This is a genomic window from Pseudooctadecabacter sp. (assembly GCF_020627745.1).
In the GTDB taxonomy this organism is placed as follows: domain Bacteria; phylum Pseudomonadota; class Alphaproteobacteria; order Rhodobacterales; family Rhodobacteraceae; genus Octadecabacter.
On record NZ_JAHDGE010000025.1, the window covers coordinates 1 to 44,535 of the forward strand.

At 60.1% G+C, this 44,535-nt stretch carries 42 protein-coding genes and 1 tRNA gene; 16 read left to right on the forward strand and 27 right to left on the reverse strand.

The genetic code is table 11. The features are described 5' to 3' along the window. The 3 genes from QZ653_RS10405 to QZ653_RS10415 all read right to left on the reverse strand — a co-directional run. A partial coding sequence (locus QZ653_RS10405) for a calcium-binding protein (RefSeq protein ID WP_296420003.1) occupies positions 1–2,804 on the reverse strand: 2,804 nt, incomplete at its 3' end. 659 nt (positions 2,805–3,463) lie between these two features. Beyond that, positions 3,464–3,549: transfer RNA gene (locus QZ653_RS10410), tRNA-Leu, on the reverse strand. An 83-nt stretch (positions 3,550–3,632) separates the two neighbouring features. Next, positions 3,633–4,484 (reverse strand): neutral zinc metallopeptidase, encoded by an 852-nt coding sequence (locus QZ653_RS10415; RefSeq protein WP_296420004.1) that lies wholly within the window; start codon positions 4,482–4,484, stop codon positions 3,633–3,635. A gap of 81 nt (positions 4,485–4,565) precedes the next feature. Here QZ653_RS10415 and QZ653_RS10420 point away from each other — a divergent pair, with 81 nt between their 5' ends. Both QZ653_RS10420 and QZ653_RS10425 read left to right on the forward strand, forming a co-directional pair. Further along, positions 4,566–5,144, forward strand: a complete 579-nt coding sequence (locus QZ653_RS10420; protein WP_296420005.1) for a YqaA family protein — start codon at positions 4,566–4,568, stop codon at positions 5,142–5,144. Further along, positions 5,141–5,605 (forward strand): disulfide bond formation protein B, encoded by a 465-nt coding sequence (locus QZ653_RS10425; protein ID WP_296420006.1) that lies wholly within the window; start codon positions 5,141–5,143, stop codon positions 5,603–5,605. Before QZ653_RS10420 ends, QZ653_RS10425 begins: the two co-directional genes overlap by 4 nt. Positions 5,606–5,703: 98 nt before the next feature. Here the strand turns inward: QZ653_RS10425 and QZ653_RS10430 are convergent, their stop codons facing one another. Beyond that, positions 5,704–6,132, reverse strand: a complete 429-nt coding sequence (locus tag QZ653_RS10430; protein ID WP_296420007.1) for an Lrp/AsnC family transcriptional regulator — start codon at positions 6,130–6,132, stop codon at positions 5,704–5,706. A 105-nt stretch (positions 6,133–6,237) separates the two neighbouring features. On the opposite strand from QZ653_RS10430, the gene rocF reads away from it, so the two are divergent. The 7 genes from rocF to gluQRS all read left to right on the forward strand — a co-directional run bounded on the left by rocF (position 6,238) and on the right by gluQRS (position 15,291). Beyond that, complete coding sequence (gene rocF / locus QZ653_RS10435; protein WP_296420008.1) at positions 6,238–7,161, forward strand: arginase; 924 nt, start codon at positions 6,238–6,240, stop codon at positions 7,159–7,161. Between the two features lie 11 nt (positions 7,162–7,172). Then, a complete protein-coding gene (locus tag QZ653_RS10440; protein WP_296420009.1) occupies positions 7,173–8,216 on the forward strand; it encodes an ornithine cyclodeaminase in 1,044 nt (347 codons plus the stop codon). Between the two features lie 222 nt (positions 8,217–8,438). Next, positions 8,439–11,177, forward strand: a complete 2,739-nt coding sequence (gene gyrA / locus QZ653_RS10445) for a DNA gyrase subunit A (protein WP_296420010.1) — start codon at positions 8,439–8,441, stop codon at positions 11,175–11,177. A 221-nt stretch (positions 11,178–11,398) separates the two neighbouring features. Further along, positions 11,399–12,265 carry a hypothetical protein gene (locus QZ653_RS10450; RefSeq protein ID WP_296420011.1) on the forward strand — a complete coding sequence of 289 codons (867 nt, stop codon included), beginning with the start codon at positions 11,399–11,401 and terminating at the stop codon, positions 12,263–12,265. Between the two features lie 164 nt (positions 12,266–12,429). Further along, the gene (trmFO, locus tag QZ653_RS10455) at positions 12,430–13,785 is read left to right on the forward strand and encodes a methylenetetrahydrofolate--tRNA-(uracil(54)-C(5))-methyltransferase (FADH(2)-oxidizing) TrmFO (protein ID WP_296420012.1); all 1,356 of its coding nucleotides are present in this window, start codon (positions 12,430–12,432) and stop codon (positions 13,783–13,785) included. 22 nt (positions 13,786–13,807) lie between these two features. Further along, on the forward strand, positions 13,808–14,437 hold the full coding sequence (locus QZ653_RS10460) for a class I SAM-dependent DNA methyltransferase (RefSeq protein WP_296420013.1): 630 nt from the start codon (positions 13,808–13,810) through the stop codon (positions 14,435–14,437). Continuing rightward, positions 14,434–15,291: a tRNA glutamyl-Q(34) synthetase GluQRS gene (gluQRS, locus tag QZ653_RS10465; protein WP_296420014.1), complete on the forward strand. Its 858-nt coding sequence runs from the start codon at positions 14,434–14,436 to the stop codon at positions 15,289–15,291. Before QZ653_RS10460 ends, gluQRS begins: the two co-directional genes overlap by 4 nt. A gap of 43 nt (positions 15,292–15,334) precedes the next feature. On the opposite strand, the gene hisI is transcribed toward gluQRS, so the two are convergent. After that, positions 15,335–15,697 (reverse strand): phosphoribosyl-AMP cyclohydrolase, encoded by a 363-nt coding sequence (gene hisI, locus QZ653_RS10470; RefSeq protein WP_296420015.1) that lies wholly within the window; start codon positions 15,695–15,697, stop codon positions 15,335–15,337. Between the two features lie 69 nt (positions 15,698–15,766). Between hisI and QZ653_RS10475 the strand changes: the two genes are divergently transcribed. Continuing rightward, positions 15,767–16,219, forward strand: a complete 453-nt coding sequence (locus QZ653_RS10475) for an iron-sulfur cluster assembly scaffold protein (protein ID WP_296420016.1) — start codon at positions 15,767–15,769, stop codon at positions 16,217–16,219. A 197-nt stretch (positions 16,220–16,416) separates the two neighbouring features. Here QZ653_RS10475 and QZ653_RS10480 read toward each other — a convergent pair whose 3' ends face one another. The 5 genes from QZ653_RS10480 to QZ653_RS10500 form a co-directional block, all read right to left on the reverse strand. Further along, a complete protein-coding gene (locus tag QZ653_RS10480; RefSeq protein WP_296420017.1) occupies positions 16,417–16,539 on the reverse strand; it encodes a hypothetical protein in 123 nt (40 codons plus the stop codon). Positions 16,540–16,650: 111 nt separating this feature from the next. Next, positions 16,651–18,750 carry an ATP-dependent DNA helicase RecG gene (gene recG, locus QZ653_RS10485; protein WP_296420018.1) on the reverse strand — a complete coding sequence of 700 codons (2,100 nt, stop codon included), beginning with the start codon at positions 18,748–18,750 and terminating at the stop codon, positions 16,651–16,653. Further along, positions 18,747–20,999: an NAD-dependent DNA ligase LigA gene (gene ligA, locus QZ653_RS10490; protein ID WP_296420019.1), complete on the reverse strand. Its 2,253-nt coding sequence runs from the start codon at positions 20,997–20,999 to the stop codon at positions 18,747–18,749. The genes recG and ligA overlap by 4 nt, the downstream gene beginning before the upstream one ends. 120 nt (positions 21,000–21,119) lie before the next feature. After that, on the reverse strand, positions 21,120–21,839 hold the full coding sequence (ctrA, locus tag QZ653_RS10495) for a response regulator transcription factor CtrA (RefSeq protein ID WP_296420020.1): 720 nt from the start codon (positions 21,837–21,839) through the stop codon (positions 21,120–21,122). A gap of 92 nt (positions 21,840–21,931) precedes the next feature. Next, positions 21,932–22,210, reverse strand: a complete 279-nt coding sequence (locus tag QZ653_RS10500) for a DUF1153 domain-containing protein (RefSeq protein WP_296420021.1) — start codon at positions 22,208–22,210, stop codon at positions 21,932–21,934. A 126-nt stretch (positions 22,211–22,336) separates the two neighbouring features. On the opposite strand from QZ653_RS10500, the gene mnmA reads away from it, so the two are divergent. Both mnmA and QZ653_RS10510 read left to right on the forward strand, forming a co-directional pair. After that, complete coding sequence (gene mnmA, locus QZ653_RS10505) at positions 22,337–23,476, forward strand: tRNA 2-thiouridine(34) synthase MnmA (RefSeq protein WP_296420022.1); 1,140 nt, start codon at positions 22,337–22,339, stop codon at positions 23,474–23,476. Next, positions 23,410–23,934 carry a GNAT family N-acetyltransferase gene (locus QZ653_RS10510; RefSeq protein WP_296420041.1) on the forward strand — a complete coding sequence of 175 codons (525 nt, stop codon included), beginning with the start codon at positions 23,410–23,412 and terminating at the stop codon, positions 23,932–23,934. The genes mnmA and QZ653_RS10510 overlap by 67 nt, the downstream gene beginning before the upstream one ends. Before the next feature lie 156 nt (positions 23,935–24,090). Here the strand turns inward: QZ653_RS10510 and QZ653_RS10515 are convergent, their stop codons facing one another. Further along, a complete protein-coding gene (locus QZ653_RS10515) occupies positions 24,091–25,176 on the reverse strand; it encodes a methyltetrahydrofolate cobalamin methyltransferase (RefSeq protein WP_296420023.1) in 1,086 nt (361 codons plus the stop codon). Positions 25,177–25,570: 394 nt separating this feature from the next. On the opposite strand from QZ653_RS10515, the gene QZ653_RS10520 reads away from it, so the two are divergent. Genes QZ653_RS10520 through QZ653_RS10530 form a run of 3 tightly spaced genes read left to right on the forward strand, consistent with a single transcriptional unit; the run spans position 25,571 to position 28,260 of the window. Beyond that, positions 25,571–26,560, forward strand: a complete 990-nt coding sequence (locus QZ653_RS10520) for an aKG-HExxH-type peptide beta-hydroxylase (protein ID WP_296420024.1) — start codon at positions 25,571–25,573, stop codon at positions 26,558–26,560. After that, on the forward strand, positions 26,550–28,010 hold the full coding sequence (locus QZ653_RS10525) for a class I adenylate-forming enzyme family protein (protein ID WP_296420025.1): 1,461 nt from the start codon (positions 26,550–26,552) through the stop codon (positions 28,008–28,010). The genes QZ653_RS10520 and QZ653_RS10525 overlap by 11 nt, the downstream gene beginning before the upstream one ends. Next, positions 27,997–28,260, forward strand: coding sequence for an acyl carrier protein (locus QZ653_RS10530; protein WP_296420026.1), 264 nt, complete (start codon positions 27,997–27,999; stop codon positions 28,258–28,260). The genes QZ653_RS10525 and QZ653_RS10530 overlap by 14 nt, the downstream gene beginning before the upstream one ends. Here QZ653_RS10530 and QZ653_RS10535 read toward each other — a convergent pair. The 4 genes from QZ653_RS10535 to QZ653_RS10550 form a co-directional block, all read right to left on the reverse strand. Beyond that, positions 28,182–28,868, reverse strand: coding sequence for a hypothetical protein (locus QZ653_RS10535; RefSeq protein WP_296420027.1), 687 nt, complete (start codon positions 28,866–28,868; stop codon positions 28,182–28,184). The genes QZ653_RS10530 and QZ653_RS10535 overlap by 79 nt on opposite strands. A 692-nt stretch (positions 28,869–29,560) precedes the next feature. Further along, the gene (locus QZ653_RS10540; protein ID WP_296420042.1) at positions 29,561–30,208 is read right to left on the reverse strand and encodes a prolyl hydroxylase family protein; all 648 of its coding nucleotides are present in this window, start codon (positions 30,206–30,208) and stop codon (positions 29,561–29,563) included. Between the two features lie 182 nt (positions 30,209–30,390). Beyond that, positions 30,391–31,317 (reverse strand): methylenetetrahydrofolate reductase, encoded by a 927-nt coding sequence (locus QZ653_RS10545; RefSeq protein ID WP_296420043.1) that lies wholly within the window; start codon positions 31,315–31,317, stop codon positions 30,391–30,393. A gap of 32 nt (positions 31,318–31,349) precedes the next feature. Further along, positions 31,350–31,646: a virulence factor gene (locus tag QZ653_RS10550; protein ID WP_296420028.1), complete on the reverse strand. Its 297-nt coding sequence runs from the start codon at positions 31,644–31,646 to the stop codon at positions 31,350–31,352. A 216-nt stretch (positions 31,647–31,862) separates the two neighbouring features. Here QZ653_RS10550 and QZ653_RS10555 point away from each other — a divergent pair, with 216 nt between their 5' ends. Next, positions 31,863–32,975 (forward strand): Ppx/GppA phosphatase family protein, encoded by a 1,113-nt coding sequence (locus tag QZ653_RS10555; RefSeq protein ID WP_296420029.1) that lies wholly within the window; start codon positions 31,863–31,865, stop codon positions 32,973–32,975. A gap of 62 nt (positions 32,976–33,037) precedes the next feature. Here the strand turns inward: QZ653_RS10555 and QZ653_RS10560 are convergent, their stop codons facing one another. From QZ653_RS10560 to uppS, 12 genes are all read right to left on the reverse strand, one after another. Further along, on the reverse strand, positions 33,038–33,802 hold the full coding sequence (locus QZ653_RS10560) for an HpcH/HpaI aldolase family protein (RefSeq protein ID WP_296420030.1): 765 nt from the start codon (positions 33,800–33,802) through the stop codon (positions 33,038–33,040). Positions 33,803–33,814: 12 nt separating this feature from the next. Next, entirely contained in the window at positions 33,815–34,936 is a 1,122-nt protein-coding gene (gene lpxB, locus QZ653_RS10565) for a lipid-A-disaccharide synthase (RefSeq protein WP_296420031.1), read from the reverse strand. Next, positions 34,933–35,847: an LpxI family protein gene (locus QZ653_RS10570; protein WP_296420032.1), complete on the reverse strand. Its 915-nt coding sequence runs from the start codon at positions 35,845–35,847 to the stop codon at positions 34,933–34,935. Before QZ653_RS10570 ends, lpxB begins: the two co-directional genes overlap by 4 nt. Beyond that, positions 35,844–36,623, reverse strand: coding sequence for an acyl-ACP--UDP-N-acetylglucosamine O-acyltransferase (gene lpxA, locus QZ653_RS10575; RefSeq protein WP_296420034.1), 780 nt, complete (start codon positions 36,621–36,623; stop codon positions 35,844–35,846). The genes QZ653_RS10570 and lpxA overlap by 4 nt, the downstream gene beginning before the upstream one ends. Positions 36,624–36,626: 3 nt before the next feature. Further along, complete coding sequence (gene fabZ / locus QZ653_RS10580; protein ID WP_296420035.1) at positions 36,627–37,088, reverse strand: 3-hydroxyacyl-ACP dehydratase FabZ; 462 nt, start codon at positions 37,086–37,088, stop codon at positions 36,627–36,629. Between the two features lie 89 nt (positions 37,089–37,177). Beyond that, entirely contained in the window at positions 37,178–37,750 is a 573-nt protein-coding gene (locus QZ653_RS10585) for an OmpH family outer membrane protein (RefSeq protein ID WP_296420036.1), read from the reverse strand. Then, positions 37,750–40,065, reverse strand: coding sequence for an outer membrane protein assembly factor BamA (bamA, locus tag QZ653_RS10590; RefSeq protein ID WP_412766008.1), 2,316 nt, complete (start codon positions 40,063–40,065; stop codon positions 37,750–37,752). Before bamA ends, QZ653_RS10585 begins: the two co-directional genes overlap by 1 nt. A gap of 131 nt (positions 40,066–40,196) precedes the next feature. After that, positions 40,197–40,331: a hypothetical protein gene (locus QZ653_RS10595; RefSeq protein ID WP_296420037.1), complete on the reverse strand. Its 135-nt coding sequence runs from the start codon at positions 40,329–40,331 to the stop codon at positions 40,197–40,199. Between the two features lie 77 nt (positions 40,332–40,408). After that, entirely contained in the window at positions 40,409–41,749 is a 1,341-nt protein-coding gene (gene rseP / locus QZ653_RS10600; protein WP_296420038.1) for an RIP metalloprotease RseP, read from the reverse strand. A gap of 3 nt (positions 41,750–41,752) precedes the next feature. After that, positions 41,753–42,925, reverse strand: coding sequence for a 1-deoxy-D-xylulose-5-phosphate reductoisomerase (dxr, locus tag QZ653_RS10605; RefSeq protein ID WP_296420039.1), 1,173 nt, complete (start codon positions 42,923–42,925; stop codon positions 41,753–41,755). Further along, positions 42,922–43,713, reverse strand: coding sequence for a phosphatidate cytidylyltransferase (locus QZ653_RS10610; protein ID WP_296420040.1), 792 nt, complete (start codon positions 43,711–43,713; stop codon positions 42,922–42,924). Before QZ653_RS10610 ends, dxr begins: the two co-directional genes overlap by 4 nt. Before the next feature lies 1 nt (position 43,714). Then, positions 43,715–44,431 carry a polyprenyl diphosphate synthase gene (gene uppS / locus QZ653_RS10615; RefSeq protein WP_296420045.1) on the reverse strand — a complete coding sequence of 239 codons (717 nt, stop codon included), beginning with the start codon at positions 44,429–44,431 and terminating at the stop codon, positions 43,715–43,717. Positions 44,432–44,535 lie beyond the last annotated feature (104 nt).

The window sequence follows — 44,535 nt, forward strand, 5'->3', positions numbered from 1 at the left end:
CCGTCCTCGTCCACCTCGGCGGTGTCGTTCTGTGCATCGGGGCCGCGGTTGACCTCGTCGCCGATGACCCGTTCGATTTCGGTAAAGGACAGGGTTTCGCCAGTCGGGACACCGTTTTCATCTACAAAGATAACCGTGCCGTCGATGCCGTTGCCGTTGCTGTCCGGCACGGGGGCTCCTGTCCCGTCAGGACCGGCAAGGAAGAACGGGCCTTCACCTGTAAGGTCAAGCGTATCGTGGTCATTGCCGCCTGCACCGCCGTCTACAACGTCGCCTGCGCCTGCAATGATCGTGTCCGCGTCATCGCCACCGAACAACTGGTCGGGTCCGTCGGCACCGGTGTCGTCCTTGAAGTTGCCGCCGCCATTGATCAGGTCGTCGCCGCTGCCACCGAATACGGTGTCGGACCCGGACCCGCCGGAGACGGTATCGTTGCCTTCGTCGCCGTAAACAATGTCGTTGCCGGACCCGCCGAAGGCAGAATCGTCACCGGTGCCACCGAAAACGGTGTCATTGTCGGAGGACGCCCAAAGGTTGTCATTGCCCGAACCACCAAAGAGTGTGTCATCCCCGAAGGACGTTTCGAACATATCGTCGCCAGCGCCGCCGTAATATTCGTCGTTGCCGAAGTCCGCGCCGCCCAGGGTGTCGTTGCCGTCACCGCCAAAGGCCACGTCATCCCCGTCATTGCCGAAGATACGGTCGTTGCCGTCGCCGCCGTAGATTTCATCGTCGTCAGCGCCGCCATTGATGCTGTCGTTGCCGACTTCACCGTAGATGGTGTCCTGACCCGCACCGCCAAACAGCGTGTCTGCCGCGCCGGTGCCCGTGTCATCCTTGAAGACCTTGTCGCCGTAGATGACGTCGTCCCCGTCGTCGCCGTAGACCGTGTCGGTGTCGGATCCGCCGTAGATTTCGTCGTTGTCAGCGCCGCCGAACAAGGTGTCGTTGCCGGACCCGCCGTAGACTTTGTCTTCACCGGTGCCGCCTTCGACGTAGTCGTCGTCGTGGCTGGCCCAAAGGTCGTCGTTGCCAGCGCCACCAAAGATGGTGTCGTTCCCGTGGGCGGCCTCGACCATGTCGTCGCCTTCGTTGCCCTCGATATAATCGTTGCCAGCGCCGCCGCCGATCACGTCGTTTCCGGTGCCGCCGAAGATATCGTCATTGCCGTCGCCGCCAGACAGACGGTCGGCACCTGCATTGCCTTCGATATAATCATCGCCTGCGCCGCCGAAAATCACATCAGCCCCGTCCTGCTCATCACGGTCGATGGAATATTCGATATTGTCGATCGCACCGGAATTGCCAAGGATCACTTCCATCCGGAACACGCCGTCAAAATCGTTGTCGATGACGATCTGGCCGTTGTCGGCTGTCCGCGCATCGACCTGACCCAGCAGGTTGCCGTTCATGTCGTAGTATTTGACCCAAGCACCGCCATCGACGTCCAGCAAGGTCAGGGACGTCACAGACGCCGGACCATCAAACTCAAGATTGAAGACGCCACCGCGGGCGTTGTCATCGGGATCGGAACTGTCACGGTCTTCGGACAGGATCAGTACCTTGCCCAGATTGCTTGTGGCAAGATCGGTGTCACCACCCGTTGGATTGGCCGTGTCGAACACCATCACTGGTGTCTTGGGATCGCCGGACGTGATGGTCAGACCATCTGCAACAAACTGGCCGTCGATCAATTCGCCAGCAGACAGATCATCGAAACCCTGAACGCCGTCAAAGGATGCATTGCCGCCGATCAGCGTGTCATCGCCCTCGCCGCCCAGAATGCTGTCGTTGTTGGCACCGCCAAACACGGTGTCATTGCCAGTGCCGGCTTCGATAAAGTCATCGCCCTTGCCACCGGCCAGCAAATCATCTTCGGAGCCGCCATTGATATCATCATGACCCCGGCCGCCGGACACTGTGTCCGACCCACGCCCGGACCAGATGTCATCCTCACCTTCGCCACCGATGACAACGTCGTTACCTGCGCTGGCCTCGATCTTGTCGTTGCCCGTGCCGCCGTACACGACGTCATCGTTGAACCCGGAGGAGATCATGTCGTTGCCGGAGCCGCCATAAATCTCGTTGTTGCCATTGCCGCCAGACACGGTGTCGTCACCCGCACCTGCCAGAATGATATCATCTTCTGCGGCTTCGCCGGGCAAAAGGGCGTCGGAATTGTCCACGCGGTCGCCATCAGGGTCGCCCGTATAGGCGACATCAATGACGTCCGAACCAGCCGTGCCGTCCACATATCCGTCAAGGTTGGCAACGGCGTCAAAGTGAATGTCGCTCAGTCCGATGGTCCCGGACATGGCGGCACCCGCCCCGTTATCATAGATGACCTCAAGGCTGGCGATGGGTCCTGCGATGTGGACAGTTACACTGTCCGCCGCACCCGAGCCTTCGACGCCCGAATTGACGTTTCCTGTCGTGTCCAGCTGGTTGCCGTTGACGTAGTGGTGGTGTGCGAGATTGGAGAACTGAACGGGGACGATATTGCCATCGGCATCACGGGCGATGACGGTCACGCGATCGTCCCATGTGTGATTGTCGGAATCGACGTCGAAAATCTCGAACGAGATGTTCTCGACATCCTGATCGAAGGTGACTTTGACCGACGTCGGGTCGTTTACATCCCATGCCTTCAGGCCGTCATATCCGCCGACAGTGCCCTTCATCCATTGGTCATGGTCGACATTTTCAGGCGTTGCCACCGTAAAGCCGACGGAGCCGGACGTACCGGACACCGAGTTGGTTCCATCGATATTCGTGTTGGACCAGTCAATTGTATAATCAGACATCGTCAATTCCTATCTACCCTTCAGATCAGGCAAGGCCCGACCATCATCTTGCAAATGTGCGTTCCGGGTTTGAGCCTTAAACACACACAATCGCCTGTCGCCGAAGCGACCAAACTTTCATCCGCAATTTGGAAGGGTTGATTGACCCGATCCCGCAGACACCACTCAAAACTACCAAGACCGAAATCTTGGCCGGCTTCCCCAGTCAGCCGGAATGCCCCCCAGTTGGGCAAGGTTTGAATACAGAGAGGATTGGTCTCAAAAAAGGGAAAAATTTTCGACATTGATCACGGCGCAGTGATTTTACGTACCAAAATACAACCCAAGGTTGAAGTGAAGCCGATTTCCCATGAGGGCTGAAAATATAGAAAATTTTCTGGAATCCCCTTTTTTTTCAGGGGACTCTGTCGAACCTTCTATCGACCTTTGTCAAAAATGAGACTCATAAACCCGTCCCTGCAGTTGCATCAGTCGTGACACATAGTTCAAGAAATTCCCCCCCGGGGCCTGCCCTGATTTAGACATGTTGGTTAAGTTTACGTTCTGTAAACCAGAGCAATTCCCTAAAATTAGCCTAATTGTTTACGAAAATTGCAAAAAGACGAATCGAAGTGCCTTCGTTTCGTCAAAATCTCAGCGTGTTTTGTGAAAGTACCCTGTGGTACCGGTGGCCGGACTCGAACCGGCACGATGTCACCATCGGGGGATTTTGAATCCCCTGCGTCTACCATTCCGCCACACCGGCACGCTGGGACAGCCATATGGGCTATCGAGGCATGCGGCTGCAATAGCCAAGCCCCCGCCCGTCGTCAACGCACGAAATGCGCCTTACAGACGATCGGTGCTAAAGGTGTCGCAATCGGTGATCTGACCGCTTTCATATCCGCGGGCAAACCAGCGCTGGCGTTGTTCGGACGTGCCGTGCTGAAAGGTGTGGGGGGTGACTGTCCTGCCAGCGTTGCGCTGCAGTGTGTCGTCCCCGATCTGTTCGGCTGCATTCATGGCCTCTGCGATATCGCCACGCTCAAGCGAATTGAACTTCTCTTGCGCCAGACGCGCCCAAATGCCCGAAAAACAATCTGCCTGAAGTTCGATGCGCACGGAGATCGCATTGCTCTCACGCTCGCTGACCTGCTGGCGAATGCGGTTCGCCTGACCCAGAATGCCCAACTCCTGCTGAACGTGATGTGCGACCTCATGGGCCACCACATAAGCCGCCGCAAAATCGCCGCCGGCCCCCAACCGCTGTTCCATGGTCACAAAGAACGACGTATCGAGATACGCCTTTTCATCCGCAGGACAATAAAACGGCCCTGACGCCGCAGAGGCCCCGCCGCAGGGCGACTGCGTTGCCCCCTTGAACAGGACAAGCGTCGGTGGCTCGTACCGCTCACCAACCTGCTCACGGAAAATATCGGTCCAGACCTCCTCCGTGTCGGCCAGCGTCACCGACACAAACTGGGCGGCCCGTTCATCGGCTTCGGTCACTTCGGCGGTCTGTTGGGTCTGACTGCCCCCGCCGACATTCACGAACTGGGACGTATCAACGCCGAAATACCAGCCCAGCAACAAGATGATCACACCGGCGATCCCGCCGATCCCTCCGGCCGCACGGCGTCCCCCGCCGGATCTGCGACGGTCCTCGATATTCCGGCTTCCCCGACGTCCTTGCCATCTCATGCCCAGCTCCCCTTCGTGAATTGTTGCGGTTGACCCTACACACAGTCTCTGGCCTAACCAAGCAAACAACAGAGCAGTTCCATGATCCGACGCCTTTACGACTGGACCTTGTCCCTCGCCCATCATCCCAAGGCCCTGTGGGCGCTGGCCCTTGTGGCCTTTATCGAAAGTTCCGTCTTTCCGATCCCGCCGGATTTGCTCATGATCCCCATGATCATCGCAACGCCGCGCCGGGCCTTCGTCATCGCGGGTGTGGCGACAGTTGCATCCGTCCTTGGCGGCCTTCTGGGGTACGCCATCGGCATGTTCGCCTTCGAGGGCATCGGCCAGCCAATTCTGGAAAGTCTCGGCAAATCCGACAGTATGGAAGACTTCAACGCCCGCTTTAACGGGGTCGGCTTCTGGGCAGTGCTGATCGCAGGCCTTACGCCTTTCCCGTATAAGGTCATCACCATCATGTCGGGCTGGACGGCCATGCCATTGGGGACATTCCTTGTCACATCCATCATCGCACGCGCGTTGCGGTTCTTTATCATCGCGACCCTGCTGTGGAAATTTGGTGAACCAATCCGCGATTTCATCGAAAAGCGCCTCGGGCTGATGTTCACGCTCTTTTGTATCGTTCTGGTGGGCGGCTTCCTTATGGTCAGGTACCTATGACACAGCTTCAATCCATCACCCTTGCCACCCTCGGAAGCTTCGCCCTTCTGGCCGGTGCTTTTGTGTTTCAGGCGCTGGGATACGCCCCGTGTCAGATGTGCCTGTGGCAACGCTGGCCCCACGCAGCGGCCATTGTCATCGGCCTTGTGGCGCTCGCGACGCCCGCGCTTCGTCGCCCCCTCGCCGTCCTCGGTGCCCTCGCCGCACTTACCACGGCCGGGATTGCACTTTTTCACACCGGCGTGGAACGCGGCTGGTGGGACGGTCCGACCAGCTGTTCGGGCGGCGCGGGTCTTGGCAACCTGAGCGGCGATGCCTTGCTCAGCACCGACATCGCCCCCGTGGTCATGTGTTCCGACATTGTGTGGACCCTCGCAGGCCTCTCCATGGCCAACTACAATGCCATAATCTCTCTGGTGCTTGTGGCCATCTGGCTTACTGCGGCGCGCAAACGGGATTGATCAGCGCGCCCGCCCCTCTGTCTTGGGTTCTCAAATACCTCGGGGTCCGGGGCAGCGCCCCGGCGGATCGGACGGGCGCAGCCTGTCCGATCCCGCGTTCACCGCCCCGCGCGCCGTGTCGACAACAAAAGGCTCGTCTCCGACCGGGTGACACCATCAAGCCGCCGGATCCGGAACAGACATTCATCCAGCGCATCCAGCGTGCCGGTCCCAAGCTCAACGATCAAATCCCACGTGCCATTGGTGGAATGGACCGCCTGAACGTCCATCATCCCCGCAAGCGCGCGCATGACCCGTTCCGTCCCGCGCCCCTCGATGCCCAGCATCATCAATCCACGCACCGCATGATCGGCAACGTCCGACCGCGTCAGCACCGTAAAGCCCGCGATCTCGCCCGAGGCACGCAACCGGTCCATGCGCGCCTTCACGGTCGCGCGTGTCACACCAAGGTCCGCAGCCAGTTCGGACACCGACGCTCGCCCGTCCCGCCGCAGGGCCTGCACCAGCTTGCCATCCAACTCGTCCATCACCGTCGCTCACTTTGATCAATTTACGTTCACTTTGAACAATGCGTCCCCTTTGAAAGGACTGCAACCCACGTCACCATCAACCAAACAGTTCAGGAGCCTCCCATGACCCCCAAAACCCTTCACCTCATCGGTGCGCCTGTGGACAGCGGCAAGGACCGCAAGGGGTGTATCATGGGGCCGGACGCCTACCGCACCGCAGGGCTGGCTGAAACGCTGAGCGCACTGGGGCATCTGGTGACCGACACCGGCAATGTGGTGGCCGACACGAATGACATCGCTGAGCACAACCACCTGATCGCCCTGCCCCAGACCGTCGGCTGGACATCGGCCCTCCATCGTGCCGCGCGCGACCTGCCCGCACAAGCCGTCCCGATCTTTCTGGGAGGCGATCACTCGCTCGCGTTGGGCACTGTCACCGGCATCGCCGATCGCGCTGCGGCCCAAAACCGCCCGCTCTTTGTGCTTTGGTTGGATGCCCATAGTGACTTTCACACCCCCACCACCACCAGCAGCGGCAATCTGCACGGCACGCCGGTGGCCTATTTCACGGGCCGTGAGGGATTTGATGCCTTCCCGACCGTCACCAATCCGGTCCCTACAGAAAATATCTGCATGATCGGCCTGCGCTCCGTAGATCCCGCCGAACACGCAGCCCTTGCCGACACAAATATGTCACTGGCCGACATGCGCGCCATCGACGAAGGCGGCATCCGCGCCCCGCTGGCCGAATTCCTCGCCAAAGTAGAAGCCGCGGACGGCCTTCTGCACGTCTCTCTCGATGTCGATTTTCTCGACCCCGACATCGCCCCCGCCGTTGGCACCACCGTCCCCGGCGGCGCCACCCTGCGCGAGGCGCATCTGGTCATGGAAATGCTGTGCGACAGCGACCGCGTGACCTCCCTCGATCTGGTGGAACTCAACCCGTTTATGGACGAGCGCGGGCGCACCGCCTCGCTTATGGTGGACCTCACCGCCTCGCTCATGGGCCGCCGTGTCTTCGACCGCCCCACCCGTTCGTTTGCCTGAAGGATTTCGTTATGCTCACCCCCTCCGACAAAGCCCTCGTGCCGTTCGTGTCCGTCGACAACATGATGCGCCTCGTCCATCACACTGGGCTGGAACAGATGATCACCCGAATTGCGAACACCATCGAGGCGGATTTTCTGCGCTGGGACGCTTTTGACAAAACCCCGCGTGTGGCTTCGCACTCCGACGTAGGCGTCATCGAACTGATGCCGACCTCTGACGGGGACATGTACGGATTCAAATACGTGAACGGCCACCCCAAGAACACGGCAGAGGGTCTGCAAACCGTGACCGCTTTCGGCCTGCTGGCCGACGTACAATCGGGCTATCCTGTGTTGCTCAGTGAAATGACCCTGCTGACCGCCCTGCGCACGGCGGCCATGTCGGCGCTGGCCGCCAAACATCTGGCGCCCAAAGGTGCGACCACCATGGCGATGATCGGCAACGGCGCGCAATCCGAATTCCAGTGCCGCGCCTTCAAGGCCATCTGCGGCATCGAAACGGTCCGCCTTTACGACATCGACCCCGCCGCCACCGCCAAATGCGCCCGCAACCTTGCAGACAGCGGCCTGAACGTCATACCCTGCACCACCGGGCAAGAGGCGATCGAGGGCGCACAGATCATCACGACCTGCACCGCCGACAAACAATATGCGACCATCCTGACCGACAACATGGTCGGGTCGGGCGTGCACATCAACGCCATCGGCGGCGATTGTCCCGGTAAGACAGAACTGCACAAAGACATCCTGCACCGCTCTGATATCTTTGTGGAATTCCCGCCCCAAACCCGCGTCGAAGGCGAAATTCAGGCCCTGCCTGACGATCACCCCGTGACCGAATTACATGATGTCTTCGCAGGCCGCACGGCGGGGCGCACCTCGGACAAACAGATCACTCTCTTTGACAGCGTGGGCTTCGCCATTGAGGATTTCTCCGCCCTGCGCACGGTTCTGGACCTGATCAAGGACACCGACATGTACGATGACCTCGACATGCTGGCCGATCCTGACGATCCCCGCGACCTCTACGGAATGCTGCAACGCTCGGCTTAAAGGTCCCCCGTTCTTCTGATCTAAAAACTCTGGGGGAGGCCGCAGGCCGGGGGCAAAGCCCCTCAACCGCCGCGCAGCGGCGCGGATCGGACAGGCGCAGCCTGTTCGATGCCCAAACCTTCCGTTGCACCCCATCCCTTGCCTCTGCTAGTATTGTGACAACAAAATATAGCAGCGGGGCGAGTCACCACCCCCGCGCGCACCGGACAGTTAAGGCATCACATGAGCGACGACACGCAAACCCCTGACGACACAGGCGAAATGCCCCCCGAACGCGTCCCGCACGACGGTCCGTCCATTTCCATCACTGCGGAGATGAAAACCTCCTACCTCGACTATGCCATGTCGGTCATCGTCAGTCGTGCGATCCCGGACCTGCGCGATGGTCTGAAACCGGTGCACCGGCGCATTCTCTATGCGATGCACGAGGTCGGAAACACGCACGACAAACCTTACCGCAAATCCGCCCGTCCGGTGGGTGATGTGATGGGTAAATACCACCCCCACGGCGACAGCGCGATTTATGATGCCCTGGCGCGGATGGCGCAGGATTTCTCCATGTCGCTGCCGCTTCTGGATGGTCAGGGCAACTTCGGCTCCATGGACGGCGATAATCCAGCCGCCATGCGCTACACCGAAGTCCGCATGGACAAACCGGCAGCGTATCTGCTGGCCGATATCGACAAAGACACCGTCGATTTTCAAGATAACTACGACGGCAAAGACCGTGAACCCACTGTCCTGCCGGCCCGTTTCCCAAACATGCTCGTCAATGGCGCGGGCGGTATTGCCGTCGGTATGGCGACCAACATTCCGCCCCACAACTTGGGCGAAGTGGTCGATGCCACGCTGGCGCTGATCGAAGACCCGGACCTCAGCTCAGAAGACCTGATCGAATATGTCCCCGGCCCCGACTTCCCCACTGGCGGGATCATGCTGGGCCGCTCCGGTGCGCGCAAAGCCTACCTTGAAGGACGCGGCAGCGTCATCACCCGCGCCAAGACCAAGGTTGAGGAAATCCGCAAGGACCGCTGGGCGATCATCATTGAGGAAATCCCTTATCAGGTGAACAAATCCACCATGGTTGAACGCATCGCTGAGGCGGCGCGCGACAAAAAGATCGAAGGCATCGCCCACGTTCAGGACGAGTCTGACCGCAATGGTGTGCGTGTTGTCGTTGAACTCAAACGCGATGCCACGGCTGAGGTCGTGTTGAACCAGCTGTTCCGCTTTACGCCGATGCAGACGTCTTTCGGCTGCAACATGCTGGCCTTGAATGGTGGCCGCCCTGAGACACTTACGCTTCGTAAGTTTCTGACATCCTTCATTGATTTCCGCGAAGACGTTGTCATCCGCCGCACGGCCTTTGAATTGCGCAAGGCCCGTGACCGTGCCCATGTGCTCTGTGGTCTGGCCGTGGCTGTCAGCAATGTGGATGAGGTCGTGGCCACCATCCGCGCCTCCGCCGACGCGCCCGCCGCCCGTGAGGCGCTGATGACCCGCGCCTGGCCTGCTGAGGAAATCCTGCCGTTCATCAAGCTGATTGACGATCCGACCCACACGGCCAACGAAGACGGCACCTATAACCTCAGCGAAGTTCAGGCCCGCGCCATTCTGGAACTGCGCCTGCAACGTCTGACGCAGCTGGGCGTCAAAGAGGTGACCGATGAGCTGGAAGAGCTCGCCGGCAAGATCAAGGAATACCTCGCCATCCTCGCGTCGCGCGAACGGATCATGCAGATCATCCGCGATGAATTGCAGGAGTGCAAAGACCTCTTTGCTGTGCCGCGCCGCACGGAGATCGTCGACTGGTCCGGCGATATGGAAGACGAAGACCTGATTGAGCGCGAAGACATGGTCGTGACCGTGACCCAAGGCGGCTACATCAAACGCACGGCGCTGGCTGATTTCCGCGCGCAAAAGCGCGGCGGCAAAGGCATTTCGGGCGGCAGCCTGAAGGAAGACGATGTTGTCACAACGCTCTTTGTGGCCAACACCCATACGCAGCTGTTGTTCTTCACGACCGACGGCATGGTCTACAAGTTGAAAACATGGCGCCTGCCCCAAGGCAGCCGCACGTCCAAGGGCAAGGCCATCGTCAACATCCTGCCGATCCCCACAGGTGTGTCGATTGCGGCCATCATGCCGGTGGACCGCGACGAAAAAGACTGGAATGACCTGCAAATCATGTTCGCCACCTCGGCGGGCACGGTGCGGCGCAACCGCTTGTCCGATTTCACCAACGTCATGCGCAACGGCAAGATCGCGATGAAGTTCGAAGAGGGCGAAGACACAACGCTGATCAACGCCCGCATCTGCTCTGATGACGATGATATCATGCTTGTCACGAATTCCGGCCGCGCCATCCGCTTCCCGACAACAGACGTGCGCGTCTTCAATTCCCGTGCGTCGCAGGGTGTCCGTGGCATCAAGCTGACGGGCGACGACACCATCGTCTCCATGTCGGTGATCCGCCACTTCAATGCCGAGGCCGATGAACGCACGGCCTACCTCAAGATGCGCCGCGCCATGGCGGGTCTGGCTGATGATGCGGAGGTGGAGGACGAAGAAGCCCCCGCAGGCGATATCTCCCCCGAGCGCTATGCAGAAATGTCGGCGGCGGAAAATCTTATCCTGACGATCACAGCGGGCGGGTCCGGCAAACTAAGCAGCAGTCACGACTACCCCGTGCGCGGGCGCGGCGGCATGGGTGTCACGGCCATGGACAAGGCCATGCGCGGCGGTGAAATCGTGGCCTCCTTCCCCGTTGAGATGGATGACCAGATCATGCTCGCCACCTCGAAAGGTCAATCCATTCGCGTTCCCGTCGATGGCATTTCCTTCCGGTCGCGGTCTGCGGGTGGCGTGCGGGTCTTCAACACCGGCAAGGGGGAAGAGGTCGTCAGCGTCGCATGGATTGCCGATCAGGGTGACGAAGAAGACACCCCCGCCGAGGAATGATGTCAGGCGGATGATACCGACAGCGCGCGCCCGCACCGGCGCGGGCTGACTTTGACGGATGGGACCGGCCGAATGTCGGCCCCGAGGCACCAAATGTGTCACATTCATGTCATTATGGCACTAAATCAAGGCATACAGGTCGGGACGTGTTGCGCGACCGCCTGTCTGCGGATACCCGGTTATCAAGACCAGTGCTTACCGTTTGAAAAAGGAACTATGTTTTGACTTCCAAATTATTCTCCATCGCTCTTCCCCTTATTGCCGCCGGTTCTATGGCATCCGCACAAGAGGTAAATTACCTCTCCTACGGTGGCAGCTATACCAACCTGTCTACGGATTTCGGTGATATTGATCTGTTTGGTATCGGCGCCAGCATCGACTATTCCAACAGCGGTTTTATTTTCAACGGCAGCGTTGGCTATATAGATCTTGATGACGAATCCGAACTGACACGCCTGTCGTTTCGCGTGGGATACGAAATCACCCCCAGCATCGTGGCCTATGCAGGTGCTGACTACCTCGATATCGGCTTCGACGATGTGACATTCTACAACATCGGTGGTGAATACAGCACCGGGCTGTACACCGTCGGTCTGAACTTCGAAGAAGCAGATTTCGATGGCGCGGACACTTTGACGACCCTTTACGGCAGCTATCAGGTGTCGTCCGCCCTTGAGGTTGCGTTGGCCTTTGCCGATGACGGAAACGATACGGTCACGACGCTTGGCGCTGATTATGATATGGGCGATACCGAACTGGCCGCGGTCTATTCCACAGCTGACGGGAATGATATTTTTGCGGTGAACGGCAACTACGACTTTGGCAACGGTTTCCGCGCCGGCGGTGGTTATGTGAACTTTGACGGTGAGATCGACATCCTTCAGGCCAGCGGTGGCTATGAGGTGTCCGACAGCCTTTGGGTCGACCTGTCCGTTGGTCAGGCAGATATCGGCGGCGAGGACATTGATCTGTTGGGCCTGTCTCTGACCTTTGAAACCGGTCGTGAGTCGCTTTTGATCGACCGCGCCCAGACGGCACAAACCCGCGCTTTGGGCACATTGGGTGAACTGGCGGCCTTTGGCTTCTAAAGAAAACTGACCTGTACTAATGCTGAACCCGGCCCCCCATGGGCCGGGTTCTTTCGTTTCGCACATACGCGGCGGGTCACGCAGGTGCCGGATCGGTCACCGGTACTGGGTCAGCGACAAAACGGCCCTTTCCTTGCCACGCCACAGCCCTTATCTGGTGGGCCATGGACAACAGATTACACATCGTCGGCGGCGGAATGGCCGGATCAGAGGCCGCATGGCAGGCCGCCAGTCAGGGCATCAACGTGGTCATTCACGAAATGCGCCCCAAGGTCGAAACATTCGCACATCGCACGGGGCATCTGGCGGAAATGGTGTGTTCCAATTCCTTCCGGTCCGACGATGATGAACAAAATGCCGTCGGTCTTTTGCATTGGGAAATGCGCGCCGCGGGCGGGATTATCATGACCACGGCGGACCAGCATAAATTGCCGGCCGGTGGTGCTCTCGCCGTTGATCGTGACCCCTTTGCCGAGGCTGTGACAGCCCGACTGACAGCCCACCCCAACATCACCGTGTCTTATGAAGAAATCGACGCGCTGCCGGATGACGGCCAGTGGATTATCGCCACAGGCCCCCTGACGTCCGGCAAACTGGCACAGGCCATCGCTGCTGAAACGGGGTCCGAGGCCCTCGCCTTTTTCGATGCCATCGCACCCATTGTCTATGCGGATAGCATCGACATGACCAAAGCATGGCGGCAGTCCCGCTATGACAAGGGCGACACCGAGGACGAACGCACGGCCTACATCAACTGCCCCATGACCCGCGAAGACTACGACGGTTTCATCACCGCGCTGCTTGAGGCAGACAAGACCGAATTCAAAGAGGGTGAAACGGCGGGGTATTTTGACGGCTGCCTTCCCATTGAGGTCATGGCCGAACGGGGTCGCGAAACGCTTCGCCACGGGCCGATGAAACCGGTGGGCCTGACCAATCCGCATCAACCCGATGTCAAACCCTGGGCCGTGGTCCAACTCCGGCGCGACAATGCCCTTGGCACACTTTACAATATCGTGGGCTTCCAGACCAAAATGAAGTACGGCGCGCAAACGGATGTTTTCAAACGCATTCCCGGATTGCAGGATGCGTCGTTCGCCCGTTTGGGCGGCATTCATCGCAACACCTTCCTGAACTCGCCCACATTGCTGGATGGCCAGATGCGCCTGAAATCGCGGCCGAACATTCGCTTTGCGGGCCAGATCACCGGCGTCGAAGGCTATGTTGAAAGTGCCGCGATGGGCCTTTTGGCCGGTCGGCTGGCCGCGGCCGATATGCAGGGTCGCACGCTGGACGCCGTGCCCCACACCACGGCCACGGGGGCCTTGGTCACCCACATCACCGGCGGGGCGGAGGCAAAGACCTTTCAGCCGATGAACGTCAACTTCGGTCTGTTCCCTCCGGTCGAAGGGCTGAAGGCCGGCAGGCGCGGCCGTAAGGATCGCTATAAGGCCTATACCGACCGCGCCAAGGCAGACTGGCAGGCGTGGTTGGGCCAATCGGCACTGGACGCCGCCTGAGCCTGCCGATTAGGCTTGGGTCATGACAGATAAAACCAACGACAATAGCCTGTGGACCCCGCGTTCGCCCGAAGAAACGCAGAAAATCTACGCCGACTGGGCCGCCACCTATGAGGAGGATGTAACCGCACTGGCCTATGCCACGCCCGACCGTGTGGCGCAGGCCCTTATGGCGCAATCCCCCGATCTTTCGACCCCGGTTCTCGATTTCGGCTGCGGCACGGGGCTGTCCGGCCTCGCCCTGCGCAAGGCGGGATTTACAACCGTCGACGGCACCGACATTTCGCCGCAAATGCTGGCGCAAGCCCGCGCAAAGACCTATGGGGCCGCGCCCCTTTACCGCCAGACATGGCTGGGGCAGATCGGGCAAATCCCCGTTCAGGCGGGCGATTATGACATCATTGTCGCCACCGGCGTCGTCTCCCTTGGCGCCGCCCCGCCAGAGATGTTGTCGCAACTGCTGGACAGTCTCGCATCCGGCGGGCTCCTGGCCTTCAGTTACAACGATCCCACGTTGCAGGATGCAAACTATATCAGGGCGTTGGACGACAGTCTTGCGTCGGGCGTGGCGACACAGCTGTTTCGCGAACACGGCCCGCATCTGAGCGAAAAAGTCACCGGATCGGACGTAATCATCCTGCAGAAGACATGATCACACGCTTTGCGCCGTCCCCGACGGGGCCGCTTCATCTTGGTCACGCCTATTCGGCTCTTATGGCCCATGATCTGGCGCAGGCAGACGGCGGCACGTTTGTCTTGCGCATCGAAGATATCGACCTCTCCCGCGCACGCCCGAAATGGGAATCCCAGATATTCGACGACCTGACCTGGTTGGGCCTTGACTGGCCGACACCTGTGATGCGCCAGTCCGACAGGCAGGCGGTCTACCAACATGCCCTGTCGCGGCTGTGGTCCGAAGGTCTGGCCTATGCCTGCACCTGCACCCGCCGCGACATCATGGCCGCGGTCGCGGCCCCGCAGGAAGGCGGGCTGCACCTGATGGGTCCCGACGGGGTGATCTACCCCGGAACCTGCCGGCCCGACGGGCCCGCGCCAAACGCCCCCCTTCCCGACAATATGGCGCTGCGTCTGCATATGGATCGCTGTCTGGACCGTCTGTCGACGACCACGTTTGCCTTCGAAGAAACCGGCGGCGGTGCCCCCCGGACCATCACGTTCTGCGCGCAGGATGTGCGCGAGACCATTGGCGACATTGTTCTGGCGCGGCGCGATATGGGCACGTCCTATCACCTCTCGGTGGTCCTCGATGATGCGGCCCAGAACATCACCCATGTGGTGCGCGGGCGTGACCTGCAGGAGGCCACAAAGATCCACGTTGTCCTGCAACATCTGCTTGGCCTGCCAACCCCCATATACCACCACCACCGGCTGATCCGCGACGACACCGGCAAGCGTCTTGCAAAACGCGACGATGCACGTGCCATCGCCAAGTACCGCGAAGACGGCGCCAGCCCCGCAGACATCCGTGCGATGGTCGGGCTGTGACCCCGTCTTCACCTGGCCGGAAAAACTCCCGCCGGAGGCTCCCTCACGATGTCATGGGCGCCATCAGTTCGGTTTCATCCCCACTGATTACAGAGGTATAGAAACACACCCGTCTGTTGGTATGACAGGCCGCACCGGTTTGGCGAACCACGGCCAGCAGGCAGTCGCGGTCACAATCAATTCGCAGATCGACAAGCTTCTGGACATGTCCCGATGTTTCGCCCTTGATCCAGAACGCCTGTCGCGACCGCGACCAATAGGTCACCCGCCCTGTCTCAAGGGTCATGGTGACGGCATCCGCATTCATCCATGCCATCATCAACACCTCGCCCGTGTCTTCAGCTTGGGCGATACAGGGGATCAACCCGTTGGAATCAAACTTCAAAGTGGACGGATCAAAACCCATGACAGCTTTTCCTTTGGCACTCGGGATCGAAACGCCTATCTAGAGGTCAGACACAGCAAAGGCAACGATATGACCGCTGACGCCGATCTGATCAAATTGTACTCCACCCGTATTCTGGGGCTGGCAGCCGATATCCCCCATCGCACCCGGCTGGCGGACGCGGATGCCACGGCCAAACGCCGCTCGCCGCTGTGTGGGTCAACCGTGACGGTGGATGTGCAGGTCGAAGACGGGCGCGTCGTGGCCTTCGCGCAGGATGTAAAGGCCTGCGCACTGGGTCAGGCCGCCGCCTCTGTGGTGGGCCACAACATCATCGGCCGGACACAGGACGAGGTGCAGCGGGGCCGCGACCAGCTTCATGCGATGCTGAAATCCGCTGGTCCGGCCCCCGATGCCCCGTTCGACGGTCTTGAGGTTCTTGGCCCCGCCGCAGATTACAAAAATCGCCATGCGTCGATCATGCTGGCCTTTGATGCCACGCTTGAGGCTATGACCGACGCCCGCGACACCAAAACCGCCTGACCCGCCCCCGCCAAAAGAAAAAACCGCCGCTTTCCGGGACAGGGAAAGCGGCGGCAGATATGCGTTTCGTGTTGGGACCGGTACGAATTCGGGAAAGGCAGGATCCCTATTCAGGTCGAGACAGGCAGTGTCGGACGTTAACAGATCGAAGGTTTGGGACAGAAGATCTGGATGTACCGCACGAAACGCGCAGGCAGTTAAAAGAAACTGGGCAAAGACAACGCACCGAACAACATGACCATCAAGCTGACCACACCCAGAGCATCTGCGATAAGTGTGTCAGAAGACCGGACAACAACCTCTTTGATCTCTCGTGCCATTTTGATGTTCCTCTTGCTCGTGTTCTCTTTGTTGCACCTTTGTTCTCATTTACGATTGGTTAATGCAAGAACTTTTTGAGAACAAAAGTGAACAAAATGTTCCATTTGACCCTAACCTACTGAAATCAAACGGATCGCCTTGTCCTGTTCCATCAACCACAAAAGCACGCGGGCCGCGCGGCCCCTGTCACTTTCCAACGTCGGATCGTCGTGCAGCAACTTGCGCGCGTCTGTCTGCGCCACAGCCATCAATGCCGCCTGCCGTTCCAGATCGGCAATGCGGAAGCGGGGCAGTCCCGATTGCGCCGTACCAATCACATCACCCGCCCCGCGCATGGCGAGGTCCTCTTCGGAAATGCGAAATCCGTCTTCGGTTTCACGCATAATCTCGAGCCGCTGACGCCCGTTTTCGGACAAAGGCGCCTGATACAGCAGAAGGCAGGTCGACTGCGCGGCCCCGCGGCCCACACGCCCGCGCAATTGGTGCAACTGTGCCAGACCGAAACTTTCAGCCCTTTCAATCACCATGATGGAGGCATTGGGCACGTTCACCCCCACTTCAATCACCGTTGTCGCCACAAGGACCTTGGTGTCCCCCGACACGAAACGCGCCATCGCCGCGTCCTTGTCTGCCGGCGGCATCTGGCCGTGAACCAGCCCCACCACGCCTTCGCCCAAGGCCGCACGCAGACGTTTGTACCGTTCTTCGGCGGCGGTCATGTCGCTGACCTCGGATTCTTCCACCAACGGACAGACCCAATAGCACTGACGTCCTTCGGCCACGGCCGCCCGCAACCGTTCGATCACCTGATCCATTTTCGCCGTGGCCACCAGCGCAGTGGTCACAGGGGTCCGGCCGGGCGGTTTTTCGTCCAGTACAGACACATCCATATCGCCGTATTGCGCCAGCGCAAGCGACCGGGGGATGGGGGTCGCTGTCATCACCAACACATCGACCGCCTCACCCTTGGCGCCCAGTTCCATGCGCTGCGCAACGCCAAACCGGTGCTGTTCGTCAATGATCGCCAGCCGCAGGTCGCGAAACACCACGTCTTTCTGGAACACGGCATGGGTCCCGACAAGGATCTGGATATTGCCCGCCGCCAAAGCCTCCAGTTTGCTGCGCCGCGCGGCCCCTTTGTCCCGACCGGTCAACAGGTCAAGGACGACACCCGCCTGATCTGCCAAGGGACGCAGCCCGTCCAGATGCTGGCGGGCCAGAATTTCGGTGGGGGCCATCATGACGCCCTGCCCGCCCGCCTCAACCGCCGCCAGCAGCGCCATCAGCGCCACAAAGGTCTTGCCCGACCCCACGTCCCCCTGCAGCAGGCGGTTCATGCGGTGCGGCTGCGCCATATCCTCTGCAATTTCGGCCACTGCGCGGGTTTGCGCGCCCGTGGGAGAAAATTCCAGCGCCGCCAGAACCTTCCTTTGGCGCGTCCCGTCTCCACGGGTCACGCGACCGCGGCTGCGCCGGAGTTGCGCGCGCGCCAGCGCAAGGGTCAACTGATGGGCCAGAACCTCATCATAGGCGAGCCTGTGGCGCGCGGGCGACGTAGGCGCAACCTGCGCCGAAGACATCGGCCGATGCGCTTGGTGCAGCGCCTCATTCCACGCGGGCCAGCCCTCTTTCTGGTGCAATGCAGGGTCGATCCATTCCGGCAGTTCGGGCACCATCGCCAACAGGTCCCTGGTCGCCCTGAACATCGCCTTTTGGGTCAATGATCCGGTCAGGGGATAGACCGGTTCGTATGGCGGAATCTGTTCGGCTTCGTCAGGGGTCAAGATGTGATCGGGATGGACCATCTGGGCAATGCTGTCGAACATTTCGACCTTGCCAGACACGACGCGGCGCTGTCCTGTCGGCAGCTGTTTGCGCAGATAGTCACCGTGGCTGCGGAAAAAAACCAACTGAAAGGTGGTTTGCGCATCTTCAACCATCACCCGGTAGGGACGCCCCCGCTGGCTGGGTGCATTATGTGCCCCGACCGTGACCTCAACCGTGCAGACAGCAGGGGCCTGCACCTCAAGGATCGACGCACGTCGGCTGCGGTCGACCCCCGAATTTGGCAAGGTAAACAATAGGTCACGGGGTTTCTCGATCTGTGCATTGGCCAAAGCCTCCGCCGATTTCGGGCCGATCCCGTCAAGGGCCTCAAGCGTGCCAAACAGCGGCCAAAGAACCTCAGGTCTGCCGGTCTGCGCGCTCATGCGTCGCCAATCAGCGACAGCCAGCCGTCTTCATCAAGGGTCTCGATGCCCAGATCGGCGGCCTTCGTGGCCTTGGACCCGGCACCGGGGCCAGCGACCAGAAGATCGGTTTTGCTGCTGACCGATCCGCTGACCTTGGCCCCCAGCGCCTCGGCGCGGGCCTTGGCCTCGGCGCGGGTCATCTTTTCAAGGGTGCCGGAGAAGACCACCGTCTTTCCCGCCACAGGGCTTGAGGTATCGCGGGCCTCGGGCGGCACGATCCGCGCCAACTGGTCAATCAGCCGATTGATCGCACCGCTTTCGTCCGGGTTGGACAAGGCATCGGACAGCGACAGGGCCACCGTGGCGCCGATGCCGTCCGCGTCGATCAGGTGCTGCCATGCGCGCGCGGCCTGCGCTGGCACCGCGGCCGCCAAAAGTGCCGCCTTGCGGGCCTCGCCCACGCGCGCACGCCGCCCTTCCGAAACGGCAGCCGCGCGTTCACGTTCCTCCGCCTCATCGGCGGCTCGGTAGGCCAAAGCCGCCGCACGCGCCTCGGACACCGTTCCGGCCAGATCGTTCCACGATCCGAAATGGCGGGCCAGATCCTGTGCCGTCACTTCGCCCACGTGGCGGATGCCCAAAGCGAAAATCAAACGCCCCAGACCGATTTCTCTTTTTTCATCAATGGCCTGCCAAAGGTTGTTGACGCTTGTCGCACCCCAGCCATCCCGATTTGCCAACTTGGCAAGCGCGGCATCATCGCGGGCGCGCAACGTGAAAATGTCAGCGGGTTCTTTCACAGGCAGTTGGCTGTCATCATAAAATGCCTCAACCTGTTTGGCCCCCAGCCCCTCAATATCGAAGGCCGCGCGCGAGACGAAATGTTTGAGTTTCTCAACCGCCTGAGCAGGGCAGATCAATCCGCCGGTGCACCGGCGCACGGCATCCCCCTCCTCGCGAACGGCGGGCGAACCGCAGCGCGGGCATGTGGCCGGCATCTCGAATGGAGCAGAGGTGTGGGGCCGTTTGGACAGATCAACGTCGGCCACCTTGGGGATCACGTCCCCTGCGCGATAGACCTGAACCCAGTCGCCGACGCGAATGTCCTTGCCGTCCCTGATGTCCGCGCCGTCGCTTCCGCGACCCGCAATGTAATCTTCATTGTGCAGGGTCGCATTCGACACGACGACCCCGCCCACTGTGACCGGTTGAAGGCGTGCCACCGGGCTGAGCGCGCCGGTGCGACCCACCTGAATGTCAATCTCTTCCAGCCGGGTCCAGGCCAGTTCGGCGGGGAATTTATGGGCAATGGCCCATCGGGGCGTGGTCGATCGAAAGCCCAGCCGTGCCTGTAAATTCAGGTCGTCCACCTTATAGACCACGCCATCAATGTCATACCCCAGCGTTGCCCGGCGTGCTTCGATGTGGCGGTAATGATCTATCATGTCTTCGGGATCGGCGCATACCCGGGTCAGCGGGTTCGTTTGGAACCCCAACTCCGCCAACCGCGCAATCGCCCCCGATTGTGTCGTCGACAACGCGGCCGACAAATCACCCCACGCATAGGCAAAAAACCGAAGCGGGCGGGATTTGGTGACGGAGGGATCAAGCTGGCGCAACGAACCTGCCGCCGCATTGCGCGGGTTGGCGAAAGGCTTTGCACCCGCGCTGTCCTGTGCAGCATTAAGCGCATCGAAATCGTCGTGGGACATGTAGACTTCCCCCCGCACCTCGATCACATCGGGGGCGTCGGGCAAAGTCTGGGGGATATCCGCGATGGTGCGGGCGTTCTCTGTCACATTTTCCCCGGTCGCGCCGTCCCCCCGGGTGGCCGCATATTGCAAAGTGCCGTTTTCGTAGCGCAGCGACAATGACAGCCCGTCGATCTTCGGCTCAGCCGTATATTGGACAGACCCCGGCGACAAACCCAGAAACTTGTGAATGGACCGGTCGAATTCGTGCACGTCCTCATCATCAAAGGCATTGCCCAAGGACAGCATCCGAACCGTATGGGTGATTTTTCCAAATCCGTCCGACGGTGCGGCCCCGACCACATCGCTGGGGCTATCCGCACGTTTCAGGTCGGGAAACAGGGCCTCGATCTCGAGGTTGCGACGCTTAAGGCGATCATACTCGCCATCCGTCAGGGTCGGAGCGTCCTCTCCGTGATACTGAACGTTGGCGGCGTTCAAAGTGTCAGCCAACCGCTTAAGTTCGTGTTCTGCTTCCGTCCGAGACAGCCCTGTCACGTCTGATGTGTCACTCACCTGAGGCCCCTATCCCACCAAATCCGATCTATGGGACAGTGATAGGTCTGAGACCCTGTCAGGTCCAGTGCAGGTCAGTCGCGCGGCAGCACTTTGTCCGACCGCGCGACCCGATGGATCCTAGGCCCCGACAGCCAGCTTTTCATCGTCCATCATGCCGGCTGGTTCGGGATCGCGCAGGACATAGCCACGCCCCCATACCGTTTCGATATGGTTCTCACCATTTGCGGCCTCGCTCAGTTTTTTGCGCAGCTTGCAAATAAACACGTCAATGATCTTGAGTTCGGGTTCATCCATGCCGCCATACAGATGGTTCAGAAACATCTCTTTGGTCAGGGTCGTGCCCTTTCGCAGGCTCAACAGTTCCAGCATCTGGTATTCCTTGCCGGTCAGATGCACCGGCACGCCATCCACCTCAACCGTTTTGGCATCCAGGTTCACGGCAATCGCACCCGTCCGGATGATGGATTGCGCATGGCCTTTCGACCGCCGGATGATGGCATGTATCCGCGCCACCAGTTCTTCGCGATGAAAGGGTTTGGTCATGTAATCGTCTGCCCCGAACCCGAAGCCTTTGAGCTTGCTTTCAGTGCCGTCCTCACCGGACAAAATCAGAATAGGCGTGTCGATCCGGCTCAATCGCAGTTGGCGCAGCACCTCATGGCCGTTCATATCCGGCAGGTTGATGTCCAGAAGGATCAGATCGTAATCATACAGTTTCGCAAGATCGATCCCCTCCTCCCCAAGATCGGTCGTGTACACATTCAAATTCGCATGGCTTAGCATCAGTTCGATGCTTTTGGCCGTGGAGGGATCGTCTTCTACCAGCAATACGCGCATTACGCTTCTCCGCTCAATCTATGTCTGCCACGACCATAAAGTAAGAATGGTTAACCACACGTTACCGGAAACCGTAAAGTTTACAACTCTTCTTAAAGTTGTCTATATTTCTGGACAGTGGTGGCCTTCAAAGCGATCTCGCCATGATTACGCACCGCGGCCTCCCATTCCGACAGTTCATCCTCGGACAAGCCGTACATGGATTTCGCCTCGTCCCGGACCAGCAACCCGTAGGCTACAGCCCTGACAACGCAGGCTTTTCGCGACGCGACCCAGCGTCTGGTGTCGGCCGGCGGCAGGTCAGCGCGTGTCATCACCGTTCCATCTGGCAGCTTGACCGACCGTGGCCCGTCAATCTTTTTCAAGTACATCTTCTGAACCCTTCGGCTGATTTCTAAGGCCCTTGTGACCAAATCCCCCTAAGAACACGTAAAGCCGCCCCTTGAGAGTGATTACATTTTTCATATATTCCGACCGATATCCCGAAAGGTCAGCCCATGCCCCTCGATCCGAGCCTGAATTCCCTTGGCTTTGCCAAGCCTCCGTCCGAAACCCGTGTGGTTGTGGCCATGTCGGGTGGCGTCGACAGCTCGGTCGTGGCGGCACTGCTGGCCGATCAGGGGTATGACGTGGTCGGCGTGACATTGCAGCTTTACGATCACGGGGCAGCGCTCGCCAAAAAGGGCGCGTGTTGCGCCGGGCGCGACATCCATGACGCCCGCCGCGTGGCCGAGGACATGGGCTTTCCGCATTACGTCCTCGATTATGAAAATACCTTCAAAGAAGCCGTGATGGATGAATTTGCGGACAGCTATCTGGCCGGTGCGACGCCTGTGCCCTGCATCCGCTGCAATGAACGGGTGAAGTTCAAGGACCTGCTGGAAACGGCGAAGGACCTCGACGCCGATTGCATGGCCACGGGGCATTACATCCAACGCATGATGGGCGATCATGGCGCGGAACTTCACTCCGCCGCCGATCCGACCAAGGACCAAAGCTATTTCCTGTTCTCCACCACGCCAGAACAGCTGGATTACTTGCGCTTCCCGCTGGGTCACCATGCCTCCAAAGAGCAGACCCGGGACCTCGCGCGCAAATACGGGCTGTCGCTGGCCGATAAACCCGACAGTCAGGACATTTGTTTTGTGCCCAACGGCAATTACGCGCAGGTCATCGAAAAGCTGCGTCCCGGTGCGGCAGAGCCGGGTGACATCGTCGATGTGGAAGGCACTGTCCTGGCCCAGCACAAGGGCGTCATTCACTACACCATCGGCCAGCGCCGCGGCCTTGGCATCGGCGGGCTTGCCGACCCTCTTTATGTGGTGAAACTGGATGTGGACAAACGGCAGGTGATCGTTGGCCCCAAAGACATGCTCACGACCCGCACCGTGCCTGTGCGTGAAATCAACTGGCTGGGGGATGATGCCTTCGATGCGGTGCCCGAACGTCACCTGTCGGTCAAAGTGCGTTCCACCAAACCCCCGGTTGAGGCCGTGGTTCGCCCCCTGTCCCCCACCACCGCCGAAGTCGACCTTCTGACCCCCGAAGAAGGCGTATCCCCCGGTCAGGCCTGCGTGTTCTACGACGGCGACAGCAGCCGCATCTTTGGCGGCGGCTGGATCTGGCGCGGCTATTGATGCAGCTGCGTCCGGCAACCCCCGCCGACGCCCCCGTCATCCGCCACATCGCGCGGGCGGCCTACACACAATATATCGCCGCAATCGGACGCGAACCCGCCCCCATGGTCGCAGATTTCGAAGGTCAGATCGCGGATGGCAGTGTCCACGTGGCCGAGGGTGATGGCCGTGTGACCGGCTTCATCGTCTTCTTCGGACAGCAGGACACGATGATGCTGGAAAACGTCGCCGTCGACCCGGCTTTTGCTGGCGCAGGGATCGGCAAAGCCCTGATTGATTTGTGCGAAAACGCAGCGCGCGCTGCCGGCAAAGCCTCGGTGACGCTGTACACGAACGTCGCAATGACAGCGAACCAGTCACTCTATCCACATCTGGGATACGAAGAAACGCACCGACAAACCGATGGCGCGTTTCAGCGGGTATACTACAGAAAATCTCTCGACCGGTCCGATCAATAAACACCGTCAGCGATGGCGTGCGGCCTTCGTTTCTCTGGTTCAAAAATACCTGAAATCAACCGATGCGTCACGCGCCAAAGGTTTTGTGTCTTATACCGGCCACGTCCAAACAACGGATCGGATCGGCGAAGCCGATCCGATCCCTGTCAAATATGATCACCCCGTCCGGCGACGGCGCCCGCCTGTCCGCCCCGCCCGACCGCGGCCTTCCTGGCCTGCTTTGGGCGCCTCGCGGTTGAATTCGATCCACTTGCCGCCACCGTCATCGTTGTTGGTCAGGAAATTGGCGGCACGGATGGCTTCCATCTCTTTGCCCGCACGCGGTTTGGTTGATCCCATGCCGAACATCTGAACGAAAGCCTCGTCGTCCATGCCGTCCGGCAAGATAATACCTGCGGCCTCAATCTCTGCGCGTTTCTCGGCGATCTTCTTTGGCCCCACGGGCAGCGCCACGGGGTTCATGATGGCAGACGTCATGCCCGCCCCCATGGCCATGGGCAAAAACGCGTTGTTGATGCCGTGGCGGTTGGGCAAACCGAATGAGATGTTGGACGCGCCGCAAGTGGTGTTCACGCCCAGTTCCTCACGCAGGCGGCGCACCAAAGTGAAGACCTGCAAACCGGCGGTGCCCATTGCCCCGATCGGCATAACCAGCGGGTCCACCACGATATCATGGGCCGGAATGCCGAAATCCGCAGCCCTCTCGACGATCTTCTTGGCCACGGCAAAGCGCACCTCCGGGTCCTCGGAAATGCCCGTGTCGTCGTTGGAAATCGCCACAACAGGCACGTTGTATTTCTTGACCAGCGGCAACACCAGTTCCAGCCGTTCTTCCTCACCTGTCACGGAATTCAGAAGCGGACGTCCCTCGGCGGCGGCCAACCCGTTTTCCAATGCACCGGGAACGGAGCTGTCGATGCACAGCGGCGTGTCGCAGACCGCCTGCACACGTTCGACCAGTTCTTTCATCAATGCGGGTTCGACAAAGTTGTTGTCCGCATAGCGTGGGTCCTCGGCCATCTTGTTGGAGAACACCGCACCGGAGTTGATGTCCAGCACCGTGGCACCCGCCATGGTCTGGGCAATGGCGTCCGCCTCAACCCGGCTGAAATCACCACGTTCCAACTCTTCGTTCAGGATTTTGCGCCCGGTGGGATTGATCCGCTCCCCGATAACGCAGAACGGTTCGTCAAAGCCCATCACTGCGGTCTTGGTTTTGGATTCGATAACGGTGCGGGTCATGGCGGCCTCTCGCTGGTGTGTTTTTCAGACCCTATGCACACTGGTGCAGACGGGTCGGCATACATGCGACATAGGCGGACACAAGGGCGACGTCAGCCCGGTTTGTCTTCATGAAGATGATGAGGCGGGACCCGGAATATGGGGACAATTTTGTCGTCGTGAAACGCCGCCCGACCCAGCAGATGTACGGCGCGCCATGACAGGGCAGCCCCCTTCAGGCTTTGCCGCAAACAGCTGCGACAGATTAAGTTGCCCCCTTGCGTCAAATCGGTATCCTTGGGCCAAAGACATCAGAACTTAAATCCTCCAACCCATTGACGATATATCCTTACGCCGGTTGCGAAGGCCGCCGTTGGCCCTGATCACCCCGCGATGACCTATAAGTGGACCTTTCGTGCAGACCTATATTTCTCCGAACCCTGATTATGTAAGACAGACCCGCGATGCCGTGCGCGCCAAGCTTGCGGTATCGCTAGACCATCTCGTTTTTGATGTTTTTGACGGGCACGTCCCTGCCCCGGTGTCGCGGGCCGAACTGACCTCTTTGACCGAAAGGGACGGTTTTCCAGACCCGGTCGTCTTCGCGCTTCACGCAGCCTTGGTCAAAACCGCGATGGACGGCGACCCTGCCCGCCTTCCGGACCTTTACCGTATTTTGGAAGACCTCAGGGCCAGACCGTCCGCCCCGACGCCGCCCTTTACCGTCACCGCCTTCAGCGACAGCGCCATGCATCCGGATGACATGACCCTGCTGGGCCGTGTCTTTGCCGATGACGTGGGGCTGACAACCACCCTGCACCCCCCCGCAGCGGACGATGTTGATCGGGCCAAGGCCCAGATAAAGGACGCGTTGGACGGTCTGGCGCAGGCGTCCGGTCCGTGGGTTGAAGAAATGCAGTTGCTTGCCACCGACATTTATCTGGCCGTGTCGGACAGCGAGAGCGACCAGAAATTCGGCGGGGCCGCAGTTTTCGATGCCTTCGGGGCAATTTTGATGAACCCGCTGGGGTTCCATGACGCGGCGACCGTGATGATGGCGCTGGTCCACGAAAGTTCGCATCAGCAGATGTTTTTGTTCCACCTTGACGATCCGGTGGTCCTGAACGACGCCGATGCCGCTTATGCGTCCCCACTGCGCAGGCAACCGCGCCCGATGGAGGGGATATTTCATGCCCTTTGGGTTTCGGCCAGAATGGCAGCCGCTGCGCAGGATGTGCTGACCTCAGCCGACACATTGCCCTGGGCGGACGATTTGCGCATCCATCAATCCCGCGCGGTCACGGCATTTCGGGATTGCGAGAAAACAGTCGCGGACCATGCACAGCTGACAGACCTTGGCGCGCGCCTGTTTGCCGATGCCAGAGCAGCCGTCAATGCAATCTGACAATCATAACATCGGCGCAATCATAGCCGATCAGGCGCGACAGAACCCCGATGCTGTCAGCATCGAACAGGACGGCCAACGCTATACGCGCGGCCAGATCATGACCTCGGCCCATGCTTTGGCCGATTTTTTCAGGGCGCACGGCGTGGGCCCTGGCGCAAGTGTCGGGATCGTCGCGGTCGATCGCCTTCGGACCTTTGAAGCCGTGATCGCGCTTTGGGCCTGCGGGGCCGTGGTTCTTTGTCTTGACTGCAGACAGACCATTGGCGAACTTCAGGCCGCGCAGGACAAAGCCGGTCTTGATATCGTATTCACGGATTCCAAAAGTTTCGCGCGGCGCGGTGGGATGACGCTGATCCCCCCGCGCGTAGAGATCGCCCCGCTTGGCACCGAGATGACCTTCTCCGACGCTTCGGGCGACAGTGACGCCTTGATCCTGTCCTCATCAGGGACAACCGGCCTTCCGCGGTATCGCAGAAAATCACATCGGTCCGTTTTGCAGGGGCTTCGCGCCTCGGGCGCAGTGCTGGATCTTCCGGTCCTGCCCCCGTCGGTCAGCGTCGGAAGCCTCGCCTTCGGGGCCATTCTGATGCACTGGGTTAAGGCTTTTGTGTACGGCACGTTCATGATCAGTCTGCCGTTGCTTTACCGGACATCCGATCTGCACGCCGCCCTGTCCAGACCGGACATCGAATTTGTCGGCCTGCCGCCAGTGGTCATCACTGACCTGCTCGCGTTTCACAGCGAAAGGTGCGCCTCAGCTGACGGCTGTGCCTATCCCCATATCACACGTCTGTCGTCGATCGGCGGGCCGATTTCCCCCGATGATCTTGTCCGTGCTTACCAAAAGCTCACCCCCCACGTGCGCAATTTGTATTCCATGTCCGGGGTGGGTGCGGTGTCTGTGCTGTCCGGCCCCGATATTGAGGCAAAACCACGGTCCGTTGGCAGGCCGTTTCCGCAGATCACCGTGAAGATCGAAGATGACACCGGGGCGGCCTGCGCCGCCGGACAGGTCGGTCGGATATACGCCAAATCGAACCTGATGGGCGATGCGATCCTTGTGGATACCGGCGATCTGGGATGGCAGGACGACGACGGTTTTCTGTTTATCGCTGGCCGGTCCGATCAGATTGTGACCCGTAAATCTGTCAACATCAGCCTGACCGAACTGGAAACAGACGTGAAGAACATCGAAGGCGTCCGCGATTGCATTGCCTTTTCGGCGCTGGCAGACGGATCGCTGGACGATCTGGTCTTTTTGGCCGTTGAGGCCCGCGCAGACGGCGATACACTCAAAAACACGATCAGGTCTTCGCTGGCTTCGTTCCGGCGACCCGACCGGATTTTGGTCACACAGCGCCTGCCACGCACCATGTCCGACAAAATCGCGCTGGCAGAATTGAAAAGGATGTCGACCGTAAAGGAGGCCGGATTTGTTGACCTATGACGAAAGCCTTGTCCACGTATTGAACGCATTCAAAGCCGGATACCCCGATGAGGGGATCGACACGGACAGCGACTTTTTCGACCTTGGCGGGGATTCCCTGACGCTGGTCAATCTGTGCCTGTACCTCAGCGAAAAGACGGGCCTCGATGTGCACCCGTCCATGCTTTTGCATCACCCGACGGTCGGCGAACTGGCCTCGGCCATCACAGACCTGTCCGACACCGGCGCATCCCTGAATCCGGCAAACTGAGACAGGATATCCGGAAGGATCGCAGGGCTGTAAAACTGTCCGTGGCCAACCGGAAGGACCACGCGACGATACCGCGAATATGCAGCAACCGCCCGCGCTTTGGCCGCGGCAGGATCGGTGGAAAACGGGTCATGTGCGACGTCTTGATCGCCATAGATCAGCAATGCGGGGCGGTGCGTTTCAACGGGCGGTATGGCGCAGTTGATCAGGCAAAGGTGGTGAACCTGCACCCCCTGTGAAGGCAAAATTCGCGCAAGGTTCATAACCATTGACGCGCCCTGACAACTGGTGCCGATGTCAAACGCCCCCCCGTCAAAGTTGCGCACCACCTCGCGCGCCAGATATCGGGTCAGGGTGTCGCGCGTGGGCTGCTGGTCTTGATCCGGCGGGACAATCAGATGCGCGGAGCGGGAAAACACCAAGGGCTGGTCGTCCCCCAATGTTTCGGCAAGGGTTTTTGGCTCATGGCCCGCATTGCAAATCCAGAACAACGGAGGCTTGGATCCGGTTTCGTTTAGAACGCGCAGCACGCCCAGATCGTCCAGCGGACGACCGCACCATGGCCCCATCAGCTTTTGTTGTGCCAGTAATGGGTCGAAACCGGACATAGCGGGGTCCATCCATATCTTGTTGACGGGATAAGCCGCACCGTTGCACACGGCGCCCCCCTTGGAAAGCTTGCGAGACTGGCTACACCGTCGACAATGGACAAAGACGCCTCAACACATTAACTTTTTATCATTCGAATTTTCGCGTCTTTATGCCCGCATTTATTATTCATTCAAGAAGGTTCACCATGAAATTTGATCGCTCAAAACTCCTCGTTCTTAGAGGATCGGAGGCCGCACGGACGGCCAAAATCAGTGCCCCGGAGCCGGTAGATAATTCACCGGTCAGAAACTGAGAGCCGGTATTTGCCAGCAAACCGGCGATTCTGTCCTTAATCTTGAATTGAAATGGACAGGTCTGCCTCTCGCCGTTAACTATTTATTAACGTGAATGCTAAGCGCTTACGTTTCTTCAAATTTTAGAATGGGTCTCATCATGACATTCGACATTTCAAAACTTCTCGTCCTCAAAGGGTCCGACGCCGCACGGACAGCCAAAATCGGCATGTCCGAACCGTTGTCCCCGACATCAAAAAAGTAATAAACCACGATACAGTTCAAATCTGCCCCGGCGGTCTATTGCCGGTGCAGGTTTCACCGCTTGGTTCGAAAACCCGCAAGAAGATCAGACGCGACTTTTCGCTGTCCTGTCGCTGGGTTGGACGATAAACCCCTGTTTTCCGAAAAAGATGTCAGCTGTCCGAACGGCCCTCGGCGGGCAAATGCGGTCGGTCGCGAAACCAGAAACTGATGATCCGTTTGTTGCCCTCAAACACCGGACAACCCTGATGCATACTGAAGGGATGGACGTTCGTCGTGCCGGGTTTTGTGTTCTGCCAGAACAGCACACGACCTTTCTTTGGCTGGATTTCAACATCAAGCCGCGGAAATTCGGTTGTGCCGCCCGTAAAATCTTCGTTCAGATACAACACAGCTGTAAATATACGCTGGCTCGGCGGACAGTTCGTTCCGGCATATTCCGGCATAACCCCCGACAAAGCTCCGTCAAAATGCAGTTTGAATTCTCCGCCAGCGTCGTAGGAGATCAGTTCGGGCGATTCACATTGTGCCGGTTTCAGATTCAGCAGTGCCGCGATTTGCTTTAAGACGCTATCAACCACAGGGATAGATCCGCCCGGGATCCTGTAACTCTGCGCGACCCGCTTTTCATCGACGACAGGGCCGTCCTCGCTCGTGATCAGTGCAGGCTGCGTTGTCACCTGCGCCAGCGCGGCCTCGATCTGGGCCAGATCATGGGGCGACACGAATTCGTCGATCCATCCCACGACCGGATTGATACTTAGAATGCACAGATCGTGACCTGCCGCCAATCCTGTCATCTTTTCCAAGTCCAGTCCCCCGCTCGCTGCACCAAGAATGCGGACATTGTCGCGATTTCACAACACTCCGTTTGGCAAGGACGACCCGGCCCCGCGCCTTGCCCGGAACCCGAACCTTCTCAGGCATCTTGGCCCAACCACCGCACCGGAGCGGGTGATCCGCACCGGCGCAAAATCCGTATCTAGCCGCCTGCCGCCGCTGGCACGGCGGACGCGCCACCGTGTTCAATCGCCCAATTCGCATTGGTCTTGATGCCGCCCAGCGGGAAGAAATGCACCTGTTCGATATTGCTGTCAGGGTTGGCGGCCTTGTGCGCCGCCAGATCGGTCAACACCTCGGTGGGTTCGAATGGCAACAGCAGCTTGGTCACATCCTTGGCACGCCGCTGCAGCACACGAAGGGACGGGCCCACCCCGCAGGCGATGGCAAACTTGATCATCGTTTGCAGTTTCGCCGGACCTGCAATGCCAATGTGAATAGGCAGCGTGATACCCGCAGCCTTCAAACTGTCGGCCCATTCGATGATCGGCCCTGCCTCAAAGGCGAATTGCGTAGCGAGGGCCATGTCGGCATCGGTGGTTTCGGAAAACCGCTGCTTCCAGCGCAAGGCATCATCCACATTCGCAGAGCCGCCATCGGGGTCGATGTCTTTGTTGCCTTCAGGATGACCGGCCACATGAAGCCGCTTGAATGCCCCGAAGGCGCCGCTTTCCAGCAGCTGCATGGACGAGTCAAAATCGCCGTGGGGCTGGTTCACGCCACCGGCCAGAAGCAACGCCTGATCCACACCGGCCTCCCCCCGGTACATCGCAATCCAGTTGTCCAGCGTCGCGCGGTCCTTGATGATGCGCGCGGGAAAATGCGGCATTACCGGATAGCCGTCGTCCGCCAGCCGCTTGGCCGTGCGCACCATGTCCTCAATCGGGGTGCCCTCGATGTGGGCGATATAAACACGGGTGCCTTTGGGCAAAAGCGCTGTGAAATCTTCGACTTTCTCGGCGGTGCGCGGCATGACTTCGATGGAATAGCCATCCAGAAACGCCTCAAGCTGCGGGTTGGTGCCAGCATCCGCCGGTGTTTGTGTCTTGCCGAAATTCAACAGCCCCATGACAGCCTCCTTCAATGTGGTGATTTTGCCGCTCACGCGCGGCCGTCGTTGTTGATCAGTGCCATAAGCCGGTCTTTGTCGTAATCCGCCTCCAACTGGGCAGCGACAGCCTCCACCGCCTCCGCGTCCGTGCCGTCCACGACATAGGGCGGGGCCTTGCGCCATTCGGCAAGGTAATCGTCGGTTTCCGCCGCGCCGGACTTCATGGCAGCACGGTCAATGGCCTGTTCGAACCGTTCACTCAGCTGCTTTTTGACGCCCCGCCGCCCCTTGCCCACGATGACCTGCGCAGGAATATCGCGCCAGTAGACGACTGTGACCTCTGCCATTTGATTCTCTGCCTCTTTCACTCGCGTTTCGCCCACCTAATCACGGGCACCGTGAATATACGTCCCATTTTCGACATGGACGATGCTTTTGGCGACCCCTCACCGCAAACAGGCCCCCCAAAAGCTGCAACACCATCATGAGGCTTATCACAACGCTTGCGTGAACGCGCCACGGTGCTTACCTTGGGGGTAACTCGAAAATGGAGGGCGTGACCAATGGCGCCCAAGCGTCCCGATGGTGCGGGCGCGTTCCCAAAGCCGGTAGAGCACCCCGTGCCGAAACCGCCCAGCACCGAGGCGCTTTATGCCGCCCTCGATCTGGGTACGAACAGTTGCCGCATGCTGATTGCCCAACCCAAGGGCAGCCAGTTTCACGTGGTCGACAGCTTTTCCAAATCCGTCCAGCTTGGGCAGGGTCTGGAACAGACTGGTAAACTCAGCCGCGCCTCGATGGCGCGGACGATCAATGCCATGCGCGTGTGCCGTCAGAAATTGCAGCGTCACAAGGTGGAACGCATGCGTCTGGTGGCGACCGAAGCCTGCAGGCGCGCGCGCAACGCCGAACATTTTATTGCATCGGTCAAACGTGAAACCGGCCTGACCCTCGAGATTATCGAGCCCGAGGAAGAAGCGCGGCTGGCCGTGATTTCCTGTGCCCCCTTGGTCAGCACAAAGTCCGATCAGTTGCTGGTCGTGGACATCGGCGGCGGCTCGACCGAACTGGTGTGGATTGACCTGACAAAAGTGCCCCCGCGCGAACGCCCGCGCGCGATCATGCGGCTCCATTCCGGGTTCCGGCAGGACCCGGGCCCGTTTGCTGCTGCCAAAGTTGTGGACTGGATTTCTGTGCCGCTGGGGGTGGCTACCCTGCGCGACCAGTTCGCCGATGTGGAAGACGACAGTGCGCGATTTGCCCTGATGTCCTGGTTTTTTGAAGAGAACCTTGAAAAATTCGCCCCAAGCACGTCGGAGCAGGAACGCGAGGGGTTCCAGATCGTTGGCACCTCCGGCACGGTCACGACCGTGGCCGCCAGCCATTTGGGGCTGCGGCGTTATGACCGCACGAAGGTAGACGGGCTGCGGATGACATCCGATCAGATCGACACCGTCATTCAGGGCTATCTGAAACTGGGTGAGGCCGGCCGCCGTGCCGATCCGCGGATCGGCAAGGACCGCCAAGCGCTGATCATGTCGGGGGCTGCGATTTTGCAGACCTTGATGCGGCTTTGGCCGACGGATCGGTTGTCCGTTGCGGATCGGGGGTTGCGCGAAGGGCTGCTGTACCAGCAGATGTCGGCCGATGGCGTGTTGGAAGACGCGCCCTATTAGGGCGCTGCCAAAATTCGCCGAATTTTGGGGCCTCCGGCGGAGGTATTTGAGAACCAGAGAACCTAGGGCGCCTTACCCGCAAGGGTCCGAAGCGCGCCAGACAGGATCATCGCATCCCCGCCCAGCCCCAAGAACCGCACACCCTTTTCGGCCTGTACCGCAAAATCACTCTCATCAAACGAGATTGTCCCGATGATTTTGCCTGCCGCCTGTGTGCGGGCATAAACGTGATCTATGGCGGCGCGGACCTCGGGTGCGTCGGGCTGCCCGACAAAGCCCATATCCGCGCTGAGATCAGCGGGGCCTACGAAGATCCCATCAACGCCTGGGGTCGCGGCGATTGCGTCAATATTGGCAACGGCCTCGGCACTTTCGACCTGCACAAACAGACAGATCTGGTCGTTGGCGCTGCTCACGTAGTCCACGATTTCGCCGTAGCGCGAGGCACGCGCGAGGGCCGCCCCCATCCCGCGCGTGCCCTGCCCCGGATAGCGCACGGCGGCGGCCACCTGGGCGGCCTGTTCGCCGGTGTTCACCATGGGCACGACCACCGTCTGCACACCCAGATCAAGCACCTGTTTGAGCATCCAGTCTTCACCCATAGGCACGCGCACCACGGGCTGGGCGGGGGTTCCGGCCAAGGCCTGAAGTTGGGCCGCGATGGTCTGAAGCGTGTTGGGCCCGTGCTCCCCATCAATCAAACACCAGTCCATTCCCGACCGACCGGCAATTTCGGCCACCGTTGCCGAGGCCAGCGTCAGCCACAGACCTGACTGCATCTCCCCCCGCAGAAGCTTGTCTTTCAGCACATTGATCGGGGCGGGCATGGGCGGTTCCTTTCAGGGCAGTCGCGCCAGAACGGCACGGGCGGCGCGCAGGCCGGGCGCATCACCGCCCTGCCCCAGCCGCGTCATTGTCAGATCAAGCGCGGACAGCTGTGCCTGCGGGGCGGCAGCGACATCGCGAAGGGCCTGAGCAATCAGGGGCGGCTGGCAATCCTTGCCGATGAATTCCGGCACGATCCGTGTTTCGCTGACCAGATTGACCAGCGTCACGGTGTCCGTCAACAACATCCGGCTGATGATCTGTCGGCTGATCCAGTTCATGTCGTAGGCGATGACCATGGGTGTGCGTGCGGCGGCCAGTTCCAGCGATACGGTGCCCGACGCCGCCAAGGCCAGATCAGCCCGCGCCATGGCCACAAGGCGCTGGCGCGCGGCGGCTTTGGCGTCCTCTTCCAGACCGATCAACACAGGGTCCAAAGGCGCGAACACCTCCCGTACGCGGGGGGCCAGATGGGGCAGCGTCGGGATGACGATCTGATGTGGCAGTTGTGCGGTTTGGACGGCTTTGACAAACGTGTCGGACAGGCGTTCAACCTCGGACCGGCGCGACCCCGGCAAGACGACCATCACCGGACCGTCCAACCCGAGGGCGTCCTTTTCGGACCGTGACACCGGCGGCTCGGTGGCAACGGGATGGCCGACAAAATCGCAGGCCATGCCTGCGGCCTCCATCAGCGGCGGCTCGAACGGAAAAAGCGCCAGCACGTGGTCGATCACCTGCGCCATCTTGGCCGCCCGCCCCGCGCGCCACGCCCAGACGGTTGGTGCCACATAATGGACCGTGCGGATATTGGACCCTGCCTTGACGAGCCGCGCCACACGCAGGCAGAAATCGGGGCTGTCGATGGTGATGAGAACCTCGGGCTGTGCCGCGATCACCGCCTCAGCTGTCTGGCGGATGCGGCGTTTAAGGTGGCGGTACTTGGGCAGGATTTCCGCGATCCCCATCAGCGACAGTTCTTCCATCGCAAAGAGGCTGTCCAACCCCTGCCCCTGCATCAAGGGCCCGCCGATGCCATCAAACGTGACTGAGGGGGCTTCATGGCGCAGCCCCTCCATCAAGGCGGCCCCCAGTCTGTCGCCCGAAGGCTCGCCGGCGATGACAAAGACCTTCACGGGGTCACCCACAGGTACAGGCCGTGCCGGTCAAGAATATCGACCACCCGCGCCTGATCAAGGATCATGACCCCGCCTTCCTGCACCACAAGTCCCGCCAGACCCGCGCGGACCGCCCGTTCCGATGTGGAGGGCCCGATGGTCGGCATATCCGCCAACAGCGACTGGCCCGGTTTGGGGCCTTTGAACAAAAAGCCTCCGACAGCCGGGCTGTGCGGGTCATCGTGGTCCCGCCCCGACAACCAGTCCGCAGCCCCCGCGACCAGTCCGGCGGCCCCGTCCAGCACCGCCGAAAACGGGTCCGTGGCAGTGGTGTCTCGTGCAGGATCGGGGCAGAAATCCGACAGCAGCGCGTCGGTTCCGCGTGCGTCTTCGCGCGCAATGATCTGCCCATTGTTGACGATCATCGCCTGTCCGAGATCGGCCTGTCCCATTTCCGCCAGCGTTGTGGTCGCAATCGCAAGGTCCACTGTCAGATCCGGCGGCATGACTTTGGTCAATACCCCTGCGGACGGCATCAATGCGGGGGCAATCTGATGCGCCCCGACGACCGTGAAACCGCGCGCCTCGAACAGCGAAATGATGGCGCGCAAGGTCCCGTCGTCGCCCTTGGCCATCGCCTCTGTCAGTTGCGGCACAAGGGGGGCCGTGGCCGCATCAATGGCCGTTGGGTCAACGGTCGGCCTGCGGACCGCGCCGACCATGCAGACCTCGGACACATTCAGCGCCGTCAACCTGTCCAGCAATGTCCCGAGGGTTTCCAGCCGGAAGGGGACGCGCAGAAGATCGCCCTCAACCTCGCTCGGGTAGCCCATCATCTCGCAAATCACGGGGACGCGCCCCTGATCAATCAAGGCGCGGGCCACAACGGGCGGTACCCCGCCTGTGCCTGCGATCAGGGCGATCGTCATCGCGGCGTCAGGAACTGTCGGTCGCTGTCGCCAAGGATAAACTCGACCATTTGGCTGACGTACGCGCTGTCGGTCTCCTCCCCCAACCGGCGGGCGCGTTCCATGAACGACCCCTCCCCGTCTTTGAGGGTCTGGAACGCAACCCGCAGCGCGGTGATATCGGCCCGCGCCACACCGCGCCGTTTCAGACCCACAAGGTTCAGACCATCCAGTTCGCCCCGCGGTCCCTGCACCAAGCCATAGGGCACAACATCATTTGTCACCATGGACAGCGCACCGATGATGGCCCCGCGCCCGATGCGGACAAACTGGTGAATGCCGCAGAGGCCGCCGATGATGACGTCATCTTCGATGATGCAATGGCCTGCGACGGCGGATTGATTGACGATGATCACCCCGTTGCCGACCTGCGCGTCATGGGCCACGTGGCAGCCGGCCAGAAAGAATCCGTCGTCGCCCACGCGGGTCACGCCGCCACCGCCTTCGGTGCCGGTGTTCATGGTCACGTGTTCGCGGATGCGGTTGCGCGCACCGATTTCAAGGCGCGCGGCCTCACCTTTGAATTTCACGTCTTGGGGCACTTCGCCCAATACGCAGAAAGGATAGACAACCGTCCCTTCACCCACCGATGTGTGGCCTGTCACGACCACGTGGGATTTCAGCTCCACCCCGTCGCCCAAGGTCACTTGCGACCCGACCACACAAAACGGGCCCACGGTGACATCCGCCCCCAAAGTGGCGCCGTCTTCGATGATGGCGGAGGGGTGAATTGCCATGGTCTAGCCCTGTAAATCCATCATGGCAGTGAATTCACCCTCGGCGGCCATGTCGCCTTCGACGGTGGCGACGCCCTTGAACTTCCAGACCTTACCGCCCGGTTTGCCGCGCACTGTCTCGACCTTCATTTCCAGAACGTCACCGGGCACGACCTTGCGGCGGAATTTGCAGCCGTCCAGCCCCATGAAATAAATGAGCATGTTCTTGTCCATCAGCCCCATGGTGGCTCCGACCATGACAGCGGCCGTCTGGGCCATGGCCTCGATGATCGTCACGCCGGGCATGATCGGCGTGCCCGGAAAATGGCCCTGAAAATGCGGCTCGTTCATGGTGACGTTCTTGATCCCCGTGGCAGAGGTCGTGCCGTCAATGTTGATTACCTTGTCCACCAGCAGGAACGGATAGCGGTGCGGAATGATCCGCTGGATCAACTGGATATCGGCGGTGGTGATGACGTCAGACATAGAAGGCTCCGTTCGGGTGGACCGCCCGCTGGGGCGTCCCTGTGATGTTGCTGTGAGGGCCTAGCAAGCCCGCGATGGTGGGGCAAGCCTTAGGGATCACTTGTGTCCCCCGTCGTCCCATCGCCTACGGTGGCGTTGATCCGCGCTATTGCGGCGTCGGTGATATCGGTGTCGGGCAACCACAACAGTGCAGAGCGCCGTTCCATCAGTACGGTCGCGCCGTTTTCGATCAGAAGGGCCTCTAATACGGGGCGGCTGGCCTCAAGAAACTGGGTACGGCCTTGTGCCAATTCCTCTTCTAGGGCCTCTACCTTGGCGTCTTGGGCGCGCCGGATGCCGCGCGCCTTTTCGTCAAACGCCTCGGCCTCCTGACGAAAGATGTTGATGTCCATGGTAGGCCGCTGTGCTGCGAGTTCGAGTTCTTCTGCACGCAGGGCTTCGGCAAGGCGGCGCTGTTCGGCGGCCAGATCCTCACTCGCGGTCCGGTAATCCTGCACCACCCGTTGGCCAAACAGGGATCCGTTAAACAGCCGGTCAAAATCCACAACAAGGATCGACGATTGTATCTCGACCGATGTGCCCGCAGGCGGGGTAACCTCTTGCGCGACGGCGGGACCGGCCAACAGGCCGATCCCCAGTGCCAATGCCCGCAAAAGACGCATCAGAAGTCTGTCGAAATCGTCACGTCAAACTGCTTGGTGCTGTCGTTGGGCTGCACATCCAAGGGTTCTGTCCAGTTGAACCGCAGTGGCCCGATCGGCGTATCCCAGAACAGCGACACACCGGCAATCGCACGTGGCGTGAAGTCGTTGTACTCGATATCGGAGCTGTCGATACCGGTATCCCAAACAGACCCGTAATCCAGAAAGACACCGCCCGAAATGCCGTATTCTTCTGGCAGACCCAGCGGGAACTCAGCCTCAAGGCGTGCAACCGCAAAGGCATTGCCGCCCAAAGCATCACCGGTGTTGATATCCCGCGGGCCGATACCCGCCGGTTCAAACCCGCGCATGGTGCTGGACCCGAGGAAATACCGGTCGGTGATCCGGCTGTTGCCATCCTGATAGGACAGATACCCGCCTTCCAGCGTGGCCCGCAGCACGACCTCCTCATTCAGAACCCGCGTCTGCGCTGTCACCTCTGCGGTGGTCTCGATGTATGTGGCATCGCCGATGCCAAATTCCTGACCGAACCGGAACAGCACGCCGGCATTGGGGTTCAGGCCCGTCCGGCGCGTGTCATAGCTGTAAGAATATCCAAGCGCATTGGTGCCCACGGCCCCTTCGTCGGCCTGAATAAACGGCGACACAACGGTCGCGTCAGGGTCAACATCCTGAATATCGGTGTAATCATAGGAATAGAAAACCGTCAGGCGACCGTTTTCGGACACAGGGAACCCGATCCGTGGCCGGAACTGCGCGGTTTCCGTGTCAAACTGAGCGTTCTGGTTGTCGGTGGTCTTATAGCTTGCATCAAGGCCAAAGCTCAGATCGCGGCCCAGCAAACGGGGTTCGGTGAACGAAAATCCGATGTCACGGCTTTCCGCACCGGCCTGAATGTTGAAACTCAGCGCCTGACCACGCCCGAGGAAATTGCGCTGGCTGAACCGCGCCAAAAGCGTGAAACCGCTGTCCGTCGAAAAGTTACCGCCAAAGGACAAAGACCCGGTCGGCGCCTCGGCCACATCCACATCAATCACCACCTGATCGGGGCTGGACCCCTCACGGGCATCCACATTCGCGTTCGAAAAATAGCCCAGGGCGCGGATGCGTTCGGCACTTTCCCGGATCTGGCGCGGGTTGAAAGGATCCCCCTCCACCGCGTCAAAACGGGACCGGATCACGCGGTCCAGCGTGGTGTTGTTGCCCTCGATATCAATGCGTTCCACAAAAATCCGTGGCCCGTTCACCAGCGCGAATTCCACATCCAGCGTCAGCGTGCGGTCATTGCGTGTCACCCGTGGATCGACGCGCACAAAATTGAGGCCCTGTTGCAGGGCCAGCCGTTCCAGCCGGGCGATGTCCTGTTCGATCAAGGCCGGTGAATAGGTCACGCCAGTGCGCAAACGCAGGGCGTCCTCAAACAACGCAGGATCGGCGCCTGCAATTTCGGATGTGACGGACAGATTGCCAAATTCGAACTTCTGGCCTTCCTGAACGTTGAACGTGATCAGATAGGCATCCCGTTCGCGGGTCAGCGCCACATCGACGTTCTGGACCTGAAAATCCACATATCCGCGGGACTGGTAAAAATCGGTCAGCACTTGCTGATCAAAGGCCACGCGGTCTGCGATAAAGGTATCGCGCCCAATGATCGCGCGCAAAAGTCCCGCCTGCTTGGTTTCGAGCACGCGGCGCAGACGACGTTCTCCAAAGGACCGGTTGCCGACAAAGCTGATACGCTCCACCTCGGTCAGGCCGCCTTCGAAGACCTCAAAAATCAGATCGACACGATTGTCGGACCGCTGGATGATACGTGGAGAGACCGTGGCGTTGATGCGGCCCTGATCGGCGTAAACCTGAGTGATGGCGGCGGTGTCGGCCTCGGCCTGCGTGGGGCTGTACACCCGGCGCGCCTCACTGCGCACGACGGCGGCAAGCTCTGCGTCACGGACACGCGAATTGCCTTCGAAGGTGATGCGGTTGATGGTCGGGAATTCCACGACCTCGATGACCAAAGTGCCACCCTGAGGGCGGACATCGACGCTTTCAAACAGGCCCGTGGCCCGGATCGCCTGGGCTGCATCATTGACCTGCCCCGCGCTCACGGCCTCGCCCCGACCAAACCCCAGATAGGTCAGAATGGTCGCTGTCTCGATCCGCTGGTTGCCTTCAACGACGACGTTCGAAAAGCTGAAATTCTGCGCCACAGCAGGTGACGCCCCTGTCACGACTGTTGCCGCCCCCATAAAGGCGACCAAAGTCCCAACCCGTACCCGTGTTGCACCCCAGATCGCAGCCTGCGCAATTCTATTCATTTTTTTGCTCGTTTCGACATCCCAAGTACAACCGGTCTAACGGGGGTCCGTGGGGTTGTCAAAAGCAACAACGCCCCGAACAGATCAAACTGCGGGGCGCGCCGGATATCGCTTATTTGAAAGGTGCCGGATCAGTTGATCTGGACGGACCCGATGAACGCGCCAAGGCCAAGTGCCACCGCAATGGTCGCCAGATACAAAAGGCGGTCCCAATTCAGGTTCACCAGAAGGCTGACACCTTGATATCCTGCGGCAATGGTCTGCATCGTTCAATCCTCGCATAAGCGTACTGAGGGTTAAATGAACGGCAAATGTGGCAGCTTCTGGGCGGCCTTGTGAAACCTTAGGGGCAAAACAGAAGGTCGTTGCCGATTGCAAACAGCATCAACGTACCGATGATCGCCAGCCCCGCCGCCATAAAGATGCGCAAGGCGTTGTCGCTGGGCATCTTGCCCGTCACAGCCTCATAGGCATGAAAAACAAGGTGCCCGCCGTCCAGAATGGGAATTGGGAACAGGTTCAACAGCCCCACAGCCGTCGACAGGACCGCGATAAAGCTGATGAAGCTGAGCGTGCCCTGTGCGGCCATCGACCCCGAGGTTTCGGCAATGCCCACCGGCCCGCTCAGGTTACAGGTGTTGATGTTGCCGATAATCATCTGTTTGAGCCCGTTCAGCGACTGCACAATGATGAACCAGACCTGCTGGACCGCCAGACGCGCGGCTTCAAACACACCGACATCGGTGGTGGCCGGTTCAAAGAACAGCCCGCCATTGCCGATGCCCAACTTCGGTTCATCGCGCATGGATCCGTCAGGTTGCGGCAGGGCAACCAGACGCGGGGTCAGGGTGTCGACAAACGTCTCCCCGTCACGCCAGACTTCGATTTCGATGGGTGCACCGCCCACGGCCTCAACCACATCGACCATGTCGCCAAACTGATAGATCGGCGTGTCGTTCATCCGCACGATCACATCGTTGATGCGCAACCCCGCGTCATCGGCGGCAGACCGTGGCGTGATGGATTGCACCAGGGCCGGTTGCGGCTGTGGCCCCTGCACCGTCAGACGGTCGCCGTCCCGTTCAATGTCATAGCTGACCGAGGGCTGGGATGGCAGATCGGCCACGGCCGCCCCGAACCCGTCAGGGTAGTTGATCGCCACGCCTTCGACCCGCAAGACGCGGTCGCCAACCTGCAATTCCTGGGTGATTTCATCCGGAAAGCCAGGGATTTCGGACACGGTCAGCGGCGTCATGGGCTGGCCTTGAAACAACAAGACCCCTGCAAAAACAAAGAACGACAGGATGAAATTGAACACAGGCCCCGCCGCAACGGTGGCAGAGCGTGCCCAAAGTGGCGCGCCCAGCATCGTGTCGCGCGCAAAGGCCACCTGCCCGTCTTCGGCCACGGGCATAGAGGCCGCGTTGGCGTCCCCCTTAAACTTCACGTAGCCCCCAAAGGGCAGCGCCGCGATCTGCCAGACCGTGCCGCGTTTGTCCGTCCGGCTATACAGCACCTTGCCGAACCCGATGGAAAACACATCCGCATGGATGCCCGACCAGCGGCCCACGATGTAATGGCCATATTCATGGATCGCCACGATCACCGACAGGGCGATGACGAAAAACACCAGCGTGAAGGCGAAATTGCCAAAGGACGGGATCAGGTTTGTCAGAAAATCCAAGGCTTAACCCTTTGCGGTTCCGGTGATGTCAGCGGTCAAGGCACGCGCCGCAGCGTCCGCCTCCTGCACGCTATCTAAGGTGATCGTGGCATTTTGCAGCCCCTCACGGGACAACATCGCGTCAACACAGGCATCCACCTTGCGCGCCATGTCGGTAAATCCGCAGCGTCCGGCGATAAAATCATCCAGCGCCTGTTCCTTGGCCGCGTTGAACACCGCCCCCGTCAGGCCCCCCTCTTCCATCACCGTCTGGGCGATTTTAAGGGCCGGGTAACGTGCGAAATCCGGTGCGCGGAAATTAAGCTGGCCGATCTTGGCCAAATCCAGCCTCTCCACCGGCAGGGACCGTCGTTTGGGCCAGTTCAGCGCAAAGCCGATGGCGTGGCGCATGTCGTGCGGGCCCACGTGGGCCATGATCGCCCCGTCGTTAAATCCAACCATGGCGTGGATCAGACTTTCGGGGTGGATGATCGCCTCGATCTTATCAGGGCTGACGCCGAAAAACTCTTTCGTTTCAATCAGCTCCATCGCTTTGTTAAACATGGACGCGCTGTCGATGGTGATCCGTTGGCCCATGTCCCAGTTTGGATGACTTGACGCCTCGGCCACAGTGACGGCCTCCAACGCGTCCAGCGGATGATCGCGGAAGGCACCGCCGCTGGCGGTGATGATGACGCGTTCGACGGTGTCCATCTCTTCGCCGATGAGCGCCTGAAAAACGGCGGAATGTTCACTGTCGACGGGCAGCACGGTGGCGCCATGGCGCGCGGCCTCCCCCAACAAGAGCGGGCCAGCAGTGACCAACGATTCCTTGTTGGCCAGCGCCAAAGTCGTGCCGTGTTTCAGCGCCTCTAACCCCGGCGCAAGGCCAGCGGCCCCGACAATGGCGGACATGATCCAATCAGCGGGGCGGGCCGCGGCCTCAATCAGCGCGTTGTCCCCTGCGGCGGCTTCGATCCCGGACCCCGCAAGCGCGTCGCGAAGGTCGGTCAAACGGGCGGGGTCGGAGGTGACGGCGATATCCGCCTTCAGCGCCTTCGCATCCTGCGCCAGCTGTTTGATGTTCTGGGCCCCTGTCAGGGCAACCACATCGAATTCGTCCGGCGCGCGAAGGATCAGATCAAGGGTGTTCTGCCCGATGCTGCCCGTCGCCCCGAAAACGCTGATCCGCCTCAAAAGGCCACCCCGGGCACGTTGAAGAAGGTCGCAACCGCCAGCATGAACAAGGATGCGCCCAAAAGCGCATCAAAGCGGTCAAACAAACCGCCGTGACCGGGGATCAGGGCAGAGCTGTCCTTGACCCCCTGCCGCCGTTTCAGTGCCGATTCCGCGATGTCGCCCATCTGCCCCGCAAAGCTGATGACCACAGACAACAAGATGATCGACAGACCCGCGCGGGTGAACAACGTGAAGATATAGCCCACGATCGCCGCACCGATCCAACCGCCGATGGTACCGCTCCATGTCTTTTTGGGGCTGATCGCTGGCCAGAACTTCGGACCGCCCAGCGATTTACCGGCAAAATAGCCCGCGATGTCCGTCACAACGACGATGCTGACCAGCCAGATCAACCACGTGAACCCGAAATCAATCCGGAAATGCACCAGCCCGTAGCCCGCAATCTGAATGGCCAATGAAAAGATGAAAAACGTGATGCGTTCGCGGTCCAGGACCAGCGCGCCGATGACCGGAACCACCAGAAACAGGGCGAGGAATTCGTAATTCTGCGTGCCGCCAAAGACCTGCGCGGACAGGATGGATGCCACGGCAGCGGCCAGCAGCATCCCTGATGTGGGTGCCGCGCCACGGATCATGATCCAGCATTCCCAGACCATCACGGCTGTGACAAACACCGCCAGCATCTGGAACCAGACGCCGCCTGCAACGATCGCAGCCACACCAATGGCCGCCATAACCGCACCGGACGCAAGGCGAACCTTCAGGTCTTCCCAGTTGCCCGCCATATTAGGCCTTCACCGCGCCGAACCGGCGGTCGCGGGTCTGGAACCCGGCGAGCACTTCGGCAAAAACATCACGGGTGAAATCCGGCCAGAGCGTTTCGATGAATTCATATTCCGCATAGGCCGATTGCCACAGCAGAAAATTCGAAATCCGCGCCTCGCCGCTGGTGCGGATCACCAGATCGGGGTCGGGCAGAAAATAGGTATCAAGATATTTTGGCAGGGTCTCGTCGCCCACATCCTTTGGCGACAATTTGCCCGACGCCACATCATAGGCCAGACGTTTGGTCGCACGGGCAACCTCGTCCCGGCCACCGTAATTGATCGCCACGGTCAGATGCACGGTGTCGTTATGTGAGGTCAGCAGTTCAAGTTCGTCCATCAGCGACACCAGCTTGTCATCAAGACGCACCCTGTCCCCGATAAACCGGACCCGCACCCCGTTGGCCAGAAGGTCCCGCGCCTCGCGCTGGATGTAGCGGCGGAACAGCTTCATCAGACCTGCGACCTCGGTCTGGGTGCGCTTCCAGTTCTCTGTCGAAAAGGCAAAGATCGTCAGGTATTTCACGCCCTGATCGGGGCAGGCTTCGACGATTTCGCGCACACGTTTGGCCCCGGCGTGGTGCCCCAACAGGCGAGGCCGTCCCCGCATCTGCGCCCAGCGTCCGTTGCCATCCATAATGATGGCGACATGCTTTGGTCCTGTTGTTCCCTCGGCCATACGTCCGGCCCCCGCTCGTCTGTGGCCCATAGGGCGATAAGTTGTGCCGGACATCCGGGGCTGCGGCCCTTTGATCCGGCGAAAGGTCCACTGGACCTTTCTTT

Coding starts and splice junctions, on each gene's coding strand:
- ctrA (WP_296420020.1), bottom strand. CDS start 21,839: ATGCGCGTATTGCTGGTAGAAGACGATCCCTCCACGGCCAAAAGCATC.
- QZ653_RS10550 (WP_296420028.1), bottom strand. CDS start 31,646: ATGGCAGAGGTCACAGTCGTCTACTGGCGCGATATTCCTGCGCAGGTC.
- gluQRS (WP_296420014.1), top strand. CDS start 14,434: ATGATCACACGCTTTGCGCCGTCCCCGACGGGGCCGCTTCATCTTGGT.
- QZ653_RS10480 (WP_296420017.1), bottom strand. CDS start 16,539: ATGGCACGAGAGATCAAAGAGGTTGTTGTCCGGTCTTCTGACACACTT.
- QZ653_RS10515 (WP_296420023.1), bottom strand. CDS start 25,176: ATGACCCGCACCGTTATCGAATCCAAAACCAAGACCGCAGTGATGGGC.
- QZ653_RS10475 (WP_296420016.1), top strand. CDS start 15,767: ATGACCGCTGACGCCGATCTGATCAAATTGTACTCCACCCGTATTCTG.
- QZ653_RS10415 (WP_296420004.1), bottom strand. CDS start 4,484: ATGAGATGGCAAGGACGTCGGGGAAGCCGGAATATCGAGGACCGTCGC.
- bamA (WP_412766008.1), bottom strand. CDS start 40,065: ATGAATAGAATTGCGCAGGCTGCGATCTGGGGTGCAACACGGGTACGG.
- QZ653_RS10430 (WP_296420007.1), bottom strand. CDS start 6,132: ATGGACGAGTTGGATGGCAAGCTGGTGCAGGCCCTGCGGCGGGACGGG.
- rocF (WP_296420008.1), top strand. CDS start 6,238: ATGACCCCCAAAACCCTTCACCTCATCGGTGCGCCTGTGGACAGCGGC.
- QZ653_RS10545 (WP_296420043.1), bottom strand. CDS start 31,317: ATGGGGCTGTTGAATTTCGGCAAGACACAAACACCGGCGGATGCTGGC.
- uppS (WP_296420045.1), bottom strand. CDS start 44,431: ATGGCCGAGGGAACAACAGGACCAAAGCATGTCGCCATCATTATGGAT.
- QZ653_RS10425 (WP_296420006.1), top strand. CDS start 5,141: ATGACACAGCTTCAATCCATCACCCTTGCCACCCTCGGAAGCTTCGCC.
- QZ653_RS10595 (WP_296420037.1), bottom strand. CDS start 40,331: ATGCAGACCATTGCCGCAGGATATCAAGGTGTCAGCCTTCTGGTGAAC.
- hisI (WP_296420015.1), bottom strand. CDS start 15,697: ATGGGTTTTGATCCGTCCACTTTGAAGTTTGATTCCAACGGGTTGATC.
- recG (WP_296420018.1), bottom strand. CDS start 18,750: ATGAGCGCGCAGACCGGCAGACCTGAGGTTCTTTGGCCGCTGTTTGGC.
- QZ653_RS10535 (WP_296420027.1), bottom strand. CDS start 28,868: ATGTCCGGTTTCGACCCATTACTGGCACAACAAAAGCTGATGGGGCCA.
- QZ653_RS10500 (WP_296420021.1), bottom strand. CDS start 22,210: ATGTACTTGAAAAAGATTGACGGGCCACGGTCGGTCAAGCTGCCAGAT.
- QZ653_RS10610 (WP_296420040.1), bottom strand. CDS start 43,713: ATGGCGGGCAACTGGGAAGACCTGAAGGTTCGCCTTGCGTCCGGTGCG.
- QZ653_RS10420 (WP_296420005.1), top strand. CDS start 4,566: ATGATCCGACGCCTTTACGACTGGACCTTGTCCCTCGCCCATCATCCC.
- fabZ (WP_296420035.1), bottom strand. CDS start 37,088: ATGTCTGACGTCATCACCACCGCCGATATCCAGTTGATCCAGCGGATC.
- QZ653_RS10440 (WP_296420009.1), top strand. CDS start 7,173: ATGCTCACCCCCTCCGACAAAGCCCTCGTGCCGTTCGTGTCCGTCGAC.
- QZ653_RS10460 (WP_296420013.1), top strand. CDS start 13,808: ATGACAGATAAAACCAACGACAATAGCCTGTGGACCCCGCGTTCGCCC.
- gyrA (WP_296420010.1), top strand. CDS start 8,439: ATGAGCGACGACACGCAAACCCCTGACGACACAGGCGAAATGCCCCCC.
- mnmA (WP_296420022.1), top strand. CDS start 22,337: ATGCCCCTCGATCCGAGCCTGAATTCCCTTGGCTTTGCCAAGCCTCCG.
- QZ653_RS10525 (WP_296420025.1), top strand. CDS start 26,550: ATGCAATCTGACAATCATAACATCGGCGCAATCATAGCCGATCAGGCG.
- QZ653_RS10555 (WP_296420029.1), top strand. CDS start 31,863: ATGGCGCCCAAGCGTCCCGATGGTGCGGGCGCGTTCCCAAAGCCGGTA.
- lpxA (WP_296420034.1), bottom strand. CDS start 36,623: ATGGCAATTCACCCCTCCGCCATCATCGAAGACGGCGCCACTTTGGGG.
- QZ653_RS10585 (WP_296420036.1), bottom strand. CDS start 37,750: ATGCGTCTTTTGCGGGCATTGGCACTGGGGATCGGCCTGTTGGCCGGT.
- QZ653_RS10570 (WP_296420032.1), bottom strand. CDS start 35,847: ATGACGATCGCCCTGATCGCAGGCACAGGCGGGGTACCGCCCGTTGTG.
- trmFO (WP_296420012.1), top strand. CDS start 12,430: ATGGACAACAGATTACACATCGTCGGCGGCGGAATGGCCGGATCAGAG.
- QZ653_RS10540 (WP_296420042.1), bottom strand. CDS start 30,208: ATGACAGGATTGGCGGCAGGTCACGATCTGTGCATTCTAAGTATCAAT.
- QZ653_RS10560 (WP_296420030.1), bottom strand. CDS start 33,802: ATGCCCGCCCCGATCAATGTGCTGAAAGACAAGCTTCTGCGGGGGGAG.